Source organism: Pseudooceanicola antarcticus (genome assembly GCF_900215355.1).
Taxonomy (GTDB): Bacteria; Pseudomonadota; Alphaproteobacteria; order Rhodobacterales; family Rhodobacteraceae; genus Pseudooceanicola; species Pseudooceanicola antarcticus.
On sequence record NZ_OBEA01000002.1, the window covers coordinates 554487 to 612157 of the forward strand.

Here is a 57671-nt window from a genome sequence, read left to right on the forward strand (position 1 = left end):
CGAGCTGACCTCGGGCTCGACCTGGCATGCCGCGGGCCTCCTGCCGCTCTTCAACATGAGCTTCGCAACCACCCATATCCACAAGTACTCGGTCGACTTCTACAAGACGCTCGAGGCCGAAACCGGCCTCAACGCCGGCTTCTCGGTCGTCGGCAACCTGCGCATGGCCCAGACCAAGGCGCGGATGGACGAATACATGGTCTATGCGACCACCGCCGAGACCTGCGGCGTGCCCTATGAATGGATGACGCCTGCGCAGATCAAGGAGCGCTGGCCGCTGGTCAATGTCGAGGGGCTGGAAGGCGCGATCTTCCACCCCACCGATGGCTACATCAACCCGGCTGACGTCACCATGGCCATGGCCAAGGGCGCCCGCCAGCGTGGCGTGATGATCGAACGCAAGTGGCAGGTCGACGGCTACCACTGGACCGGCGAGGCCTGGGAAGTCACCTGCACCAAGATGGCCGAAAAGGGCGGCAACCTGGTGCCGACCGAAGAGCAGATCGTGATCACCGCCGAACATGTCGTCACCGCCACCGGCAACCACGCGCAGCGCACCGCCAAGCTCCTGGGCATCAAGACCCCGGCGATCCCGGTCGAACACCAGTTCATCGTCACCGAGCCCGACCCCGAGCTGGTCGCCTACCGCAACGCCGGTGGCGCCGAGCACCCGGTGCTGCGCGATGCCGATGCCAAGTGGTACGTCCGCGAGGAACGCGGCGGCTGGATCCTGGGCCCCTATGAGCTGAACGCGCCCGCGCGCTTCCGCTTCGGCGTGCCCGACAGCTTCCGCGCCGACCTCTTCCCGCTCGATCTGGAACGGATCGAGGAAGAGTACATGTCGATGATCCACCGTCTGCCCAGCTCGGAAACCGTTGGTCTGAAAGACGATTTCAACGGCCCGATCTGCTACACGCCCGACGGCAACCCGCTGGTGGGTCCCGCGCCGGGCCTCAGGAACATGTGGCTGGCCGAGGGCTTCTCCTTCGGGATCACCGCCGCCGGCGGCACCGGCTATTACCTGGCCCAGATGATGGTCGAGGGCGAGGCCGAGATCGACATGGCCTCCCTCGATCCCAAGCGCTACGGCGACTGGCAGAGCAACGATTGGGCCGTGGCCAAGAACGAAGAGGCCTATGAGCACGTCTTCATCCTGCACCACCCCGACGAGGAACGCGAAGCGGCCCGCCCCCTGCGCACCTCGCCCGCCTATGACCGCCAGAAGGCCGCGGGCGCGCAGTTTGGCTCGGTCAATGGGTGGGAACGCCCCAACTACTACGCGCCGGTCGGCTTCGACGACCATGCCTCGCGCAGCTTCCGTCGCGGCGGCTGGTGGCAATACGCGGTGGAAGAGGCCAAGGCCGTGCGCGAAGGCGTCGGCCTGATCGACGCCACCGCCTTCACCAAGCACCTGCTGAAGGGGCCGGGCGCTACCGCCTTCCTCGACTGGTTCACCTGCAACAAGCTGCCCAAGGTCGGGCGCATCAACCTGACCTATGCGCTGACCTCCGCGGGCACCACGCGCACCGAATACACCATCGTGCGCCTGGCCGAGGATACCTATTACCTGGTCTCCGCGGGCGCCTGGCAGGCCTATGACAGCGACTTCCTGATGAAGGCCATCGAGGACAAGATGCCTGAGTTCGGCTGGATGTCCTGCACCGATGTCACCACCCAGTGGGGCGTCTTTGCCCTCGCCGGGCCGAAGTCGCGCGACCTGCTGAAGACCCTGATCCGCGATGCCGATCCGGACAGCGCGCTGTCCAACAAGCGCTTCCCCTGGCTTTCGGCCCGCCAGATCGAGCTGGGCATGGTGCCCGTGAACGCCATCCGCGTCGCCTATACCGGCGAGCTGGGCTGGGAGCTGCATCACCCGATCGAGATGCAGAACCACCTCTGGGATGCGCTGATGAAGGCGGGTGAGCCCTTCGGTCTGAAGCTGGTCGGCGGGCGCGCCCAGAACTGGCTGCGCCAGGAAAAGAGCTACCGCGCCTTCGGCAACGAGCTGGGCCGCGATGCGACCCCGCTGGAAGCCGATCTGCCGCGCTTCATCGACCTCTCCAAGGACTTCGCCGGCAAGGCGGCCCTGGAAGCCAAGGGGGTGCGCTCGAAGTGCGTCACCCTGCTGATCGACGGGCCCGAGGATGCCGATCCCTGGGGCCGCGAGGCACTGTATGATGGCGCGACCCGCGTCGGGCGTCTGACCTCGGGCGGCTACTCGGTGGCCTTCGGCAAGTCCATCGGCATGGGCTATGTCGCGCCCGAGACCGCCGTGGTGGGCAAGACGCTGCAGGTGAAGATGTTCGACAAGCTCTGGGAGGCCGTCATCGTCGAGGACAGCCCCTATGATCCGAAGAACGAGAAGATCCGCATCGACGGCTGATCGCTGCGGAAAGGCGGTAAAGGGGCCGGGCCTTCGGGGTCCGGCCCTTTTCCTTGCCGGGCGCCTGGCCGACCTGTCGGAGGCCTCCGGCGGGAGTATTTTCAGCCTGGTGATGATAGGGGCCGCGCGCTCCGTTAACCGGGCCTGGTGCGGTGGAACATACCGACGTGATACCGACGTTGTGCCGACGCGATGCCGACAGGGCATTTCGGGGGCCAAGCGCCTGTTAACCCGGAGTTTTGCCGGGTGATTCGAGACTGGCGCGGGGTGGGGGGCCGAACGGTCCCTTAACCAAATCGGGCCGGCGAGAGCGCGGTGACCACCTCGTCGGGCAGCTCGGGCGTGCGGCCCAGGGCCAGGTCGGCGGCAAGGTGCGCGGCGGCGGGTGCGGTCTGGAAGCCGTAGCCGCCCTGACCGGCCAGCCAGAGGAAATCGGGATTCGCGGGGGCGCGCCCGATGACCAGCGCATGGTCCGGGGCGAAGCTGCGCAGCCCGGCCCAGGAATGTTCAAGGCGGGTGACCTCCATGGTCACCATCTCTTCAAAGCGGGCCAGGCCCTCGGCCAGCACCATGTCGTCGGCCCAGGCGTCCATCGGCGGCATCGGGTCGGCCTCCGAGGGCGAGACCAGCAGCTTGCCGGCCTGCGCCTTGGCGTACCAGCGCTCGCCCGCCGCATCCACGAAGGCCCAGCCGGACGTGTCCAGCCCCTCGGGCAGGGGCAGCACCGCCATCGAGCGGCGGTAGGGCTGGATGCCCAGGGGCGCGATCCCGGCCAGCCTTGCGATGTCATCGGCCCAGGCCCCGGCGGCATTGACCAGGGTCTTGGCAATGAACGATTTTTCGCCTGCGCTGACCTGCCAGCTGCCGTCGTGCTGCAGGGCCGTGACCTCGGCGCCGGTCACGATCCGCACGCCGCCGGTCAGGGCCGCCTTGCGGGCGTTCTGCACCATCAGGTCGGTGTCCATGGCGTAGGTGTCATGGCGCATGGCGGTGCGGGTGATCACCGATGTGTCGAGCAGGGGAAAGTAGGGCTGCGCCTCGGAGACCGGCACCCGTGCGAGGCCGAGGCCCGCGGCTTCATCGTCGAAGCCGGCCTCGTCCTCGGCGCGGCCCAGCATCAGCATGGGACGGGGGGTGAGGATGCCGCCTGCATCGTGGCTGGCTTCGCTGGCGTGGTTGAGGGCGCGCACGATCCGGTTGCCGTAGTCGCCGATATACATCGCCGCCGAGCGGCCCGAGGCGTGGTAGGCCAGGTGCGGCTCGCGCTCCAGCAGGCAGACCGAGGCATGGGGGGCAAGCTCTGCGGCAAGCGAGAGCCCCGCGATGCCGCCGCCGATGATCAGGATGTCGAAACTGTCGCTCATGCGGTCAGTCTGACACGGGGCAGGGGGCTGTACCAGCCCGGTCCACCGTGGAAGTTGCACAGGGTTTCAAGGGCTTGCCGGGTTTGCAAACCAAGGCTTGCTGTTTTGCAAATGAAAACGCCCCGGCAGGGCGGACCTGCCGGGGCGCGATCTTCAAAGCCAGACGGCTTACTGGGGCACGGCTTACTGGGGCACGGAGCCTTCGATGCCTTCGACGTAGAACATCATGCCGGCCAGGGTGCCGTCATCTGCCACTTCGCCTTCGGCCAGCCAGGGGGTGCCGTCCTGCTTGTTGATCGGGCCGGTGAAGGGGTGGTACTCACCCGCGGCGATGGCGTCCTTGATGGCCAGGGCCTCTGCCTTCACGTCCTCGGGGACCACGTCCGAGATCTCGCCGATGCCGACCATGCCGGTGTCGATGCCTTCCCAGACCGAATGGCTTTCCCAGGTGCCGTCCATGACCGCTTCGACGCGGGAGGTGTAGTAGGGCTCCCAGTTGTCGATGATCGAGGAGACGCGCGGCGAGGGGCCGTATTCGGCCATGTCGCCTGCCTGGCCGAAGCCGATGACGCCGCCGGCTTCCTTGGCGGCTGCCAGGGGCGCGGTGGAGTCGGTGTGCTGCAGGATCACGTCCGCGCCCTGGTCGATCAGGGTCTTGGCCGCGTCAGCTTCCTTGGCCGGGTCCATCCAGGTGTAGAGCCAGATGATCTTGAACTCGACGTCCGGGTTCACCTTCTTGGCGTGCAGGTAGGCCGAGTTGATGCCGCGCACGACTTCCGGGATCGGAACCGAGGCGATGTAGCCGATGATGTTCGACTTGGTCATGTGACCGGCGATGGTGCCCTGCACGGCGCGGCCTTCGTAGAAGCGGGCCGAGTAGGCGGACATGTTGTCGGCGGTCTTGTAGCCGGTGGCGTGCTCGAACTTCACGTCCGGGAACTTGCCCGCGACGTTCAGGGTCGGGTCCATGTAGCCGAAGGAGGTCGAGAAGATGATGTCGGCACCCTGCAGGGCCATCTGGGTCATCGCGCGTTCGCTGTCGGGACCTTCGGGCACGTTCTCCTGGTAGACCAGCTCGACCTTGTCCTCGCCGATGGCCTCGACCATCTTCAGCGCGGATTCATGGTGGTGCTGGGTCCAGCCGCCATCGTTGATCGGGCCGACGTAGACGAAGCCGACCTTGGTCTTGTCCTGCGCCAGGGCGGCACCGGTGCTGAGCGCGGTCAGCGCGGCGACGGTTGCGGCGCCTGCCAGGAAAGTCCGTTTTTTCAGAAGCATATCAATCTCCCATTGACTTGGTTTTGCCCCTTGGGGGCGTGATGTTGCCAGGCCTCACTGCGAGGCATGGAAGGTGCGACCCAGCGAGGCGGGCGCCCCGCTGCGATCGAAGGACATGATGACCAGCACGAGGATGGTGATCAGATAGGGCGACATTGAAAGATACTCGGCCGGGATGGCAATCCCTGCGGCCTGCAGGTTCAGCTGCAGCACGGTGACGCCGCCGAACAGCCAGGCGCCAAGCAGCACCCGCCAGGGTTTCCAGCTGGCGAAGACCACCAGCGCCAGCGCGATCCAGCCCACGCCGCCGGTCATGCCCTCGGTCCATTGCGGCACCCGGATCAGGCTGATGTAGGCGCCGCCAAGGCCCGCGCAGGCACCGCCGAACATGATCGCCATGATGCGGATGCGGATGACCTTGTAGCCAAGCGCATGGGCCGCGTCGTGGTTCTCGCCCACGGCCTTCAGGATCAGGCCCGCGCGCGAGTACTTCAGGAAGGCCCAGGTCGCCGCGACCAGCGCCAGGCCGAAGTAGACCATCAGGTCATGGCTGAACAGCACCTTGCCGAAGAAGGGCAGATCGCTCAGCACCGGCAGGTCCAGCTTGGCCGAAGAGGGCGGCTTGATGCCGACGTAGCTTTGCCCCATCAGGGCTGAAAGCCCCAGCCCGAAGAGCGTCAGCGCCAGGCCCGAGGCGACCTGGTTTGCCAGCGCGAACTGGGTCAGCACGGCAAAGAGGATCGACAGCACGGCGCCGCCGAAGGCTGCCGCCACGAAGCCCAGCAGGGGCGATCCGGTGGTCACCGCGACGATGAAGCCGCAGATGGCGCCGGTGATCATCATCCCCTCTACGCCCAGGTTCAGAACGCCTGCCTTCTCGACGATCAGCTCTCCGATCGCGGCGATCAGCACGGCGGTGGAGGCGACCATGAGAGAGGCCAGCAGGAGCGCGGGATTGATTGCAGAGATATCCATCAGGCAGCCTCTCCCAGGGTGATGCGGATGCGGTAGTTGGTCAGCACGTCGACGGCCAGCAGGAAGAACAGCAGCATCCCCTGGAAGACCTGGATCGCGGCCGCGGGCAGCTGCATCGTCGATTGTGCCGCCTCGCCGCCGATGTAGGTCAGCGCCATCAGGAGGCCCGCCAGCACGATGCCGAAGGGATGCAGCCGGCCCAGGAAGGCCACGATGATCGCGGTGAAGCCATAGCCCACGTTGAAGCCGGTGGTGATCTGACCGGCGGGGCCCGCCACCTCGAACATGCCGGCAAGCCCTGCCAGCGCGCCCGCCGTGCCCATGCAGAACAGCACCAGCCGGCCGGGGTTCACGCCCGAGAAGCGCGCCGCGCGGGGGGCCTCTCCGGTCAGGCGGATCTGGAAGCCCAGCATGTGCCGGTTGAGCAGGATGTACCCCATGATCGCGGCGATGAAGGCCGCGGCCACGCCCCAGTGCATGCCCGACCCGGCGATCACCTCGGTGTTATGGGCCGAAGGGTATTGCTGCAGGTTGCGCGAGCCGGGGAAGCCGAAGCCTTCGGGGTTCTTCATCGCGCCGATGGCCATGGCCTTGAGGAAGTTCTCGGCCACGTAGACCAGCATCAGCGACACCAGGATCTCGTTGGTGCCGAACTTGACCTTCAGAAGCGCCGGGATCATCGCCCAGGCCCAGCCCCCGAGGGCGCCCGCGATGATCATCAGCGGGAAAATCCACCAGGCTTCAAGGGGATAAAGCGCAAGGGCCACACCGGCACCGGCAACAGCGCCCATGATGTACTGGCCCTCGGCGCCGATGTTCCAGATGCCGGCCTTGAAGCCAAGCGAGAGGCCAAGCGCGATCAGGATCAGCGGCCCGCCCTTCACCAGAAGCTGCGGGCGGTAGTAGAAGGCGAATTCGCCGAAGACCGGATCCCAGAAGATCGTGCGGATCGCCTCGACCGGGTTCTTGCCCAGCACGGCGAACAGCAGCCCGCCGGCGACCATCGTGATCAGCACCGCGAGGACCGGGGTGAAATAGCTCAGCGCCTTGGCCGGTTGCGGTCGTTTCTCGAGATAGATCATGCCTGCCCCCCGAAGATCCGGGCGCGGCCCGTGGCATTCAGCTTGCCGAAAGTGTGCCCGCCGGTGGCGGAGGTCGAAGCCGGGCGCTGCGCCCGAAGTGCCAGCTCACGCATGGGCCACCTCCATCCCGTGAACGCCGCCCATCATCAGGCCGATCTCTTCCATGCTCAGGCCCTTGGCGGGCTTGATCTCGGACAGCCGGCCCTCGTTCAGGGCGGCGAAATTGTCAGAGACCTCCATCAGCTCGTCCAGGTCCTGGCTGATCACCACCACGGCAGCGCCGCCGGCGGCGAGGTCCAGGATGGCCTGCCGGATGGTCGCGGCCGCAGCCGCATCGACGCCCCAGGTGGGCTGGTTGACCACCAGTACCTCGGGGCGCTGCATGACCTCGCGGCCGATGACGAACTTCTGCAGGTTGCCGCCCGAAAGCGCCCGCGCCGCCGTCTCGGTGCCCGGCGTGCGGACGTCGAAACGCTCGATGATGGCGGCGGCGAAATCGCGCGCCTTGCCCCATTTCAGGAAACCGGACGACATCATGCCTTCGCGCTCGGCCCCGGTCAGCAGGGCGTTCTCGGTCAGGGTCATGTTGGGCGCGGCCGCATGGCCCAGGCGCTCCTCGGGGCCGGTCAGCAACCCGCGGCGGCGGCGCTCTGCCGGGCCCTTGTTGCCGATCGCCGTTCCGTCGAGAGAGACCATGCCGGAGGCCGAGAGGATCTCGCCCGAGAGCGCGGCCAGCAGCTCGTCCTGGCCGTTGCCCGCGACACCGGCAAGGCCCAGAACCTCGCCCGCGCGGACTTCCAGCGTGATGTTCTTCAGCGAGGTGCCGAACTGGCTGGGCGAGGGGACCGAGAGATCCTTCAGCGCCAGCCGTACCTCACCGGGGGTGGCGGCCTCGCGCTCGGGCCGGTGCAGCTCGCTGCCCACCATCATCTCGGCCATCTGCGCCGCCGTCACCTCGCGCGGGGTACAGGTGCCCACCTTCTTGCCAAGCCGCAGGATCGTCGCCTCGTCGCAGAGGCTGCGGATCTCTTCCAGCTTGTGAGAGATATAGAGGATCGAGGTTCCCTCGGCCTTCAGCTTCCTGAGGGTGGCAAAGAGGATCTCCACCTCCTGCGGGGTCAGCACCGAGGTGGGCTCGTCCATGATCAGCAGCTTGGGGTCCTGCAACAGGCAGCGGATGATCTCGACCCGCTGGCGTTCGCCTGCAGAGAGATCGCCGACCAGCCGCCAGGGGTCCAGCGGCAGCCCGTATTGTTCGGAAACCGAGCGGATTTTCTCGGCCAGTTCGCCGGTCTTCGGCGGTTCGGCCATGCCAAGGGCCACGTTCTCGGCCACGTTGAGCGCGTCGAAAAGGCTGAAATGCTGGAACACCATGGCCACGCCGCGGGCGCGCGCTTCCTGCGGTTCGGAGGGCTCGTAGACCGTGCCGCCGAAGACCATCTCGCCCTGGTCCGGCTTGACCAGGCCATAGATCATCTTGACCAGGGTCGACTTGCCGGCACCGTTCTCGCCCAGAAGCGCGTGAACCTCGCCATCGCCGATGTTGAAGGAGACGTCGTCGTTGGCCACGACACCCGGATAGGCCTTTGTCAGGCCCACGATTTCCAAAAGCGTTCCCATTACGCTGTCCGTCCCCCCATGGCCTCTTTGCGTGCCGTTGTTGTCAGTAGCTCACAGGCGACGCCGACGGCAATCTCCTGCGGGTGTTTGCCCAGTTCCGGTTGACCAATTGGACAAGAAATGCCCGCAATCCGGGCAGGTTCATGTCCCAGGGCCGCCAGCCGCGACCGAAACCGCGCCCATTTGCTGGCCGAGCCGATGAGGCCGCAAAAGCCGAAACCGCGCCTGAGGGCGGCGTCGCAAAGGGCCAGGTCCAGCTGGTGCGAATAGGTCAGGATCAGGTGTTCTGCATGGGGGGGCGCATGGGGCATCAGCCGCGCCGGATCGGCGGCGGGCAGCATGGTGACGCCCTCGGGGATCTGGTCGGGGAAGCGCTCGGGCGCGGTATCGACCCAGGTGATCGCAAGGCCCGGCAGCGGCGCGATGACCGAAACCAGCGCCCGCCCCACGTGGCCCGCGCCCCAGATCCAGAGCTCGCGCTCGGGACGGGCCAGGGGCTCGATCAGCCAGCCCTCGTGCAGACCCGCCTTGGGCGGCACGCCTTGCGCCCGTGCCGTAGCCAGCAAGCGCGTCACGGCAAAGGGCATCTCGTCGGGCGCGCCGGGCAGGGGGCGGGCGATCACGTCGCCCTCTACGCCTGCCAGCTTCGCCGCATCCCAGGTCTCGTGGAAAAGCGTCACCGCGCCGCCGCAGCACTGGCCCAGATCCGGGCCTAGCGCCTGTGTCTGCACCTGGTCAGGGCCGGGGTGCCGGGCCAGGCCCCGCGCGCGGGCGATTGCCTCATGCTCCAGCGTGCCGCCGCCGATGGTGCCGTGCAGCAGCCCTTCCGCACCGACCAGCATCGCGGCCCCGACCTCGCGCGGGGTGGAGCCGCGGGTGTCCGCGACCACCACCCGCACCACGCGGGGCGCCCGCGCCAGGGCGCGGCGTAGGGCTTCGGTCTCAAGCATGTTTGACGCGCTCGATGGCGTCGAGGACCCGCTCGGGCGTGGCCGGCGCGTCGAGGTCGGGATAGGCCGTCCCGCAGGATGCCACCGCATCCGACAGTGCCAGCAGCGCCGAGATGCCCAGCATGAAGGGTGGCTCGCCGACGGCCTTCGAGCGGTAGATGGTCTGCGCCGGGTTCGGCTCGTCCCAGAGGGCGACATTGAAGACGCGCGGCCGGTCGGAACAGGCGGGGATCTTGTAGGTCGAAGGCGCATGGGTGCGCAGGCGGCCCTTGTCGTCCCAGACCAACTCCTCGGTGGTCAGCCAGCCCGCGCCCTGCACGTAGCCGCCTTCCACCTGGCCGATGTCCAGCGCCGGGTTCAGCGAGGCGCCCGCATCATGCAGGATATCGGCGCGCAGGATGCGGTATTCGCCGGTCAGCGTATCCACCACGACCTCGGTCAGCGCCGCGCCATGGGCGAAGTAGAAGAAGGGCCGGCCCGCCCCTTTCAGGCGATCCCAGCTGAGATCCGGGGTCCGGTAATGCCCGGTCGCCGAAAGGCTCACCTGCGCCTGGTAGGTCAGCTCCGCCGCCTTGGCGAAGGACATCTCGTTGCCGCCCGCCAGCACCTTGCCGCCGGTGAAGGTGACCTCCTCGACCGCGACCTGGTGCAGCTCGGCCACCACCGCGGCCATGCGGTCGCGGATCGTGTCGCAGGCGGCCTTCACCGCCATGCCGTTCAGGTCAGAGCCCGACGAGGCCGCCGTGGCCGAGGTATTGGGCACCTTGGCGGTATCGGTGGCGGTGATCTTCACGTCGCCCATGTCGATGCCGAAGCGCGAGGCCGCCACCTGCGCCACCTTCTGGAACAGACCCTGTCCCATCTCGGTGCCGCCATGGTTCAGGTGGACAGAGCCATCCTGGTAGACATGCACCAGCGCACCGGCCTGGTTCAGATGGCTCAGCGTGAAGGAGATGCCGAACTTGACCGGGCTGAACCCCAGCCCCTTCTTCAGCACCGGGTTGGTGGCATTCCAGGCCGCGATGGCCTCTTTCCGCGCCGCGTAATCGCTGCGCTCCAGCAGCGTCTCGGTCATCCGGTGCAGGATGAAATCCTCCACCTTCATGCCATAGGGCGTGGTCTGGCCCTCGGTGGCAGGCACCGGGTTGCCCTCTACCGGAAAGGCCCCCGCCGCCCCGCGAGAGGCCAAGTCCATCACCGGGCTGGAAGTACTCCGGGGGGAGGCCGCAGGCCGGGGGGCAGAGCCCCCCTCCGCCGCATCGACCGGGCGATCCGCGTAGTAGTTCACGCGCCGCAGCGCCACCGGGTCCATGCCCAGCTCATGCGCGACATGGTCGATGACCCGCTCGATCCCGACGACCCCCTGGGGCCCGCCGAAGCCGCGATAGGCGGTGGCAGAGCACATGTTGGTGCGCAGCCGGTGGCTCTCGATGCGGGCGTTTTCCAGCAGGTAGGCGTTGTCCGCATGCAGCATGGCGCGGTCGGCCACCGCCAGCGTCAGATCCTGGGACCAGCCGGCGCGGGTGTATTGCTTGAAGTCGACACCCAGGATGCGGCCCGTCTCGTCCACGCCGACGCGGTAGTCGATGCGGAAATCATGGCGCTTGCCGGTGATCTGCATGTCGTCGTCGCGGTCATAGCGCATTTTGGCCGGCCGGCCGGTCAGGCTGGCCACCACGGCGCAGGAGACCGCGAGCGCATTGCCCTGGCTCTCCTTGCCGCCGAAGCCTCCGCCCATGCGGCGGCTCTCGACGCGGACGGCATGCATCGGCTTGCCGATGGCCTCGGCCACCTTGTGCTGGATCTCGGTCGGGTGCTGGGTCGAGGAGCTCACCAGCACGTCGCCGCCTTCCTGCGGCAGCGCCAGCGCGGCCTGGCCTTCCAGGTAGAAATGTTCCTGCCCGCCCATTTCGATCTGGCCCGTGATGACCTTGGGCGCCGAGGCAATCGCGGCCTCGGCATCGCCCTTCTGCCAGACCAGCGGCGGGAATTCGATGTAGCTCTCGGCCTCCAGCGCCTCGTCCACGGTCAGGATCGGCGTCTCTTCGGCATAGTCGATCACCGCCTTCGCCGCCGCATGGCGCGCGGCGTGATGGCTGGTGGCGGCGACAAGGAAGATCGGCTGGCCGACGTAGTTCACGCGGGAGCTGGTCAGCAGCGGCTCGTCATGCACAGGCGCCGAGGCCACGTCATTGGCGAAGGGCAGATCCTCGGCCAGCAGTACCCTGACCACACCGGGGGCGGACCGCACGGCGGAGAGATCCATCGAGGTGATGGTGCCGCGCGCCACGCTGGAGGTGCCGAAGGCCAGATGCAGCGTATTGGCGGGCAGGGGGATGTCGTCGATGTAGCGGGCCTGTCCGGTCACATGGAGAGGGCCGCTGTCATGGGGCAGGGGCTTGCGGACTTGTTCGGTCATGCTTCGACCTCCAGCACGTCCACGTCCTGGCCGAGGTCGGCAAGCAGGTAGCGGGTCAACATGTTGCGGGCCGCCTTCAGGCGGTACTCGGCCGAGGCGCGCATGTCGCTCATCGGGGTGAAATCCCTGGCCCATTCATCGGCCGCGGCTTCCAGCGTGGCCAGCGTCCAGGGCTTGCCCATGATCGCCGCCTCGACGTGGGACGCGCGCTTCGGCACCCCGGCCATGCCACCGAAGGCGATGCGGGCGCCGGTGACGGTGCCCGCCGAAACGGTGATCGAGAAACAGCCGCAGACTGCCGAGATATCCTGGTCGAAGCGTTTCGACAGCTTGTAGCAGGCCAGCCGGTCGGGCTGGCGCGGGATGGACACGGCCTCGACGAACTCGCCCGGCGCGCGGTCCTGCTTGCCGTAGTCGAGGAAGAACTCCTCCAGCGGCAGGCTGCGGCGCGTGGCACCCTTCCTCAGGTGCAGCGTGGCATCCAGTGCGATGAGCGCCGGCGGCCCGTCCCCGATCGGAGAGCCATTGGCGATGTTCCCCCCCACGGTCGCGGCATTGCGCACCTGCACCGAGGCAAAGCGGCGCAGCATGGCAGCCAGGCCGGGGTGATGGGGGGCGATCTCGGGCAGCAGTTCGGACCAGGTGACCATGGCGCCGATGCGGATCTCGGTCTCCGTGACCTCGATCCCCTTCAGATCGGCGCAGCGGTTGAGGAAGGCCGTTTGTCCGAGGTCGCGCATCGCCTTGGTGACATGCAGGCCAAGATCGGTGGCCCCGGCAATCAGGGTCGCCTCTGGATTGGCCTCGTACCAGGTGGCCAGCGCGTCGGCTGTCTCGGGCTGGAAGGCCAGGCCTTCGGCCTCGGCACCGGCGTCATCCACGGGCATCTGGAAGCTCTTGGGCAGATGCGCGGGTGCGGGGGCCTCCATCGCCGCCTCGGCGGCGCGGATGATCGGCGCATAGCCCGTGCAGCGGCAGAGGTTGCCGGCCAGCGTCAGATCGTGATCCGTCTCGCCGGTGAGCTGGGCCGTGGCCATCGAGACCGTGAAGCCCGGCGTGCAGAACCCGCATTGAGAGCCATGTTCATCGACCATCGCCTGCTGCACCGGGTGCAACCCGCCCTCGGGCGGGGCGAGGCCTTCGACCGTGGTCACCGCGCGCCCCTGGAGCTGCGGCAGGAAAAGAATGCAGGCGTTCAGCGCCTTGGGACCATCCTCGCCGGTCACCATCACCGTGCAGGCGCCGCAATCACCTTCGTTGCAGCCCTCCTTGGTGCCGGTCAGGCCGCGCTCGATGCGCAGCCAGTCGAGCAAGGTCATGGTCGGAGGGACCTCGCTGAGGTCCACCCGGTCTCCGTTCAGTTGAAAGGAGAGTGTCATGTTGTCTATCACCGCCGCCTTACCGTTGCGCCCATTGATGTCCCTCCGATGCGGCGTAGAAGGGACGGCGTTCCCCGTCTTCTGCCCAGAAAAGCGGCAGAACGGGGGCTTGGCAAGCCTTTCCCGCCTGTATACCGCTGCTTTCTGAAGCTTGCGCCTAAGCCTTGATCTTGCTCGCCAATGTGGCGAGTTGATATGCGGCAGCACCCCAACCCTCGTGGAAACCCATGTCTTCATGGCGTTTGCGCGCCTCGGCGTCGCCGTGCAGCACGGTTGCCGAATAGCGCGTCCCGCCCTCGGCGGGGCTGAACGAGATGATCGCCGTCATGAAACCGTCGGGCTGCGGGCGGAAGCCGGGACCCAGGGCATCGGTGAAGGCCAGCATCTGCCCTGGCGCCGCGGCCAGGATGCAGCCCTCCGAGGCGATCTCGTCGCCATCGGGCAGGCGCATGCGGGTGAAGAAGCGGCCCCCCGCGCGCGCTTCGATCACCGCTTCGGTGGTCTCGACCGGGGCCGGAGAGAACCATTGGCACAGCAGATGCGGCTCGGTCCAGCAGCGCCAGAGCGCGGCGGGCGAAGCGGCGATGAGGCGCGTGAGCCTCAGGTCCTTGGTGTCGTCCATGGGGCGTTCTCCGGGGCCTGCCCCGCGACTATGGCGGTGCCGCGCTCGCCCCGCAAGCGGGCCTTGTTGCCGCATCGCGCCCACCATACCATTGTCGAATGAGCGAGCCCCGATTCATCCACCTCCGCGTCCATACCGAGTACTCCCTTCTGGAAGGGGCCGTGCGGCTGAAGAAGCTGCCGGGCCTCTGCGAGAAGATGGAGATGCCCGCCGTCGCCGTGACGGATACCAATAACTGCTTCTCGGCGCTGGAATTTTCGGTGACCGCCAGTGGCGCTGGCGTGCAGCCCATCGTCGGCTGCCAGGTCTCGGTGGCCTGGCATCAGCCGCAGCCGGGCGACAAGCAACGGCCCTCGGGGCCGATCGTGCTGCTGGCGCAGACCGAGCGCGGCTACGAAAACATCATGAAGCTGAACTCCTGCCTCTACGTGGACAAGCACGGCGCGCTGCCGGAAGTCACGATGGACGAGCTGGAGCAATATTCCGAGGGGCTGATCTGCCTGACCGGCGGCCCCGATGGCCCCGTCGGCGCGCTGCTGCAGACCGGCCACCGCCCCGAGGCGCAGGCGCTGCTGCAACGCTTCGCCGGGATCTACCCGGATCGTCTTTACGTCGAGCTGCAGCGCCACCCCGAGGACGGCGGCTTGCCGCAGCCCGAGAAGCTGACCGAACGCGGCTTCGTCGAGATGGCCTATGCGATGGAGCTGCCGCTCGTCGCCACCAATGACGTCTATTTCCCGACGCCGGACATGTACGAGGCCCATGACGCGCTGATCTGTATCGCCGAGGGCTCTTATGTCGACCAGCAGGAGCCGCGCCGCCGGCTGACCGCACAGCATTACTTCAAGTCTCCGCAGGAGATGGCGACGCTCTTTGCCGACCTGCCCGAGGCGATCGAGAACACTGTCGAGATCGCGCGCCGCTGCGCCTTCATGACCTACCGCCGCGACCCGATCCTGCCGAAGTTCGCCGATGACGAGGTGGCCGAACTGCGCCGCCAGGCCAACGAGGGCCTGCAGGCCCGCCTGGCAGTGATCCCCCATGCGGTGTCGGTCGAGGAATACCAGAAGCGGCTGGATTTCGAGCTGGGCATCATCGAGGGCATGGGCTTCCCCGGCTACTTCCTGATCGTTGCCGACTTCATCCAGTGGGCCAAGGACCATGATATCCCGGTGGGGCCGGGGCGGGGCTCGGGTGCGGGTTCGCTGGTGGCCTATGCGCTGACCATCACCGACCTTGATCCGCTGCGCTACTCCCTGCTGTTTGAACGCTTCCTGAACCCGGAACGTGTGTCGATGCCCGACTTCGACATCGACTTCTGCATGGACAGGCGGGAAGAGGTGATCCGCTACGTGCAGGAGAAATACGGCCGCGACCGGGTGGGGCAGATCATCACCTTCGGTGCGCTGCTCTCCAAGGCCGCCGTGCGCGACATCGGCCGGGTGCTGCAGATGCCCTATGGCCAGGTCGACCGGCTGTCGAAGCTGATCCCGGTGGAGGGGGTGAAACCCGTCTCCATCGAGAAGGCCCTGAAGGACGAGCCGCGCCTGGCCGAGGAGGCGCGCAACGAAGAGGTGGTCGACCGGCTGCTGAAATACGGCATGCAGGTGGAAGGCCTGCTGCGGAACGCCTCGACCCACGCCGCGGGCGTGGTCATCGCCGACCGCCCCACGGATGAGCTGGTGCCGCTCTACCAGGATCCGCGCTCGGACATGCCGGCGACGCAGTTCAACATGAAATGGGTGGAACAGGCCGGCCTGGTGAAGTTCGACTTCCTCGGCCTGAAGACCCTGACCGTGGTGCAGAACGCCATCGAGCAGATCCATGCCTCGGGGCGCGACCTGCATATCGCCGCCGACGGGACCCAGCTCTACGAGCCCACGCCGGGCGGCGAGAACCAGATCAACCTGATCCCGCTGGACGACGAGAAGACCTACAAGCTTTACGCCCGCGCCAAGACCGTCGCCGTGTTCCAGGTGGAATCCACCGGCATGATGGACGCTCTGAAGCAGATGAAACCGACCTGCATCGAGGACATCGTGGCCCTCGTGGCGCTCTACCGTCCCGGCCCGATGGAGAACATCCCGGTCTATTGCGAGGTCAAGAACGGGCTGCGCGAGATCACCTCGGTGCACGAGTCGATCGACCACATCCTGGCCGAGACCCAGGGCATCATCGTCTACCAGGAACAGGTGATGCAGATTGCCCAGGTCATGGCGGGCTACTCGCTTGGCGGCGCCGACCTGCTGCGCCGCGCCATGGGCAAGAAGATCAAGGAGGCGATGGACGCCGAACGTCCCAAGTTCGAGGCCGGTGCGGCCAAGAACGGGGTCGACAAGAAGAAGGCCTCCGAGGTCTTCGACCTGCTCGAGAAATTCGCCAACTACGGCTTCAACAAGTCCCACGCTGCCGCCTATGCCGTGGTCAGCTATTACACCGCCTGGCTGAAGGCCAACCACCCGGTGGAGTTCATGGCCGGGGTCATGAACTGCGATATCCACCTGACGGAAAAGCTGACGGTCTACTTCCAGGAAGTGAAGAAGGGCCTCGGGCTGCCCTACGTGCCGCCCTGCGTGAACCGCTCGAACGCGCAGTTCAAGGTGGTCGACGGCGCGCTGGTCTATGGCCTGGGCGCGCTGAAGAACGTCGGCCTGGAGGCGATGAAACTGGTCGAGGAGGGCCGCCGCGTCGACGGCCAGGACAAGCCCTTCGCCACGCTCTTCGACGTGGCCCGCCGGGTCGAGCTGAAGAAGGTCGGCAAGCGCCCACTCGAGATGCTGGCCCGCGCCGGAGCCTTCGACGAGCTCGACCGCAACCGCCGCAAGGTCTTCGACTCACTGGAAGCGCTGGTCAGCTATTCCGCCGCCTTCTGGGAACAGAAGAACTCCAACCAGGTGTCTCTCTTCGGCGAGGCGGGCGATGATCTGCCCGAGCCGCGCCTGGCGCCGGTCAACGACTGGATGCCCGCCGAGCGGCTGGCGGAAGAATTCAAGGCCATCGGTTTCTACCTCTCGGGCCATCCGCTGGACGACTACATGGGGGCCCTGCGCCGCAAGCAGGTGAAGACCCTGGACGAGGTGCACAAGCAGGCCATGGACAGCCCCGTCATCGCCAAGCTGGCGGGCATCGTCACGGGCCGGCAGGAGCGCAAGTCGGCGCGCGGCAACCGTTTCGCCTTCGCCCAGCTCTCGGACCCGACGGGGGCCTACGAGGTGACGATCTTCTCGGAGACGCTGGAGAAATCCCGCGAGTTCCTCGAGAACGGCTCGAAGGTGGTGCTGACGGTGGAAGCCAACGTCGAGGCGGATCAGTTGAAGCTTCTCGCCCGCTCCATCGCGCCGATGGACGGGGTGGTGGCCGATGCGGGCGCCATGGGGCTGAAGATCTTCGTCGAAGAGGTCGGGGCCATCCCCTCGGTCGCCACGGTGCTGGAAGGCACCGCCGAGACGGTGCGCGGGGTGGCCAAGGGCCCCATCCACTTCTGCCTCATGGACCCGGCCCTGCCCGGCGAGGTCGAGATCGACGCCCACGCCGAATTCCCCGTCACCCCGCAGGTGAAAGGCGCGATCAAGTCGCTGCCGGGGGTGCTGGCGGTGGAAGAGGTCTGAGCCGAAGGGCACAGGGGCTGGCCTGTAAAAGGCCGGCCCAAGGGAGGTCGGCCCGAGGGAGGTTGGCCCGCAGGCGCTGTCTCAGTAGTGCGGCGGGCGCTCGTCGCCCATGAAGATGCCAGTGCCCGAGGCGGCTTCGCGCTCGGCCTCGCGCTCCATCAGCATCTGCACGCGTCGGGTCAGCATCATGATCTCTCCCTGCTGACGCGCGATCATGTCCGACAAGTCGTCCACGGTCCGTGTCAGATGCGCGATCTTTTCTTCCAGGGCGCTCATGAGGTCTCCTTCCAAATCATCAAACCAAATACGCAGAAGGTCCCACTTTCGGGATGCGTGATCCTAGCACGTATGTGGGGCGGCGCTAAGGGAAACTGCGGCGAAGGGCAAGGGCAGGGGGCGCGGGCTGCGCTTGCCCCCCTTCCGCCCATGGGCTATGCCGCTCGCGCGATGAAACGCGAGGGAAAACGATGGCCAAGGTGAAGAAGACCCCGCGTCCCAAGGCGGAGACCCCCAAGGGCTTCCGCGATTATTTCGGGACCGAGGTGACGGAACGGACGGAAATGCTGGCAAAGATTGCCGCCGTCTACCATCGTTATGGCTTCGAGGCGCTGGAAAGCTCGGCCGTCGAAACCGTAGAGGCGCTTGGCAAGTTCCTGCCCGACGTGGACCGCCCGAACGAGGGTGTCTTCGCCTGGCAGGAATTCGACGAGAAGGACAACGGTGACTGGCTGGCCCTGCGCTATGATCTGACCGCGCCGCTGGCCCGCGTCTACGCCCAGCACCGCAACGACCTGCCGACGCCCTACCGCCGCTTCGCCATGGGCCCCGTCTGGCGCAACGAGAAGCCCGGCCCGGGTCGCTTCCGCCAGTTCTACCAGTGCGACGCCGACACCGTGGGCTCTGCCTCGGTCGCCGCCGATGCCGAGATCTGCGCCATGCTGTCGGATTGCCTCGAAGAGGTCGGCATCCCGCGTGGCGACTACATCATCCGGGTCAACAACCGGAAGGTGCTGAACGGCGTCCTTGAGGCCATGGGCGTCACCGACGAGGCCCAGGCCGCCGACGTGCTGCGTACCATCGACAAGTTCGACAAGGTCGGTGAAGAGGGCGTGCGCCAGCTGCTTGGCAAGGGCCGTCTGGACGCCTCGGGCGCCTATATCGACGGCGTGGGGCTTGATGAGGCGCAGGCCGAGCCTGTGCTGGCCTTCCTGACATCCAAGGGCGAGACGGTCTCCGAGACCCTGGCCAACCTGCGCGCCGCCGTCGGCGGCTCTGCCGTGGGGGCCGAAGGCGTTGACGAGTTGGAAGAGATTGCCAGCCTGCTGGAAGCGCAGGGCTATGGCGCCGACCGCATCGTCATCGACCCTTCGGTGGTGCGTGGCCTCGGCTACTACACCGGCCCGGTCTTCGAGGCCGAGCTCACCTTCGAGATCCTCGACGAGAAAGGCCGCAAGCGGCAGTTCGGCTCGGTCTCGGGTGGCGGTCGCTACGACGGTCTGGTCAAGCGCTTCACCGGGCAGGAAGTGCCCGCGACCGGCATCTCGATCGGCGTCGACCGCCTGCTGGCGGCGCTGCATGCCAAGGGGCGTCTTGGCGGCAATGCCGAGGGCCCCGTGGTCGTCACCGTGATGGACAAGGCCCGCATGGCTGACTACCAGGCCATCGTCGGAGAGCTGCGCCGCGAAGGCATCCGCGCCGAGGTCTACCTGGGCAACCCGAAGAACTTCGGCAACCAGCTGAAATACGCGGACAAGCGCAACTCTCCCATCGCCGTCATCGAGGGCGAGGACGAGAAGGCGCGCGGCGTGGTGCAGCTGAAGGACCTGATCCTGGGCGCCAAGATCGCCGAAAACGCGACGCTTGAGGAATGGAAAGAGCGCCCCTCGCAGTTCGAGGTGCCGCGCGACCAGATGGTGGCGAAGATCCACGAGATCCTTGCCAGCCAGTCCGCGCCCGACGGGGAAGGGGCCTGAGCCATGGTCAACACATTGCCTGACCGGGCCCGAGTGAGAAGCCGGGCGGCCCTGCTGCGCGCGGGCTTTGAACAGGCGGGCGCCGCCGTGGTCGAGGCGCCGGTGCTGGTCTCGGCCGAGGCGCTGCTGGATCTCTACGGAGAGGACCTGCGCGCCCGCGCCTATACCACCTTCGACGCGCTCCGGGGCGAGCAGATGCTGCGCCCCGACTTCACCGTTCCCGTGGTGCAGATGCACATGGAAGGCGGCGCCGAACCGGCCCGCTACACCTACGCGGGCGAGGTCTTCCGCCGCCAGGAAGAGGACGAGGCGCGCACCAACGAGTACCTGCAGGTGGGTTTCGAGATCTTCGACGGCTCCGACCCCGAAGCCGCCGATGCCGAGGTCTTCGCCCGGCTGCAACACGCCGTGGCCCCGCTTGGCCTGAAGGCCACCACCGGCGACATCGGCATCCTCATGGCCGCCGTGGATGGGCTGAACACCACCGAGGCCCGCAAGCGCGCCCTGCGCCGCCACCTCTGGCGGCCGGCGCGCTTCAAGCAGCTGCTGGATCGTTTCGCCGGTCGCACGCCGCAGCCCGCCACCCGCACGGCTCTGCTGGAACAGGCCGATCCCTTCGCCGAGGCCGGCCCCGAGATCGGCCTGCGCTCGCGCGCCGAGGTCGAGGCCCGGCTGGAAGCGCTGCGCGCCGATGCCGCCGCCGATCCGGTGCCCGAGGCAGAGGTGGAGCTGATCGAGGCGATCCTCAAGGTCCGCGAAACCCTGCCCTACGCGCTGGAACGGCTGCGCGACATCGCCGTCGACCTGGCGCCGATCTCGGGCGCGGTCGAGCGGCTGGCGCGGCGGTCTCAGGCGCTTTCGGCCAGGGGCGTCAATGTCGAGGCGCTGGAGTTCGAGGCGACCTACGGGCGCACCCACATGGAATACTACGACGGCTTCGTCTTTGGCTTCGTGGTCGAACGCCGCCCCGATCTGCCCGCCGTGGCCTCGGGGGGACGCTATGACGCGCTGACCCGCGAACTGGGCCGGGCCGTCGGCAAGCCGCAGGGCATCCCCGCCGTGGGTGGCATCCTGCGCCCCGGCCTGATGGTCGAACTGGAGGACGGTCTATGGGCCTGAAGCTGGGCGTGCCGTCCAAGGGGCGGCTGATGGAAAAGACCTTCGACTGGTTCGGAGCTCGGGGCGTGACCCTGGGCCGGGCCGGATCGGATCGTGAATACGCGGGCCGGGTCGAGGGGATCGAGGGGGTCGAGCTGGTGCTGCTCTCGGCGGGCGAGATCCCGCGCGAGCTGAACGCCGGGCGCATCCACCTGGGCGTCACCGGCACCGACCTGGTGCGCGAGAAGCTGGGCCAGTGGGACCAGCGGGTCGAGGAACTGGCCGAGCTGGGCTTCGGCCACGCCGACCTTATCATCGCCGTGCCGCAGCTCTGGGTCGACGTCGAGACGCTGGACGACCTCGACGAGGCCGCCGCCGCCTTCCGCCGCACCCATGGCATCCGCCTGCGCATCGCCACCAAGTACCATCGCCTGGTGCGCGACTACCTGCGCTCGCACGGGGTGGCCGACTACCAGCTGGTCGACAGCCAGGGCGCGACCGAGGGCACGATCAAGAACGAGACCGCCGAGGCCGTCGCCGACATCACCTCGACCGGCGAGACCCTGCGCGCCAATCACCTGAAGATCCTCTCGGATGCGCTGGTGCTGAAAAGCCAGGCGACGCTCTTCCGTTCGCGCCGCGCCGAGCTGACCGAGGCCGAACGTGCCACCCTGGCCGAGCTTCTGGAGCGGCTGGACCTGGACTGAGCGCGGGTTGGATCTGCACCGTGACCAAGGCCCTCTCTGCCCAGCAGAGGGGGCCTTTGCATGCCGCACCCGAGGTTCGGAAGTCCGAATCATCCGGCACGGTGCCCGGCTGAAACCGGACCCGCCGCCTGAGATTCAGATGACGCCGATCTCGGCCAGCGCGGCGTCGAGCTCCGGCGGCAGGCTGTCGTCGTTCTTGCGCTGAGCGGGCAGGTCGCGCGGGGCGTCCTCGGGCTTGAGGTAGCGCCAGCCCTGGAAGGGACGCTTCTGGCTGGGGGCGACGCGGGTCACCACCGGGTGCAGAACGATGGCGCAGCGGCGGATGCCGTCGCCATGGTCGATCTCCTCCAGCGCCACGATGCGCTGGCGGGCCTGGATCTGTCCCTTGATCACCCAGTAGATGCTGCCCCCGTCCAGAATCTCTGCCTCGCGCTTGGGCCACATGCGGGTGACGTGGCGCGGTGCCTCGCCGGTCTGGGCGATCCGATTGGCCTGCCATGCGGCCAGATCCTCGACGGATTCCGTGCCGACAGAAAGCTTTACCAGGTGAAGGGGCATGATGGGCATTCCCTATGGGTAGTGTAGATGTCGTATTTCCGGGCTAGATATGGTATAATCTGGTTGCGTGGACCAGGGAAGCCCTTTAGGACAGGTGGTCCGCCCCGCCAGTTCGGCAAGTCTCTCTCCTGGATATTCATCCAGGAATAAGGTCGCGCCGGACAGGGGAAACCATTAGTATCTTCACACGACCTCCGCCACCCGGAAAGGGAACTTGATGAGCCGCTTTGCCGCCCCGATCGCCGAACAAGTCTGGGACATGAAATACCGTTTCAAGCAGGCCGACGGGACGCCGATCGACCGCTCGGTCGAGGATAGCTGGCGCCGCATTGCCCGAGCGCTCGCCTCGGTCGAAAAGGACAAGGATCACTGGGAAGAGGTCTTCTTCGGTGCCCTGGAGGACTTCAAGTTCCTGCCCGCCGGCCGGATCACCGCCGGTGCCGGGACCGACCGCAAGGTGACGCTGTTCAACTGTTTCGTCATGGGCACCGTGCCCGACGCCATGGGCGGCATCTTCGACATGCTGAAGGAAGCCGCTCTGACCATGCAGCAGGGCGGTGGCATCGGCTATGACTTCTCGACCATCCGCCCGCGCGGCGCGGATGTGAAGGGCGTGGCGGCGGATGCCTCGGGTCCGCTCAGCTTCATGGATGTCTGGGACGCCATGTGCCGCACCATCATGTCCGCCGGCTCGCGCCGCGGTGCGATGATGGCCACCATGCGCTGCGACCACCCCGATATCGAGCAGTTCATCGAAGCCAAGTCCGACCCGGCCCGCCTGCGCATGTTCAACATGTCCGTGCTGGTCACCGATCCCTTCATGGAAGCGGTCAAGGCCGATGGCCCCTGGGAGCTGGTCTTCGACGGCAAGGTCTACCACACGCTGCAGGCCCGTGACCTGTGGAACAAGATCATGCAGGCGACCTATGATTACGCCGAGCCGGGCGTGATCTTCATCGACCGTATCAACAAGGCCAACAACCTGGCCTATTGCGAGACCATCGCCGCCACCAACCCCTGTGGCGAGCAGCCCCTGCCGCCCTATGGCGCCTGCCTGCTGGGCTCGGTCAACCTGGCGCGCCTGGTCACCGATCCCTTCACCGAGAACGCCCAGCTTGACGCCGAGGCGCTGGACAAGCTGGTGCGCACCGCGATCCGCATGATGGACAACACCGTCGATGCCTCGGGCTTCCCTCTTGAGGCCCAGGCGCGTGAGGCCGAAGCCAAGCGCCGTATCGGCCTGGGTGTCACCGGCCTGGCCGACGCCCTGCTGATGCTGGGCCTGCGCTATGGCTCCGACGAGGCCGCCGCCCAGACCGAAGCCTGGCTGCGCGCCATCGCTCGCAGCTCCTACTTGGCCTCGGTCGACCTGGCGAAAGAGAAGGGGGCCTTCCCGCTCTTCGACCGCGAGAAGTACCTGGCCTCGGGCACCATGCAGATGATGGACGAGGACGTGCGCGCCGAAGTGGCCGAGCACGGCATCCGCAACGCCCTGCTGACCTCGATCGCACCCACGGGCACGATCTCGCTCTACGCGGGTAACGTCAGCTCGGGCATCGAGCCGGTCTTCGCCTATGAATACACCCGCAAGGTTCTGCAGAAGGACGGCTCGCGCACCGAGGAAAAGGTCGTCGATTACGCCGTGCAGATGTGGAAGGAGCTGAAGGGCGACGCGCCCCTTCCCGACTACTTCGTCAACGCCCAGACGCTGGAGCCGATGGCCCACGTCAAGATGCAGGCGGCGGCGCAGAAGTGGGTCGACAGCTCGATCTCGAAGACCATCAACTGCCCCGAGGACATCGACTTCGAGTCCTTTAAGGACGTCTACATGGAAGCCTACGAGACCGGCTGCAAGGGCTGCACCACCTACCGTCCCAACGACATCACCGGCTCGGTCCTGTCGGTCGAGGAGACCAAGGAAGAGGCCAAGCCCGCCATGCCCGAAGAGGGGGGCGAGGTGGTCTACATGTCCGAACCGCTGGACCGCCCGGCGGCGCTGGAAGGCAATACCTACAAGCTGAAGTGGCCCGACAGCGAGCACGCCATCTACATCACCATCAACGACGTGGTGATCGGCGGCCATCGCCGTCCCTTCGAGGTCTTCATCAACTCGAAGAACATGGAGCACTACGCCTGGACCGTGGCGCTGACGCGCATGGTTTCTGCCGTGTTCCGCCGTGGCGGAGACGTGAGCTTCGTGGTGGAAGAGCTGAAGGCCGTCTTCGACCCGCGCGGCGGTGCCTGGATCAAGGGCAAGTACATCCCCTCGATCCTCGCGGCCATCGGCGGCGTGATCGAGACCCATATGATCGAGACGGGCTTCATCGAGAGCGAAGGCCTGGGCCTGAAGACCGACCCTGCCGCGAAGGTGGTTGGCCTCGAGAGCAGCACCCAGAAGCGCGGCAAGGCCTGCCCGTCTTGCGGTCAATACACGCTGGCGATGGTCGAGGGCTGCATGACCTGCACCTCCTGCGGCCACAGCAAGTGCGGCTGAGGCCGGGCTGAAGAGCGAATGAAGCAAACGCCGGGGGGTTCCTCCGGCGTTTTTCTTGTCAGGGTGGCAGACCCCGGACGCCACCAGGATCGGAGAGGCGCGCATGCCGCCTGTCGCGCATTGAGGTTTGTCATGTAGGTGAAGCGGCGTGGCAGCTCGTGCGCGCGCGTCCATAGGTGGCAGGGGATGGATTTTCCACCTTGCAGCCCCCTTGGGCGGAAGTTATATCCGCCTGTACCACATGACCTGAGGGTCTCCGGCGGCGAGTTGGCGGAGTGGTGACGCAGCGGATTGCAAATCCGTGTACACCGGTTCGATTCCGGTACTCGCCTCCACTACTTGGCCAGTTCTGGCTTTTTCGTCTCAACACTGCGCTCAGCATTCCGGTATCGGTCACGTTCTGTTCAGGGGCGAGAGAGGCGTGTGTCTCAGTCCTACCGCCTTTTCGACTGGGCAAGTTTCGCGCGAGCTCGCTGGCGAGCAGGGTCAGCATACTTGGCGACCATCTCCTTGGAAGAGTGACCCGTCACGGCCATGATGTAGTCGTCATCAAGGCCAAGAGCGCCGAGCTCGGCGGCGGCCGAGTATCGCAGCCCGTGCAAGTCGTACTTTTCGGCCCCGATCTGCCTCCTGACGGCCATTACAGCCTCGTGCGCGCTTCGATAGCTGAGGGCGCGCCCCTTGGGACATCAAGCACATATGGTCTCGCCCATGCGAGGCGTCTGGTTGAGGACCTGTTGCAGGCTTCTCGTAAAGGGCACCCACAGCCTCGCCCCGGTCTTGTTCTGGCGCACGTTGATCCCGTTGTCTTCGATGTCGCTCCAGCGCATCTCGAGAACATCACCTATGCGCTGCCCGGTCTGCAGACAGAGCTCGAACACCAGCCTGGCGCGATCCCCGGCAACCTCGCGAAAGGCATCGATCTTGTCATCAGGCCAAGCTACGCGTGGCTCTGTGTTTGACTTTAGAAGCGAGACACCCCTGGCAGGGTTGTCGTCTCGCCAGCCGATGTCGATGGAGTACTCCATTATGATCCGCGTCACCTGAACCGTACAATTGGCGAAGCGCACCGTCTTGGCGTTGGCGTCGCGGGCGCGGATTACGTCTTTGCGCCGATGCTTGGCTACCGGCAGTGGACCGAGCTTGTCGATGATCCGGTCGAGTACCTTGTCGTAGTCCCGACCGGTCCCCGGCGCGAGCTTCCGGAATCCGCCCTTGGTGTCCGGACCTGGAGGCATGCTGCGGCTGGCAGGAATGTCGCGGATGGGTTGGGTGCGGTCATTCGCTGCGCTTGGCATGAACGGCAGCTATTGGCGTTGACGAATGCCGGCCCCCCGGGGGGTATCTAGAAATCAGGACAAAATCCTCCTGACCGGTGAGGGAACCGCTGTTTTCGTGCGCGGCCAATTGGGTAAAAAAGCCCACTTTCTGAGTGGTGAAGAGGCGGGGAATGGGCCGCAGCCTGCTCAGCAGCGCGGACTGCACCGGTGGATAGATCCGGCGGGCGATCTCGCTGGCCCGCCGCTGGTTTTCGTCACGTCCAGCTGTATCGCGATGCGGCCCTTCATTGCCTGAACATAGTTGGCTGTACTGAGGGTATGCTCTTCGCTCTGCAGCGGCTCTTGTGCGTGGATTGCGGGTCCGCATGCCCCCGGGCCGCATGCGCTGGATGTGACCCAAGATGCTCTCGGCCGCCTTAGTCGGGAAGCAGCCGACCTCGGCCAAGGCTCGCTGCCGGATCCAGAGCCCGCTTGAGGGTGCCCATCAATTGGATCTCGGCGCCGCTGCGGACCATCGCCAGATAGGGCGCCTTGTCCTGCCCCAGCCCGTGCTCGGCGGTGACTGAGCCACCCATGCCCGCCGCCAGCGCGTTCAGCGCCGTGCTGACCTCGGAGCTTCGCGCGGTCTGCACGATGTAGTGCAGGTTGCCGTCGCCGAGGTGGCCGTAGATATAGGGCCGGGCCTCCGTGTCGATGCGGGCCAGCAGGGCGCGAGCCTTGTCGAGGAAGGCGGGCAGGGCATGGGCGGGCAGGGACAGGTCGTGTGGCACCAGCTCGCCCAGCCCGAAGGTATATTCCACGCAGGCCTCGCGCAGAGCCCAGAGCTGGTCATGCTCGCGCCCCGACTGGGCGACGACGATGTCGCGGCATAGCCCGGCCTCATAGGCCTCGATCAGGGCGGCCTCGAAGGCTTCTTCGCGCAGGATGTGCTGCATGCCCTGGATCTCGGCCAGAACGTAAAGCCCGGCGCCATAGGGCAGGGGCGTGGTGCCAAGGCGCGCGGTCGCGCCTTCGTAGACCTCGGGCCAGATCCCCTCGTAGGCCGAGAGCAGCCCGCCGAGCCGCGCCCGCAGGTGACGCAGTAGTGCCTGCGCCTGGGGGACATCGTCGACGGCGATCAGCGCATTGGCTTGCAGCGTCGGAGCAGGGTGCAGCCGCAGCAGGGCGCGGGTGATCACGCCGTAGGTACCTTCCGAGCCGATGAAGAGCTGGTGCAGCGCGGGACCGGCGTTGTCCTTGTCCAGCCCGCGCACAGCGCTGATCACCGTTCCATCGGCCAGCACCACTTCGAGGCCCGCGACCTGGGCGCGCATCATGCCGTAGCGCAGCACCCGGATGCCGCCCGCGTTGGTCGCTACCATGCCGCCGATGGTGGCCGTGCCCCGCGCGCCAAGATCGACGCCGAAGACGAGATCATGCCCGGCGGCGGCGGACTGGACCGCCTGCAGGGTTGCCCCGGCCTCGACCTCGATCTGCGCGGAGAGCGGATCGACCGGGCCGAGGCTCCGCATCCGCTCCAGCGACAGTACGACCTCGCCCGGGCGTACGCGGGCGCCACCCGACAGGCCGGTCAGCCCGCCCTGCACGACGACGGGCCGCCCCGCTGCGTGGCAGGCGGCCAGCACCGCCGAGACCCCCGCCGTGCCCGCCGGGCGCAGTACCAGCGCCGGCACGCTCTCCACCCGCCGGGTGGCATCGGTGGCAAAGCGCGCGCAGGCGTCGGGATCGCTCAGCGGGGCAAGGTCATGCCCCGCGAGGGCGACCAGCAGCGGGTCGTCAGACATCCGCCTTGGGCGCGCCCTGGGGGACGGTGCAGATCATGATCAGTTCGACCTTGAGGGCGGGGTTGGCCATGTTCGCCTCGAAGCAGGCGCGGGCGGGCGGTGCCACATCGGCCACCCACTCGTCCCAGACGGCGTTGAAGGCCGCGACCTCGGTGACATCCTTCAGGATGATGGCGCAGAACAGCAGCTGCCCCTTGGAAGAGCCGATCTCGGCCAGCCGCGCCTCGGCCTTGGCAAAGAGCTGGCGGGCCTGATCGGGCATCGACAGGTTGGCGTCATAGGGCGCCTCGGGCGTGACGGCGAAGTAGCCGGTGCCATTGGCGACGGTGGCGATGGAGGCACGCGCAGAGGTGCCGAAACGGGTGATCATCTGGTCCAGCATGGGGGCCTCACTTGTCCAGGACGAAGACCGCATCGGCGGTCCAGCTGAAGTGACAGCTGTCACCTTCCTTCAGAATGACGACATCCGCCCCCGGCACCCTGACACGGATCTGCTGATCGCCCGCATGGCCGATCACGACGGCGTTGTCGCCATAGTTGACGATGGTCTCGATCACCATCTGCGCGTTCTGGCGGCCCTCCTTCGGCTCTCGCGAGAGCTTGAGGTGTTCGGGCCGGATGAGAAGCGTCACCGCCTGGCCATCCGTCAGCGGCGGCATGCCCTCGGCACCGCAGGTGACCTCGCCCAGCACCGGGCTTTGCGCCTTGCCGCTTGCGGCATCGGTGATGGTGGCCTCCAGCAGGTTGCTCTCGCCGATGAAGTCGGCAACGAAGCGGGTGGCGGGGCGGTGGTAGATATCCAGCGGGGCGGCGGCCTGTTCGATGGCACCGTTCGAGAAGACGACGATGCGGTCGGACATCGACATCGCCTCGGTCTGGTCATGGGTGACGAAGATCGTGGTCACGCCAAGGCGCTTCTGGATGCGCTTGATCTCGATCTGCATCTGCTCGCGCAGGTTCTTGTCCAGCGCGCCGAGCGGTTCGTCCAGCAGCAGCAGGTCAGGCTCGAAGACCAGCGCGCGGGCCAGGGCCACACGCTGCTGCTGGCCGCCCGACAGCTCTTTCGGCAGGCGGTGCGCGAAACCGGCCAGGCCGACCAGCTCCAGCATCTCCTCGGCTTTCTTCATGCCTTCCTTTTTGCCCACCTTGCGCATCTGCAGGGGGAAGTAGACGTTCTCGGCCGCGGTCTTGTGCGGGAACAGGGCGTAGTTCTGGAACACGATGCCGATGTTGCGTTCCTGCGGCGCAAGATGGGCCAGCGACTGGTCCGCCACGGTGATCTCGCCCTTGGTGGCCTGTTCGAAGCCGGCGATGACCATCAGCGTGGTGGTCTTGCCCGAGCCCGACGGTCCGAGGAAGGTGACGAACTCGCCCTTCTCGACTTCAAGGTCGATATGGCCGAGGGCGGTGAAGCTGCCGAAGGTCTTGTTGACGCCGGCGAGGCGAAGATAGGCGCTCATGTCGGCTCCTGTGGGGGTCTGGGTCATTTGGGTTGCGGGCTCCCGGTCATGCGGCGGACCAGCTTGATCAGCGACGGGGTGAGAAGCCCGATGAAGACGATGGCGAAGAGCAGGGTCGAGATCACGGCGATCACCGGGTCGGCCTCTTCACGGATCGAGTCGAACATCTTGCGCGGCAGGGTCTCGGCGTTGCGGCCCGAGATGAAGATCGCCACCACCGTCTCGTCGAAGGACTGGATGAAGGCGAAGAGGGCCGAGATGGCGAGGCCGGGCTTGAGGATCGGCAGGGTGATGTGGCGGAAGACCTGCCCCGGAGTGGCGCCAAGCGAGCGGGCCGCGCGTTCCAGCGTCAGGTCGAAGCCCTTCAGGTTGGCCGAGAGCACCAGGAAGGTGATCGGCACCGACAGGCAGCTATGGGCCAGGATCACGCCCAGCTTCGAGTGCACCAGCTTCAGCTCTCCGAAGTAGGAGTAGTAGCCGACCGCCATGACGATATGGGGTACCGCCATGGGCATCATCATCATCAGGTTGGCAAAGCTCTTGCCCCAGAACTTGTGGCGCACCAGAGCGAAGGTGGCAGGGACCACCAGCGCCATGGTCAGCAGGGTGTTCATCGTGGCGATGTAGATCGAGTTCCACGCGGGCCGCAGCCAGGAGGGATCCGAGAAGAACTGCTGGTAGTAGCCCCAGGAATAGCCCGGCGGCGGGAACTGCAGCGAGGCGGCGGTCGAGAAGGACATCGGGACCACGATCACCAGCGGGGCGGCGATGAAGATCACCACGGCGATCCCGATCCAGCGCATCAGCGTATTCATGATCTGCGCTCCTATCCGTAAAGTTTGTCGAGGCCGAAACGGCGATGATAGATCCCCAGGATCACCAGCGTCACGACGAGCAGGATGATGGACATCGCGCTGCCCAGGCCGAAGGCCAGGAACTGCTCGATCTGGTTGCCGATCAGGCCGGCGGCCATCTGTTCGCGCGGGGATCCCAGCAGGACGGGCGTGACGTAGAAGCCGAGGCAGATCACGAAGACCAGGACCGAGCCATTGGCGATGCCCGGTGCCGTCAGCGGCAGGTAGACATGGCGGAACAGCGACTTGCCGTAGGCCCCCATGCTTTCCGCCGAGCGGATCAGCGAGGGGTCGATCTTCTGCATCACCGTGTAGATGTTCATGATCATGTAGGGCGCCAGGATATGCACCATCGCCAGGGTCGAACTGAAGCGGGTGAACAGCAGCGGCGGCGGCTCGGCGATGCCCAGCTGGGTCATCAGCCAGATCACCGGGCCGTTGTTGCCCAGAAGGACCATCCAGGCGTAGGTGCGCACCAGGAACGAGGTCCAGAAGCTCATGGTGATCAGCAGCAGGATGCCCATGGCGGCGCGCTTGCTGACCGTCGACATCAGGTAGGCCAGCGGGTAGCCGACCAGAAGGCAGCAGAAGGTCACCAGCAGGGCCGTGCCGAAGGTATTGATGAAGACCTTCCGGTAGAGGCTGCCGGTCAGCACCTTCTCGTAGTTGCCAAGACCGGGGCGCGGCTCGGTCACCGACATGATGCCGACCTCGATCAGCGGCACCAGGAAGAACAGCGCCAGGTAGATCGTCAGCGGCAGGAGCAGCAGCCAGGGCCAGAGCGTCTTGCGCTCGGCGAGGGCTGAGAGGGACAGGCCCATGGGAGACCTCCTCGGAGTGGGGAATTCGGACGGCCGCCCGGTCAGGGGCGGGCGCCAGGGGGAAAGGCCGGGGCGGCGTTGCAAGAGGCGCGCGCCCCGGCAGGGTCAGGGCCCGGGGAAGGCCCTGGGGGTAGTGCTTACGAGGCCAGCCATTCGTCGAAGCGCATGGCCACTTCCTGCGGATCGCCGCCCCAGTTCAGCATGTCCTGGGTGAAGGTGGTCTCGACATTGCCGGGCGCGGTCGGCATGCGCGGCTTGGCGGCGTCGGGGATGAACTCATCCGCTGCCGGGTTCAGCGCGCCGTAGTTGGCCTGGCTGACGAAGCCTGCCAGCGGCTCGGCCGAGGTGGCGAATTCGACGAACATCTTCGCGGCTTCCATGTTGGGCGTCTCCTTGGCGACGACCCAATAGGCGCTGTCGAGCTCGGCCTGGTTCCAGGTGAAGTCGACCGGCGCGCCGGCGTCGGCAGCTTCGAAGTAGCGGCCATGCCAGATGCCGATCATGTCGACCTCGCCATCGCGCAGTAGCTGGGTCGACTGGGCGCCGCCGGTCCACCAGACGCGGACGTGCTCCTTGATCTCGTCCAGCTTGGCGAAGGCGCGGTCGATGTCCAGCGGATACAGGTCTTCCATCGCCACGCCATCGGCGAGCAGGGCCAGAGGCAGCACGCGGGCCGGGTAGCGCTGTAGCGAGCGGCCACCGGGGAAGCGTTCGACATCCCAGAAGTCGGCCCAGCTTTGCGGGGTCTCTTCCCAGCCCTTGTCGGTGCGCCAGGCCATCATGGTGGCGAAGGCGTGGCTGCCGACACCGTTCTGGAACAGGCCGCCGGGGTAGGGCGAGGCGATGGGCTCGAGCAGGCCGGCGTTGTTCGCGGCCACGATGTCACCGCCACCCAGGGTGGTGACGTCGAATTCGTAGACCCCGGTGCGGACCTGGGCGGCCAGCTTGGCGAAGGACACCGGCGAGACGGTGTTGACCGTGATGCCCGTGGCCTCGGTGAAGGGGTTGAACAGGTTCTCGGTCGCGGCTTCCAGCCAGGGACCACCCCAGGAGTTGATGTACAGCTCCTTGGACTGGGCGCGGCCGATGGAGGGGGCGGCGAGGGCCGAGGCGCCGGCAAGCGCTGCCGTGCCCTGCAGGAACAGGCGGCGGTTGGGGCGGATCAGCGCGTTGTGCGTCTTCTTGATCGTCATGGGATCTCTCAACTGTTGGATTTGCGGAAGGTCTCGCCGTACAGGCGCAACCAGTTGCCGTGGGTAATCTTGGCGACCTCTTCTTCTGAAAAGCCCACGGAGCGGAGGCCGTTAGGGATGATCTGCATGTCTTCCAGCGACTGGAACCAGTCCGGCGGCGGGGCCTTGCCGGGGCGGGCTGCAGAGGCCGCGCCGTAGTCGATGCCACGGGTCCAGCGACCCATGCGCATCCAGGCGTAGTCAGGCGCTGTAAAGTTGTGGCTGCGATCGGTGCCGATGGCGACGCTGTCGATGCCGGCGATCTCGACGGTCTTGGCGACCATCTCGCACCAGTTCTCGATGGGCCCGGAGAAGTAGTTGCCGGTGATGTTGCGGTAGGCCGCGACGCCGATCACGCCGCCGGTGTCGCGCAGGGCATGCAGGACGTCATCGGTCTTGTTGCGCTTGTGCGCAAAGAGGCTGTCGGCATTGGCGTGGGTGACGGCGATCGGCTTTTCGCTGGCCTCGATGGCCTGCAGCGTCGAGAGGTTCCCGACATGGCTGCAATCGACGAGGATGCCGGCGCGGTTCATCTCGCGGATGACTTCCTTGCCATAGCGCGCAAGGCCCGAATCCTCGGCCTCGTAGCAGCTGCCGGCCAGTTCGTTCTGGTTGTTGTAGGTCAGCTGCACCACCCGCACGCCCAGCTCGGCCCACATCTCGACCAGCCGGATGCGGCCCTCGAAGAGGTTCGAGTTCTGGTAGCCGAGGATCGCGGCGACTTTGCCCTCGGCAGCGGCGTTCTCGATGTCCTCAGGCGTGTAGCCAAAGGCGGCGACATCGGAGTTTTCGCGGATCAGGTCACGCCAGCGGCCAAGGGAGTCGAGGCTTTCCAGCGTGCCTTCCCAGAAGCCGCAGGTGACGACCACGCCATGAACGCCGGCGGCCTTCAGGTTGACGAAGCTGTCGCGGTCGAAGTGGCCGCATTGCAGCCCGTCGATGATCTGGGCAGGTTTCATGGCGGTCATGGGGTGGCTTCCTTGGTCTTCAGGCCGACCGAATTGATGAAATTCGGGTCGGTATCGTCGTCATTGTCGGTGCGGCCGATGATCTGGCCATCCTCGGTCACGATGTTCACCCCCGCATGGCGGCGCGAGATCACTGAGTCCGGGGTCAGCGCGGTCTGGGCCAAGGCCCAGATGCGCCACCACAGCTCTGCCGGGATGCGGCAGCCGTCCTTCAGGGCGTGTTCCAGCACCGGGTCCTCGGGCGGGCAGGTGCGGGCCGAGACAACCTCTCCGCTGACCTTGACCGCTAGGCCGAGCCGGAGCCCGAAGCCCTCGGCCAGTTCCAGTTCTTCGGGATGGGTGAGGTTTTCCAGCAGGATGCGGGCGCCGTCGCGGCGCGCCGCCTCGAGCCCCAGCAGGTCCAGCACCGAGGGCAGCACGATCCAGGCATGTTGCCCGCCGCAGTCCATGCGCAGGCTGCCGTCGCGGTCCTCGGTCAGCTTCAGCCGCTGCGGATCGGCGGCCTTCAGTGCCTCGATCCCGGTTTCGAGGTGGGCGAAGCCGCCCAGCCCCATGGCCTGCGAATACATCACCGTATCGGTCAGCATCAGCGCGAAGCCCTTGGGCAGCGCGCTGAGAGAGAAGATGCGTTCGCTCATCATCCGCATCTCGCGCGGCATGACTCTCAGGATTTGCCGATCACTCATGCGCGGGGCTCCTCGGGATAGAACCAGTCGGCGCCTTCGCCCGCGCGGATCGCCTCGCGCGTGGGGGCCCCGTGGTAAAGCACGCCGCGCAGGTTGCGTTGCAGGTAGTCGCGGGTCTTGTCGATGCCGTGCAGGGCGACGTTCATCAGCCGCACCAGGTCGATGGGCACGAAGTCACCGGCGTTGATATTGGCGTGCGGGGTGTGGAAGGGCAGCCCCTCCAGGCTTTGCGCGCGGGCCACCATCAGGCGGTGATGGGGATGGGACAGCAGGAAATGCGCCATCGGCAGATCGTCGGGCACGCCGCCAAGGTCGCTGTGCAGCAGCTGCACCTGGCCGGGGATGTCGAGGCCGAGGTCGCGGGCCTCTGGCACCTCGGCGCGCAGGCCGCGGCGGGGTTCCTCGGCGGTCTCCGACTTGTACCAGATGTAATCCTGGGCGTTCTCGGCACACATGTCCATCTGCAGTGCCCAGGCGTATTCGTCTTCCAGCAGGTCGATCAGCGCTCCGGCGGTCATCGTCGGGTTGACCGCCATCTCGTCGGCGCCGGAAACCGTTGCTGCGAGGGCGTCGGCCTCTTCCGGGACCAGCTCCATGCAGAGCGACAGGAAGCTTTCGTAGCTTTCGGGGGCCAGGGTGGCCTCGGCACGGCGGGCCAGCATGTCCAGCGGGAAGCGCTCCGCCTGACCGTCGATGGTGCCACCGTCGCGCAGTTCCTCCAGTGCGGGCAGCAGCGAGGCCAGGTCCTGCGCCACCTGCGACGAGGCGGTGAAGGTCTCGTACATCATCGTGTCTTCGCTGCGGAAGCGGACGGCGCGCCGGATCAGGCCGATCAGGGTGTCGATCCGCGCGTCGCCCTTGCCCAGCTCAAGCCCGAGGGCCGCGGCCACGGCGGTTTCGCGCGCGGTCAGCCAGCTGTTCAGCAGGCGCGGGTGCTTCTGGATGAAGAAGATCAGGCCCAGGGCAGAGCCGTTGCCGACGCCGAGGTAGCTGCGGAGCGCCGGGTTCAGTGTCACGGCCCTGTCCGAGCGCAGCCGGGCCAGGTGCTCTACCAGGTCGCAGGACAGCTCGCGCATCAGATAGGCCAGCAGCAGCTGAGCCTCCAGCATGCCGCCAAGGTCATGCTCGCCGGTGTTGATCGAGGGGAAGGAGCGGGTGCCGAAGGTGCCGTTGCCGTCCAGCCCGGTGTTGCGCATCAGGTAACAGACGGTGTTCAGGTCGTCGACCGAGGGCTGGCGGCCGTCGGAGAGCGCCTCGAGCACCGTCTCGAAGACCCGCATCGAGCGGTTGGAACGGCACCAGACGAGGGCGTTCTCGCTGGCGCGGCCACGGTAGAGCTTCGGCAGGTCCTCGCGGGCGCGTTCGATGTCGGCCTCGGTCGCGGGGCCTTCGTTCAGGGTGCCCATCATGTCCCAGGCGCGGCCGATGATGCGCCCCGTGCGCCCCTCGCGTTTCGGGGTCAGCGAGAAGGCGATGAAGCTGAATTCCTGCCGGGGCGTGCGGATCGAGTAGGCGATGGTGCCGCGCGCCTCTGCATCGACGTCGAAGCGTTGCAGCTGGATGTCCCACTTCTCGCGGATCATGCGGTTCATCATGGCGCGGGTGCCGGACAGCCGGCTGGGCTGCATCGCGGCCAGGCGCTGCGGTTTCATCAGCTCGCGCCAGTTGCGCAGGCCGGGTCGCCCGTCGGGGGTCGTGGTATGAAGTGACGACGCGGTCACGATGCGCCTCCTTGCAGGTGTCGGGAAAGCTCGGCTGCGGCTTCGACCAGCGGGCCGGCGAAGCGGGCCTCGTCGAAGCGGATCTGGGGCACCACCAGCGAGAGGGTCGCGCTGCAGCGGCCCGGCTGGTCGAAGACCGGCGCGGCGATGGCGATTACCCCGGTCTGGGTGTAGCCGCTGGACAGCGCATAACCCTTAGCGCGGATCTCGGGCAGCGTGTCCTCGGCGGGCAGGGGATGCGGGCCACGGCGCAGGCGTTCAAGCTGCGCCGCCTCGGCATAGGCGACAAGGATCCGCCCCGAGGCCGAGCCTTCTAGCGACATCATGGTGCCAATCTTCTGTTCGGCGCGCAGTAGCGTGTCGGTCTCGACGCGGGCGACGATGCAGGGCTGACCCCGGTCGATGATCGACAGCGAGGCGGTCTCGCCTGTCGCTTCGGCCAGCCGGTGCAGGACCGGGTCGGCGCGGGTGCCGATGTCGGCCTGGTCGAGCGCCGCCACCGCCATGCGGGTGGCCAGCATCGACAGCCGGTAGGCGCCGCCCTCGTCCTGTTCCAGCCAGCCCGCTGCAACCAGGGTCAGCAGCCGCTGGTAGGCCGTGGCCCGCGACAGGCCCAGGCCTGTGGCGACATCCGACAGCCGCTGCGGGCGACGCTTGTCGGAAAAGAAAGCGAGCACATCGAGCACCTTCAGCGCCGTCGAGAGGGGCCGGACACCGCCGTCCTTGCCGCTTTCATCTTGTATTCTATTTGAATATGTGAGATCCATATTGAATATGCTGCGGGCAGAGCTGGCGCCTGTCAAAGGAAATTCGGCCCCGTTTCGGGCTGGATTTCGCCGTTCATTCCTCAAGTCATTGAAATCGGTAAGAGAAATTCATCATTTCAAGTGTGTCAATTTTTGAGCGCTGGCGGCGGGCTGCTGTGCGGTCAGCGGGCGGCGAAGTCCACGGGGTAGCTCAGATGACGAATCGCATTCGCGGCCCGGTTCTGAATTTTGAGCGCATATTCACGTGGAATATGCTCGTTTCTGCGATTTCCTGAAGGCGGAGACGATGCTTCTGACCTGCGCATCCTCGTGATCTTTCGGTAAGCTTCAATGTTGTTGTGCTCATTATTATTGACACTTGGGCGGGGCTCAGGGAGGTTTCGCTCAAAGTCACGCCCGCAGCAGAGGATTGAAATCCATGGAACAGAATGGCGCCGACCTCGTGGTCCGTACCCTGGTGGAAAACGGGGTTCGCATGTGCTTTGCCAACCCTGGCACCACCGAGATGCACATGCTGGCGGCGCTCGGGCGGACCGAGGGGATGGCGCTGTCGCTCTGCCTGTTCGAGGGGGTGGCGACCGGCGCGGCGGATGGCTATGCGCGGATGACCGGCACGCCGGCGGCGGTGTTGCTGCACCTCGGGCCGGGCTTCGCCAATGGGATGGCCAACCTGCACAACGCCCGCAAGGCCGAGACGCCGCTGTTCAACATCGTCGGCGAGCACGCCACCTATCACCTTGCCTATGACGCCCCGCTCAGTGCCGATATCGAAGGTATGGCGGCGACAGTCAGCGCCGCCGTTGCAACGCCGCAGACCCCGGGCGAGGTGGCTGGAGCCACCGCGCATCTGTTGTCACAGGTTTCGACCGGTGGGGTGGCGACGCTGATCGTGCCCAATGATGTCGCATGGCTGCCGGCCGAGGGTGCGCCGGTCACGGCGCTGCCCAAAGCGCGACCGACCCATGAGGAGGCGATGGTGGCCGACGCCCTGGCGGCGCTGAGCGCCCCCGGCGGAGCCCTGGTCATCGGGGCGCCCTGCATCACGCGACGCATGGCCGAACTGGCTGACGCCATCGCCCGCAAGACCGGCGCAAAGGTGCTGGCCGAGGCCGCGGTGGCGCGGATGCAGCGGGGCGGGTGTACGCCGCCGCTGGCCCGCATCCCCTTCCATGTCGACCCCGCAACGGAAGCGCTGAAGGAGGTCCGCGCCGCTGTCCTCTGTGGCGCGCGGGAACCTGTTGCCTTCTTTGCCTATCCGGGGCGCCCCTCGAAGCTGCTGCCCGAGGGCGCGGCGGTTCTGCCGCTCTGCGCGCCGGGCGGCGAGGTCGAGGCGGCGCTGGAGGTGCTGGCCGCGGCGCTCGGGGCGGAGGTTACCCCCTACACGCAATCCGAGGTCGAAGCAGCGGATCCCGAGGCGGCGATCGACGCCGAGGTGCTGGGGCGCTGCGTTGCCAGGACCCTCCCGACGGGGGCCATCGTGGTTGACGAGGCGATCACCAACGGAGGCCATATGTTCCCGATGTGCGCCGAGGCCCCCTCGCATGACTGGATCAACAACCGGGGCGGTTCCATTGGGTACTCTATGCCCGTCGCGCTTGGCGCCTCGACGGCCTGCCCGGACCGCAAGGTGCTCTGCGTCACCGGCGACGGCTCGGCCTTCTACACGCTGCAGGCGCTGTGGAGCATGGCGCGCGACAAGCGCGACGTGACGGTGCTGGTGCTGGCCAACCGGTCGTACCGGATCCTGGCGAACGAGACTTCAAAGATCGGCGCCGGCGCGCCCATCGACGAGACCCAGCCGCTGATGTCGCTGGAGGATCCGGCGCCCGATTGGGTGAAGCTGGCCGAAGGGCAGGGGGTTGTCGCCGAGCGTGTCGCCACGGCGGGGGCATTGCAGGCGGCGCTGGAGGCCGCCATGTCCAGTACTGGCCCGCGCCTGATCGAGGTCGCGATGTAAGCTGACGGCTAGGCCGGAAACGGTCTGAGGCATTCGACAGAGAATGTGCCGTCCAAGCAATCACACGCTGCTGCTCAGAAGCTAGATCTTCATGCTGATATGTTCAGCGATGGAGATCAGGTCCTGAACGGCCTGGCTCCTGGGCATATGTGTCATCGTGAGCCCGCCCATGGGCATGGGCTCGGGTAGTTCCGGCAGGCCGACGCGGTAGATTCCCGCCGGGGCCAGCCTGGCATGGTATAGCGGTTCCGGACCGACAGCGATCACGTCCAGCTCCTCGACAAGAGAAGAAAGCTTCTGCGCCGAGCGACAGAGGGTGGTCATGTTTCGCAATTTGACACCCTTGCGAGACATCCAGCTGTGGAAGTAGGCATCCGTGGTCGCAGGTGAGGGGTTTAGCACCTGACCTGCCCCCTGCTGGTCCCTCATTCACAACGAGAGTCTGCAGGTTGGGGTTCGGCTTTAGGTATTCGGCTCCGGCGTGCTGAGAACTCGACCAATCAGGTTCTAGCCCGATCGGTTGCTCGCTTTCGACAAGCTGTAGAGTGATTGCCGGTTTGGGTTCCGGAATAGAAGGAACAACCAGCATCGCGGGTATTCCGACAATCAGGTCGCGTTATTCATGTTTTGTACCGCATCTGTCCTGGCGGGTTCGCATCAAGAACTTGTCTAGTTTCATGAAGTTACGGACGGCTTGCAAATCCGTGTAAACCGGTTCGATTCCAGTACTCGCCTCCACGACCTGGTTAGTTCTGGCATCTTCTTTGCAACGCTGCTCTCATCATTCCGGTTTCGGTCACGTTCTGTTCAGTGGCGAGAAAGGGCGTGTCACGATGACCTGCCGCCGTTTCGACTGGGCGAGTTTCGCGCGAGCCCGCTGGCGGGCGGGGCCGGGGCACTTCGCGGCTGCCTCGTGCCCGGCCAGAATGCCCCCTTTCGTGACATTGCTTTGCAATGCGCTGCCGGGAAGTGACTGCTCTGTGCGTCCGTCTATCTCGTTCGCTTCATTGTCCGTCCTCAGGTTGCTCCGGACTCTGATCGACGGTGGAGGAACAAATCCCTTGGCAGGTCACCGACGCTCTCGTGCTCGGCAAATTGGAGAAAAAAGCCCACTTCAAGTGACGTGCTGCCCGCCCGCCTGCGTTCAGCAGCGGGAGACTGCAGGCTGGTGCTCTGCTCCTAGATTCTAGAACGCGAGAAGCCCGCTCGCCGTGGGATGGATCTGCATACACGTGTACTTGACACGGGCGTTTCATTTGAGTCTACAGAGGCTCGGGAATTTATCGTGCAAAGCTCTCAGCTTTATTAATCTGGAATTTCGGGGACTTAAATGGCGGGACTAATGATGCAGGCTGGCGCGCGCGCCGAGGCTTCTTTGTCGGCACGTCTGCTGACCACCACTCTTCTGGCAACGGGCATCCTGAGTGTCGCTGTGCAGCCGGCGCTGGCGCAGAGCCTGCCAAGCGGTGTGTCGCGTGTGGTTGACGGCTCGGTCCTGGAGGACCAGACGGTCTCGCTGAACGGCAACGGACAAAGCGGCTTCGAGGTGATGAACGGGGTCGTTACCGTCGATGCGGAGGGGGAGTCCTTCAGCAACTTCAACACCCAGGGCGGCGACGGTTCAGGCGGGGGCGCGGGTCTTGGTGGCGTGTTCTTCGTCAACGAGGGCGCGACCCTGGTGATCCGGGATGCCAACTTCACCAACAACCGTGCCGTCGGCGGTGACGGTGGTGGCGGTGGCAGCGTCGAGGTGCGCAACGCGGCCCTGGGGATCGTCGACAAGGAAGCGACCACCTCGACCAACCTGGTCTCGGGCTACACCTACGACATCGTCCAGGACGGCTCGAGCTTCTCGCTGACCCGTGTGACCTACGACGAGAACGATCCGGTCTTCGAGGTGCGCGACGGCGTGATCTTCGGGGCGGCCACCGCGGGTTCCGGCGGGGCCGTCACGACCAGCTCCAACGCCACGGTGACCGGGGCGGACGAGACGGGCTTCAGCTTTGACGGCGGGCTCGACGTTTCCGACTCGATCAGCTCCTCGATGATCTTCACCAGCGACAGCTGGATCGCCGGGACTGCCGGCGCGATGTATTTCTACGAAGACAGCCAGGTCCGTATCGGCACCGAGAACTTGTCCGTGTCGGACCGCGGAGCGCTGCAGACCGGTCTGCAGATCGTCGGCGACGGCGTTCCGGAGGGGACCTACATCGAAAGCGTGGTCAAGGACGGCGACGGCAATGTGACCGAGATCATCCTGAACCAGGCGGTCGATCCCGACGCCATGGGCGGCAGTTTCAACATCTTCTCGCCGCCGCTGCTGATCGGTTCGGTCTTCGCGCAAAACAGCGCCGACACGCTGGACTTCGGCGCGGGCAACGTGCCGCCGTCCTACGAAGTGGGGATGCGGATCTCGGGCGAGGGCATTTCCGGCGATGTCACCATCGAGAGCATCAACCGCAGCACCGGGGTCGTCACCCTGTCGGACGACGTCCCGAGCGAGTTGCTGAGCCTCAGCGCGCTGAAACCCGGCTTTGTCGAGGGGTCGAACGAGATCTACCTGCCGACCACCAACCACGGCCTATCGGTGGGCGACACGGTTTATGGCGCCGGCATTCCTGCGGGAACGACCGTCGTGTCCATCGACGGCGACCGGGTGATCCTCAGCCAGAACATCTCGGGCGAGATGGATGTGCTCTATTCGTCCAACGTCACGGTTTCCGGCACCACGGTGACGGTGAACTCGGGCGTGGACGGTGTCAAAGTCGGCCAGATCGTCGAGGGCGACGGCGTGCCCGCGGGCACTGTGGTGACCGCGGTCGACCCGGTCACCGGCAGCGTCACCCTGAGCAGTGCCATCAGCGGCACCCCGGGCTCCCTGCGCTTCGTCAGCGAAAGCGCCATGGGCGGCGGCATGAACGGGCGCGAGGTCTCGGGCAATGTGGCGGTCGCCGCCGGCGGTCCGGATGGCTCGCTGCCGCTGGACGGTGAAGGCGTGGACGGTCGCGACGGTCTGCACGCGGCGGACTCGACCACCGGTTTCGGTGGTATCGGCGGCTCTGGCGGCTCTGGCTCCGACGGCCTGGCGACAAACCCGATGCTGGTCGCGGATATTGCGGCCACGGGCGCTGCGATCGCTGCGGCGGTGGCAGATGCGGTGGCATCGAGCATGCCCGATCCCTATCCCGACCCGTCCAACTCGGCCTCCAGCACGGCCAATGCCATCTCGCTTGGCATCACCCTGGCAGCCCAGACCACGCAGCTGGTGAACTGGCAGATCGCCTCGAGCGAAGGCACGCTGGGCACTGGTGGTGACGGTGGCGACGGTGGCGACGGCGGCAACGGCGGCGACTTCTTCGGCGGCGGTTCCGGCGGCGCAGGTGGTTCCGCCGGTACCTCGGCCGGCAACCCGACCTTCGGCAGCGGCAATGGCGGCAGCGGCGGCTCTGGCGGCAACGGCGGCTTCGGCGCTGGCGGCGGCGGCGGCGGTCAGCCCGCAAACGCAGCGCAATCGGCGGCCGGGTCCGGCGGCTACGGCGGCTTCGGCGGTGGCGACGGCTCTACCGTCAACAGCAGCGGCGAGACCATGTTCGGTTCGGGCGGTGCCGGCTTTGGCGGGGCGATCTTCGTGCGCTCTGGCGGGTCCGTGACCTTGCAGGGCGAGATGACCTTTGCCGGCAACTCGACGCGCGGCGGCTCTTCGGGTGATCTCGACGGCTCCTCGGGCGATGCGGCAGGCGCCGACATGTTCATCATGAAGGGCGCCCAGGTCACGATCTCGGCGGACGAGGGCAAGGAGATCATCTTCGAGGGCGGCATCGCCGACGATTCCAAGGCCAGCTACGAAGGCGCTCAGTTCGCCGACGGCGACGGCGCGGATGTGACCATCAACGGCATGGGCCGCGTCCTGTTCCTGGGCGAGAATACCTATTCCGGCACCACCCACCTGGATGCCGGCACCCTTGTGGCCGAGGACGGCGTCGGCCTTTATGCCAACTCGCTGCTCGAATTCGGCGGCTTGGATACCGACGCCATGACCTCGGACTCCTTCGAGGATGCCTCGGCGGCCGTCTTCCAGACCGCGGGCGAGTTCACCCGCTGGGTCGGCATGTCCTCGGACAACGTGATGTGGACCGGATCGGGTGGCTTCGCGGCGGAAACCGAAGAGGGCCTGGTGCTGAACTTCGGCGCTTCGAGCCTGGGCAGCCCGACCCTGGTCTGGGGCCAGGGTGGCTTCGTGCCCGATGGCAGCAGCCTCATCCTGGGCTCGGTCTCGGCCGAGGGCACGGTGACCCTGGTCAACGACATCCGCCATGGCGATCCCGATGGCGCGGTCAGCTTCTACCTGATCGACAACGCCAATTCGCAGGCCGACGGCGCCATCCTGCAAGGCGACATCACCGCGGATCGCGTCAACTTCGACGCCAAGTCGGTGCTGGCAACGGCCGAAATCCAGGGCTCGATCATTGCCGATGATCTCTACGTGCGCGGCGGTCACCTGACCACCACTGGCACCGGAACTCTGGACAACGACCTGAACCTGAGGGTGTCGGAAGGCGCGGCTTTCACTGCCGAGCGTGCTGACACCTTCGGCAGCCTGCGCAACGCGGGTACCTCGAACCTCGACGCCCTGGTCACCGTGGACCTCGTGGACAATGAGGGCACGCTGAACGTCAACAAAAAGCTGACGGTCACTGACGACGCGGTGAACCGCGACGGCGGCGTGGTCAACATGGACGCAGAGATCGACGTCACCAACCAGTTCCTCAACAACGGCACCCTGAACGTCAACGGCGAGCGTACCCTGACCGCCGGCACCTTCGACGGCGACACCACCGGGCGCGTTGTCATGGCCGAGGCCGATGACAAGTTCACCGCCGACCTGTCGGGCAGCAGTGCCTTTGCCGGCCAGATGAGCGGCCTGGGCAGCTTCGTGAAAGAGGGCGAGGGCCAGCTTTCGCTTTATGGTGCCAACAGCTACACCGGCGGCACCACCGTCGCGGATGGCACCTTGGTGATCGGTTCGAGCGGCGGCAATGTAGGCTCGCTGGCCGATACCGGTGCGATCGGCGTGCTGACGGGCGCGACGCTGACCTTCGATGTCTCCGACACCGTGGGCGTCGTGACCAACGGCGGTATTCTGAACACCAACGACGACCTGACAGTCGCCTCGCTGGACAACGAGTCCAGCGGCGTCTTCAACATGCGGGCCAACTTGACGTCCACGGGGAACGTCAACAACGACGGCACCGTCAACGTCGAGGGCTCCCGGCGGATCGAGACCACTGGCGACACCTCGGGCCTGACCGGCGCGGGAACCATCAACCTGACCCTGGCGGCGGCCGACCTGACCGTGGACCAGCTGGGCGATACCACCTTCGCGGGCAACATCACCGGCGCGGGCAGCTTCAACAAGGAAGGCACCGGCGTGCTGACCTTCACCGGGGCGCATAGCTACACCGGCGGCACCGTGGTGCGCGAAGGCACCCTGGACACCACCGGTGGCGGCACGCTGGCCGACACCGGCTACATCGGCATCGCCGAGGGCGCGACCTTCATCGCCGGCACCGTCGACACGGTCGGCGGCGTCGAGAACCGTGGCACCTACACCGTCAACGCGGTCCAGACCGTGGATGCGCTGATGAACTTTGGCACCACCAACCTGGAAGCCAAGCTGACCGCAGGGGTCGAGCTCTTCGATCCGCTCGATCCCGACAGCCTGAGCTATGGCGTCATCAACCTCTCCGACGGCACGATCAACCAGAACGCGGATATCGAATCCGAGGGCATGGTGTTCAACAGCGGCCTGATCGAGGTGACCGGCGAGCGTCGCATCGACATCACCGGCGCCGATCAGGGCCTGATCGGGGTAGGCACCGGCGAGATCCGCCTTTCCGGCGCCGACACCGAACTGACCGTCGATCAGCTGGGTGACACCACCTATGACGGCATCATCACCGGCCTGGGGGGCTTCACCAAGGAAGGCAGCGGCACGCTGTCGTTCTCCAATGCGCTCACCTTCACCGGCGGCACCACCGTTTCGGAAGGCTGGGTCGAGGTCCAGTCGACCGGCTCTCTGGCCGACACCGGCGCGATCACCGTCGGAGAAAATGGCTCGTTCATCACCCGTGCGGTCGATACCGTGGGCGAGGTGCGCAACTCGGGCACCTACATCGTTGCCAGTGACGCGGCGCAGAACGTCACCTCCTTCACCAACACCGGCACCGGCGAGGCGGAGATCTGGTCCAACCTGACCGCCCGCACCGGCGGTGTGACCAACCAATTGAACGGTGTCTTCGATATCAATGCCGACATCTATTCCTTCGGCGACGTCACCAACGACGGCGAGCTGAACGTGAACGGCGTCCGCCGCATCGAGACCACCGGCGCGTCCTCCGGCTTTGCCGGGGCATCGACCGGTGTGGTCAACCTGGAGCTGGAAGGCGATATCCTGACCGTCGACCAGCTGGGCGACACGACCTATGCGGGCGTGATCAACGGGCTGGGCGCCTTCATCAAGGAAGGCACCGGCACGCTTACCTTCACCGGCGCCAGCACCTACACCGGCGGCACGCTGGTCTCGGAAGGCACGCTTGATACCACCGGCGGCGGCACCCTTGCCGATACCGGCGCGATCGAGATCTCGCAGGGCGCGACCTTCGTTGCGGGCACTGCAGACACCGTCGGAGGGGTGCTCAACAACGGCACCTACAACGTCAATGCGGCGCAGAATGTCGATGCGCTTGTCAACAACGACACCACCAACCTGGAGGCCAAGCTGACTGCCGGCGTGACTGACACGGGCTTCGGCGTCGCCAACAACGATGGGGCGACCTTCAACCAGAACGCCGACATCGAATCCGAAGGCAACGTCATCAACAACGGCCTGCTGGAGGTGACCGGCGGCCGTCGCATCGACATCACCGGGACCGGCGACGACGCCGGCTTCCAGGGCAATGCCACCGGTGAAGTGCGCCTGAGCGATGCCGAGGGCAGCCTGACCGTCGATCAGCTGGGCGACACGCTCTATGCCGGGATCATCACCGGCGAGGGCGCCTTCGCCAAGGAAGGCGAGGGCGAGCTGCACCTGTCGGGCGCCAACACCTTCACCGGCGGCACCACCGTCCGCGAAGGCTGGCTGGTGATTACCGAGGACGGCTCCCTGGCCGACACCGGCGAGATCACCATCGAGGCCGACGGCACCTTCGCCACCTGGGCGGTCGATACGGTCGGCGTGGTCACCAACAAGGGGACCTACTACGCCTACCCGGATGCCGCACAGAACGTGACCTCGTTCACCAACTCGGGCACCGCCGAGATCTGGTCTGTGATGACCGCCCGGACGGGTGGCGTGACCAACGAGGAGACCGGAGAATTCACGCTGAATGCCAATGTCTTCTCCGAGGGGGACTTCACCAACGACGGAACGCTGGACATCAACGGCTATCGCCGGATCGAGATGACCGGCGCCGACAGCGGCTTTGCCGGTGCCGGCACCGGGGTGGTCCACATGGATGCGGCCACCGACTACCTCGTCGTGGATCAGGCGGGTGACACCACCTACGCCGGAACAATGGACGGTCTGGGCATCTTCGTGAAAGAGGGCGACGGCACGCTGACCTTCACCGGCGCGCACAGCTACACCGGCGGCACGCTGGTGTCGGAAGGCACCCTGGACACCACCGGCGGCGGCACCCTTGCCGATACCGGCGACCTGGAGATCAGCAGCGGCGCGACCTTCGTGGCCGGCACCGCCGACACTGTCCGCGACGTGGTCAACCACGGCACCTATGACGTGAACACCGCGCAGACCGTGGCCTCGCTCTACTCGGATGGCACCACCGACCTCGACGCGGCCCTGACCGCGGGCGAGGGTGGCGTCTACAACGACGAGGACGGCACCTTCGAGCAGAACGCCAATGTCACCTCGGAAGGCTATGTGACCAACAGCGGCCTCTGGGCCGTGACCGGCACCCGCCGCATCGACGTGACCGGCGCCGATGCCGGCTTTGAAGGCGGCGCGACCGGCGAAGTGCAGCTGGCCGGGGAAGACGATAAGCTGATCGTCGACCAGCTGGGCACCACGCAATACGCCGGGATCATCACCGGCGCGGGCGCCTTCGAGAAGGAAGGCGACGGCACGCTCTACCTGACCGGTGCCAGCACCTTCACCGGCGGCACCACCGTCCGCGAGGGCGTCCTGTCGACCACCGGAGGCGGCACCCTTGCCGATACCGGCGCGATCGACATCCTGTCGGGCGCGACCTTCTATGCCGGCACTGCCGACACCGTGGGTGACGTTACCAACAAGGGCACCTTCACCTTCGCGGCCGACTACGAGGTCGCCTCGCTGGTCAACTCGGGGCAGGTCAGCGGCACCGGTGTGCTGACTGCCGGCGCCGAGGGCATCGAGAACCAGGACACCGGCACGATCAAGCTCTACAACGACGTCGTCTCGCAGGGCGATGTGCAGAACGACGGTGAGATCGAGGTCGTGTCCAGCAGCCTGATCGAGATCACCGGCGAGGATGCGGGGCTGACCGGCTCCGGCAACTTCACCCTGGCCGACGGCGGTGAACTGGGTATCGACCAGCAGGGGGACAGCTCCTTCGATGGCACGATGACCGGAGAGGGCACCTTCTGGAAGTACGGCGAGGGCCAGCTGACCTTCGGCGGCGCCTATGGCGACATCGACGTGCCGACGCTGCGCATTGTCGAAGGCGGCCTGACGCTGGCCATGGGCGGCGTGCTGCGCTCGGACGCGGATGTCTACCTGACCGAGACCACCTTCGAAATCACCGAGGGCGCGCAGACCCTGAACAGCCTGAACGGTGAAGGCACAGTTGCCCTGAACGGCTCGGACCTGACCCTGGACGGCGAGGGCACCTTCCAGGGCGACATCCAGGAGGCCGGTGCGCTGACGCTGAACGACAGCTTCAACTATGCCGGCATCATGGGCGGTGACAGCCTGACCCTGAACGGGCCGGATTTCACCCTCTACAGCCTGAGCGAGGCCAACTTCCGTACCGCCGACTTCACCAACGGTCTGATCACCCTCTACGGGCCGGTCGACGCCGGTGGCCTGGGGGGCCTGACCCTGGACGAGGACCTGACCGTGACCGGCGACACCCAGCTGGTGCTGGCAGGCGCGATCGACCCCGACCGCGCCGTGATTACCGCCGACTCCGTCACCCTCAGCGGTGCCGATGTCGTCCTGTCGGGCAACGGCTATGTCGATGCGGCCAACATCGTCGTCGAGAACGGCGCCTTCCTGTCGCCGGGCAACTCGCCGGGCTACCTGTCCTTCGCGGGGAACCTTGACCTGCGCAACGGTGGCGGCGCGCAGATCGAGATCGGCGGGACCGAGCCGGGGACCGGCTATGACGTGATCGAGGTCGGTGGCGAGCTGCTGCTGGACGAGACCTCGGTGCTGAACGTCGATCCCTTCGGTGGCTTCGAGCCCCAGCAGGGCGAGGTCTACCAGATCCTGCGCTTCGATCCGCAGCTGCGCACCGGCGACTTCGGCAACTTCACCAACAACACCAGCCTCAACTTCGCCTACTTCAACTCGGTCGGTATCCTTGTTGCCCTGGGCGACAGCGGTGGCGACGTGAGCGAGCAGCTGGTCGAGAACATCCTCGAGACCACCCCCGAGGGCGAGGTCGGCAGCAAGCAGATGTTCGATGTCGTGCGTCAGCTGGGCGATCCCGAGGAAGGTCTGGTTGGCGAGAACAACGGCGTGGTCGGCGGTGGCGGTGGCTACCTGCTGCCGATGCTGGCGGCTGCCGATCCCGAGGACCGCGTCGAGATCTTCTCGCGCTTCACTCCCGAGGGCTATGGCGGGGCGCATGAATACGCGTTCCGGTCGCTGATGGTGACTTCGGGCCTGTTCGCCGATGCGCCCCTGTCGGGCAACCTGAGCTGGGGCTCGCTGGTGCATGACAACCGCAGCCTGGCGTCGCAGGACTCGGATACCTATTCGGACTACGAGACCTCCTTCGCCAACACCGGCGCCCGCTTCGGCTATACCAGCGACATGGTCGCGGTTGGTCTGGGTGTGCAGACGGTGAACGGCGGCTTCAGCACCGAAGCGGGCCTCAGCGGGGACGGCGACGGCACCCAGTTCCAGATCGGCGCCATGCTGACAGGTATGGATATCGGTCTTGCGCCCTACATCACCCTGGAAAGCGGCTCGAGCGATCTGAGCGGTACGCGCAACGCGCTGACCTCGCGGGTCGAGTTCGACGGTGTGGAAAGCAGCGCCCGCCTGGTGCGGATCGGGGCGCGCTACAGCAACAAGCTGGGCGCGGGCGTGCTGAACATCGACACCTCCGTCATGACGGGTGAAGTGGACGGCCTGAGCTTCTCGGAAACCCAGGGGGTCATGCCTGATCGCCTGGACGTGCAGATCCCCGGTCAGTCCGTGGCCGGCATCTCCCTCGGCATGAACTACAGCTACCCCGTGGCGCCGAAGGTGACGGTCAGCGCGGGCCTGGAGATCGACCACGTCGAGGGCCTCAATGACTATGTCGTCGAGGGCCGCTCGGGCGGGGACGAGGTGACCTTCACCACCGAGGTGCCGGGCATGGCATCGACGCAGGGCGCCCTGAGCCTCGGCGTCGGGTTCGAGGCCACGGAGGCGGTCCGCGTGAACCTGACCGGCTTTGCGGACGGCTCCCTCGGTGGTAAGTCCAAAGCCGGTGCCTCGCTCAGCCTGAACGTCCAGTTCTGATCCGTGGCCAAGAAGCAAAGGACCTGGCTGGGACATGGCTAACAATTGGCTCTGGCGCCTCGGCGCCGTCGGCGGGGCCGGCGCCCTGATCGTGATCGGGGGGCTGGCCTGGAACACCGAGCCGGGGCTGCGCATGCGCGCGGCCCTGGGTCAGCAACCGGCGCAGATGGCGCTGGTGCTGCGGGATTACCAGGCGGGCGATTTGTCGTCCGCCTTCGCCCGTATCGACCCGCTGCTGCTGGCCGAACACGAACCGGCGGTGGCGCTGGTCTGTGAACTGCTGTCGCAGCGCCCTGCCTATCCGCCGCAGACCCCGGCCTGCCTGGAGGCGGGCGACCAGCCGCAGCTCAGGCGGCTGGCGCAGCTGTCGGACCTGGCGGTCTTTGCCCGCCAGTGGGACGTGCTGGCGGGCCTTCTGGACCGGCGCGAAGCGGCGGGGGATACCCGCGTCGCCTTCGAGCGGGCCCGGGCGGCGGCGCTGTCGCGCCCCGAAGCGCCGGACATGGAAGACGTGGTGACGCACCTGCGCGCCTCGGCCCAGGCCACGGATCCGCGCGGGCAGTACCTGCTGGCGGTCTACCAGCTGGGCCTGGCCGCCGACGGAGAGGCCTCGATCCCCTTTGAGCGCACCCTTGCGACCCTGCTGACGCAGGAACCTGCAATCGCCCCGGCGGATGCCTATTTCGAACTGGCCAAGCTGATGCAGGCCGGGGCGATCAGCAGCGACCTGGCCTATGCAGAGGTCCTGCGCCGGGCCGACCAGCTGGGCAATCCCTATGCGGCCGGGCACCTTGCGCAATACCTGATCGCCAACCCCGGCATGGCCCCGGTGGGCGGGCTGGAGGCCGATGGCTGGATGGCCCGGGCCGCTGCAAAGGGCGATCCGGTGGCGCGCTACAACCTGGCGGTGCAGATGCTGGCAGCCGAGCCCGACGCGGCGGCGATCAGCGAGGCAGAGGGGCTCTTGCGTGCCTCTGCCGAAACGGGCTTCGCCCCCGCCACGACGCGCCTCGGCGCGCTCTACTGGCGCCGCCCGCAGCTGGTGGCGGAAGACGCCGACACCGGCCGCCGGCGCGCTGTCGACCTGTGGATCCGCGCCGCCGATCTGGGCGACGCCAATGCCTTCTTCAATCTGGGCGAGGTGGCCCGGACCCAGGGCGAGATCGAACAGGCGCGGGACTACTACCAGCAGGCGGCCGAACGCGGCAATGCCGGGGCCGTCGAGGCCCTGGGCGCGCTCGAGTGAAAGGGCAGGGGTGAAACGCTCCCTGTCCATCGACACCTATCGCGGCGTGGGAGTGAGCCTGGTGCTCTGGACCCACGCCGGCCTGCCGGGGGTGCCCGGATCCTTCATCGCCATCGACGGGTTCTTCGTCATCAGCGGCTACCTCGTGACGCTGTCCTTCCTGCGCCAGCTGGACCGGCTCGAGGGCAATGACCCGCGCGCGGGCCGCTGGTCGCGCTATGCCCGCGCCGCCCGCCATTTCGCCGAGGCCCGGGTGCGGCGCATCCTGCTGCCGCTGCTCGCAACGCTGCTGTTGACCCTGCTGGCGGGCTGGCTGGTACTGCTGCCGGCCGACCTTAACGATCTGGCCGATGCGGCGCTGATGTCGGTTCTGCTGTCGGGCAACCTGCATGCGGCGGGCGGAGGCGACTATTTCGACGCAGCCTCCAACGCGCGTCCGCTGCTGCACAGCTGGAGTCTGGCGCTGGAAGAGCAGTTCTACCTGATGTCGCTGGCGCTGATGGCGGTCTTCGCCCTGCTGCGCCGGCCCTGGGCCTTCTGGGTCGTCACCATGGGCGGGCTGCTGGCCTCGCTCACCTGGGCGCAGGCGATGTCCTCGGATCCGGCGACCCACTCCCAGGCCTACTACCTCTTCTCGACCCGGGTGTGGGAGTTCCTGCTGGGCGTGGCACTTGCCACCCTGGTGACGTGCGGCCATCTGGAGGGGCGCCTTGGGCGCTGGCTGTCGGGGGGTCTGGCCTATGCGCTTGGCTGGGCGGTCATGGCGGCATCGATCCTGCTGCTGACGCCGGCCGCGCCCTCGCCGGGGTTGATCTCGGTTCCTGCGATGCTGGGGGTCTGCCTGATCCTGCTGGGGCAGCCGCGCAGCCGCCTGCTGTCTCAGGGCATGCACCTGCGGCCCTTCGTGGCGGCGGGGCGCAATGTCTACGGCATCTACCTGGTTCACCTGCCGGTGATCGTCTACCTGGGCTATGCCGCCCCGCCGCTCGGCCCCTGGTCCGGTGTGGCGGCCTTCGTGCTGTCCTATGCCGTGGCCCTGGCCCTCGGCGCGCTGATCGAGCTGCCCTTCGACCGCTGGCGCCGCCCGCGCTTTCGCTGGATCCTGCTGGCCGACGGGGTGCTGGTGGCGGTCATCCTCGGCCTCTGCGCGATGATCTGGCAGGGCGGCGGGGTGCCCGAACGGATGCCCGAGGCCGCTCAGCGCGCCTATCTGGCGAAGTTCCTGCTGAACCCCGAACGCGCCCGCTGCATGGAAGGAGAGCTGACCACCACCGGCTATTCCTGCACCTACGGTCCGCCATCCGATCGCAAGATGGTGCTGATCGGCGATTCCCATTCCGACATGCTGGCCAGCCCTCTGGCGAAGGCCTTCGCCACCCAGGGTCGGCAGTTGGTGCACTACTGGTCCGCCGAATGCGCCCCCGTCGGCTCTGCGGTGGCAGAGCTGGGCGCCTTCTCGGCGCGCTGCGCCGGGCTGGCAACCGAGGCCCATGCCCAACTTGCGCGGATGCCGGGGGTCGAGGGGGTGATCTATGCCGTGCTCTGGCCCTGGTATCTGGGCTACGGGCCGCAAGAGCTGCCGCGCCACCTTGTCGAGAGCCGCGGAGCGCCCGTGGGCTCTGTCGATCCCGCCACCTACCGCGCTGGACTGATGGCCCAGTTCCGCCGGACGGTCGAGGGGCTGACGGCGCAGGGCCTGCACGTCTACATCGTCAGCCCGGTGCCAATCCATGGCCTTCCCCTGCCCGAAGAGGCGGCGTTGAACCTCTGGTATCGTCCCGAGGGCTGGCGCGCCAATTTGCAGGACCTGACCCGCGCTGACTACGATGCGCAGGGCGAGATGTTCCGACAGATGGTTGGGGCCTTCGCAGGGCGCGCCGATGTGACGGTTCTGGACAGCGCGGGCGTTCTCTGCCCGGGGGAGCGCTGCGAGGTCTGGGGCGAGGGTTCACCGCTCTACTACGATGACAACCACCTGAACGAGCTGGGCGCCTCGGCTCTGGTGCAGAGCTGGTTCAAGTGAGCCACTGCCCGCTGCCTGGGGAGCTTGCAGGGCAATCTTGGTTAAGCGGTCTCCGAGCTCAAGGCCCATTGATGGCTTTGCAGTTTCATGGTCCAGCGCTTCGGGAGATGAGTGAGCGGAGGCGCGTCGCTACCCTTTTGACGAGTGATGCCAAGGTGACGCGTCTGAAGTGCTGTCTTCCGAAGTCCCGTGGCAAGCCTGGCGCCGCCTGCTGTGCTGTCGTTCTGACCGGTCCGGCTGGCAGGAGCGGAGCGTGCCGAACTCCCAGTGAGATGTGCATGCCTAGCCTCTTGCCGGAAGGCGATCGGAGAATTGGGTCCCGACGAGGTTGAAACCGAAGCAATAGCGCCTGGACATCCAACCAGCCGACTTTTTGCAACTTCGGCATCTAGGCCCTTGAGCAGTCGGTAGTCGGCGTTGCCCTTCCGGGGGCGCTCCCTGGTGCTGCGGTCCAATGCGAAGCTGGGCGAGGCAATTAGGGGTATGCTCTTGGGGCCACTGAACCTGCCATACGTGCTTTCGGTTGTACAAACTGGGAACACGGGCCCTTTGGGAGCAGGTTAATCCGGGGGGCTACGGTCCACACAAACCGAGGCCGCGAGGTGTCCCCGGCGGCCTCGGTCCAGTAGCGATGCGTGGTGCCAGGGCCTAGCCTTCAGCCCGATGCTTGATCACCACCTCACCGGCGTCTGCGTCGACCGAGACGATGTCTCCGGTGCGGATGGTGTCGAAGACATCCTGGTCGAAATCCGTCATCGAGGGCACGCGGGTCACCACGGCGCCCAGGGCCATCTTCGTCGTCATCCGGGTGAAGAGCATGGCAGCAGGGGCCACGCCGTTGATCCGGGTCATGTGGAAGAAGGCTGACCAGCCGGAAGAGCCCTTGGCGCCCGGAAAAACCAGGATCTTGCCCGCAAAGCTCTGCCCGACCAGCTCGTGCCGGCGCTCGATGATCGAGCCGTCGCGTTCATTGATCCCGCCCCAGCCGGAAATCGTCTGGGTGGTGACAAGGGCCTCGCCCTCGGCCCGGCCCGAGACCACGCCGCGACCTCGGATCAGCCGGGGTGTTGTCAGTGCTTCCATCAGAAATCCCCTTTCCAGGTGCCGGTCAGACCGGCTTCGATGCAGGCTTCCAGGCTGCCGAACCAGCCCTGTACCTTGGCGATGGCGGGCAGGTAGTGGGCCTGCTTGGCGCTGTCGGTGGCGATGACGCGCACGCCCTCGGGCAGGCGGCGAGAGATCGCGGGGCAGGTGTCGGACATGACCTTGCCACCTGCCGCCTCGATCCGTGCCACGTAGCCCGAGCGTTCGGCCACCGTGCGGATGGCGCGCGGGGTATGCACCCAAAGCGCCACGTCGGGGTGCAGCCGCTTGCCGTCCAGCAGATGCGCGATGCGCCCGACCTGCTCGATGGAGTTGTGCGGGCAGCCCAGCATGATGAAATCGACCTTGCGATCCTCGGCGCTCTGCAGCGTGTCGTACATCTTCTTGCGCGCGGCGGCGTCGTAGACGTGGAAGTCCTCGGCGCGGCTGGTGCCGAAAGCCTCGTCGGCGATGCGCGCCTCGGGGGTGTGGCCGGGAATGTGGTACATCTCGACCCCGCCAGAGGACGCCGCCGCCGCGCCGAAGTGCTTCAGCTTAACCAGGTCGACGCCCGCAAGGTCGCCCTCGAGCACGGGGATGTTCTCTTCCACCATCTCGCCGGTGAAATAGCCCAGAAGCCCCCAGTCCAGCATCGAGCGCACGGGCACGTCGACGCGGATATGGCGGTTGCCGTAGCGGTTCTCGGTCAGGTGGTAGCCCCAGTAGGGGATACGCCCGGTCAGCGCGGCGGCGCCGGTGCTTTCCTTGCCTTCCACGTTGGTGCGCCCGCCGAGCGCGCCGTTGCAGTAGATCACCGCAGAGCTTTCCATCCAGGCGCAGTGCTCACCGAAGGTGGGCACGTTGCCGACCTGGTAGGGGGTGCAGGTGGCCATCAGATTGACGCCGCGCTTGCCCACGAAGGCCTCACTGTCGCGCTGCATCTGGACCATCTGCGGATCGGCGCCCTGCAGCGCCCAGTTCTGGTCGTCGATGCCGGTGATCAGCTGGCAGGTGCGCGCCGCCATCTGCGGGATCTCGACCGTCTTGTCGCTGTCGAGGTTCAGCTTGGAGAAGACCTCGGCCATGCCGTTCTCGGCGATCTTGCGGACAGAGGGGGTGGAGGCGTTGAAGGCGCCTGCCACGTTGTCGGTTTCCACCAGGCGCTCTGCGCCAAGCGCATTGCCGTAGCGGATCAGCAGGTCCATGGCGGCGGCGACGGCTTCGCCGCCCTCGCCATCACGCATGGCCTTCTCTGTATCGGTAAGTTGCATAATTCCTCCTGCGCTCCGGCTCACGAATTGGTGGCGACCGAGGCCAGTTCCTTCTCGTCCCAGCGGTAGTGCTGGCGCTCGACGTTATCGGACACGCGGGCGCGCATGGCGTCCATGTCAATCTGGTGGGTGCTGCCGGTTCCGGCGAGGTCCAGCGCATGGGCTGCGGCCATGCCCATGGCGATGCAGGGGCCCATGACCCGGACCGAGGAGAGCGCGGCGCTGTCGGCGTCGATGCAGCGCCCGGCGGCGACCACGTTGTGGCAGGCCTCGGGCACCAGGCTGCCAAGCGGCACGTAGTGCACGTGGTCCTTGTCGAAGACGATCCAGTGGTGGCCGTCGTCATGGTCGTGCAGCTCGATCGGCCAGGCGGTGCGGCCGATGGCGTCGTCGAACTTCTTGCTTTCGCGGATCTCCTCGACGGTCAGGTGGTGGCGGCCCTTGATCCAGCGGGTCTGGCGGATGCCCGGCAGCCCGAAGGAGCGGATGCGGGCCTCGCCGAAGCACTCGGGGAACTCGGCGCGCAGGAAGTCCACCGCGCGCATGGCCTGGTCCTTGCCGTCGAGGGCGGCGGCAGAGGCGGCGACGGGCTCCAGCGGGGTCTCGACGTGGGTCATGTTCATGGCGGCGATGCCGCGACCGGGAATGGTGAAGCCCAGCCCCTCACGGCGGCGCAGCCCGTATTGGTCGCCCACCTCCTTCATCCGCGCGCCGATCAGGTCGCGCGAGGGCTGGACGTCTTCCTTGATGTTCTCCATCACCACCATCTGGGTGCCGAAGACGCCGTTCTGATCCGGCTCGCGACAGTCGAAGCCCGATTGCCAGACCAGCGCCGCATCGCCCGAGGCGTCGACCCAGCCGTTGGCGTCCACGTCCAGCGCACCATAGCGGGTCAGGAAATGGCCACGGGTCACGCGGCCGCCTTCGACCTCGGTGCCGTTCAGCATGGCGCCCAGCACCACGGTGATGCCGGCGGCCAGGATGCTTTCCTCGACCCAGCGACCAAGCGCCACCTCGTCGTAGTAGACCACGGTGGTGTTGGGGCCGTGCCGGTAGAAGATGCCCTTGTCCTGGGCCTCCAGGTAGCCCAGCAGGTCATCGGCGATGCCATGGGTGAACTGATAGCCATGGGTGCCATTGGAAAAGAGCCCGCAGAAGGTGGCGATGATCGAGTTCACGGCCTGTCCGCCAAGAGCGGGCTGGCTGTCGACCAGCACCACCTTGCGGCCCAGTTTCGCGGCCTCCAGCGCGGCAGTAACGCCCGAGATCCCGGCACCGACGACGCAGATATCCGCGGTCAGCCGGTCGACGGGACGTCCCGCATCACGGCGGACGATCCGGGTAGCCGTGTTGAATTGGTCGCTCATTGCGATGCTCCTCCCTTTGAATTCGGGTGGAAGGTCGCACCCCTTTACCATCGGAAACAGAACAGATTTACGCCTTTACCTTTTGCGCATCGCGAAAGACATTCGGGTCAGGGAGAGGAGACCCAATGGATACCATCGACAACATGCGCGCCTTCCTGGCGGTTGTGCGCGCCGGCAGTTTCTCGGCTGCGGCCCGCAATCTCGACACCGTGCCCTCGGTGATCTCGAAGAAGGTGAACAGGCTTGAGGACCAGATCGGCGCGCCCTTGTTCATCCGCTCGACCCGCAAGCTTGAGCTGACAGAGACCGGAGAGCAGGTCCATCCGCGTTTCCTGGCGATCGTGGCCGATGTCACCGACGCCTTCGCCGATCTGCGCGCCCATGGCACGCCCATGGCCGGGACGTTGCGCATCAAGTGCCCGACGACGCTCTGCGTTCTGCACTTCGGACGCATCATCACCGAGTTCCAGGCCGAGCATCCCGAGGCGCGCATCGACCTGGTGCTGATGGATCGCTCGGTCAACCCGCTGGAAGAGGGGTTCGATATCGCCATCGGGGCGATCCCCACCTCCTATCCCAACGTCGAGGCGACGCCGCTCTGCCCCTATCCGCGGGTGACGGTGGCCTCGCCGGGTTATCTTGAGCGGGCAGGGGAGCTGAGCCATCCGCGTCACCTGCTGAACCACGAATGCCTGACCTTCCATCCCATCGGCTCGAACTGGGTGTTCGAGGGACGGCAGGGGCCGGTCAGTGTCGAGATCAACCCGCATTTCTCGGTCAATGACAGCCAGGTGCTGGTGGAGGCGGCGCTGGCGGATCTGGGCGTGGCGGTGGTGGCAGACTACCTGGCCCGGCCCCATGTGGCGCGCGGAGAGCTCTGCCGCGTGCTTGAGGATTACGCCATTCCGGATCTCTGGGTGTCGGCCTGGGTGCCGGTGTCGCGGGCGCAGGATCGCCTGGTGGTGGCGATGTGCGACTGGTTGCGCAAGTCCGTGCAGCCCGTTGCGCCCTGGGATCGCGGCCCGGCGGGGGAGGGGGCGGCCACTGATGCAGCCGCCCCGCTTCTTACATCCCGTTCGGCAGGAAGAGCGAAATCTGCGGGAAGACCACCAGAAGGAACATGATGATCGCCTCGCAGAGCAGGAACCAGCCCACGCCGCGGAAGATGCGACCCAGGGCGATCTCGTCTCCGACCACGGATTTCACCACGTAGACGTTGAAGCCTACAGGGGGTGTCAGCAATCCGATCTCGATGAACTTCACCACGATCACGCCGACCCAGATCGGGTCGGCCCCGACCGCGTTGAACATCGGCTGCATAACCGGCAGCGACAGCAGCAGCACGCCCATGGGATCAAGGAACATGCCCAGGATCAGGTAGATCACCGAGGCTGCCAGGATCAGCATGTAGGGCGAGAGCTGCCAGCTCTCGATGGTGTTGCCGAGGAAGACCGGCAGGCCCGAGAGCGCCAGGAACTTGGTGAACATCACCGCGCCATAGGCGACGAAGAGCAGCGAGGCGGTGGTTGTCACGGCCTCCATCACCGAGTTCCACAGCACCTGGCCGGTGAGCCGCCGCTGGAAGAGCGCGATGGCGCAGGCCAGCAGCGCTCCGCCGGCACCGGCTTCGGTCGGGGTGAAGATCCCGCCGTAGAGCCCGCCGATGATGCCGAAGATCAGCACCAGCACCGGCCAGACCGGCAGCAGGGACTTCCAGCGCGCCTGCCACAGGGTGCCCTCTTCGGGGTCGATCGTCACCGGCGGCGCGATCTTCGGGTTCAGCTTGGCGCGAATGATGATCATCGCGGTGTAGACCGCCGCCGTCAGGATGCCGGGCAGCACGCCCGCGACCAGCAGCTTGGTGATCGAGACCTCTGCGAAGACCCCGTAGATCACGAACATGATCGAG

At 66.5% G+C, this 57671-nt stretch carries 37 protein-coding genes, 1 tRNA gene and 1 pseudogene (2 of these 39 cut by a window edge); 12 read left to right on the forward strand and 27 right to left on the reverse strand.

The genetic code is table 11. From position 1 onward, the window contains the following. On the forward strand, positions 1-2383 hold the 3' portion of the coding sequence (locus tag CRO50_RS07240) for a GcvT family protein (RefSeq protein WP_097145202.1). Its footprint begins 110 nt before the window's first position; the window shows 2383 of its 2493 coding nt (coding positions 111-2493); the start codon falls outside the window, past its left edge; it ends in the stop codon at positions 2381-2383. Between the two features lie 287 nt (positions 2384-2670). Here CRO50_RS07240 and CRO50_RS07245 read toward each other — a convergent pair whose 3' ends face one another. The 9 genes from CRO50_RS07245 to CRO50_RS07285 all read right to left on the reverse strand — a co-directional run bounded on the left by CRO50_RS07245 (position 2671) and on the right by CRO50_RS07285 (position 14072). Further along, complete coding sequence (locus CRO50_RS07245; protein ID WP_097145203.1) at positions 2671-3747, reverse strand: NAD(P)/FAD-dependent oxidoreductase; 1077 nt, start codon at positions 3745-3747, stop codon at positions 2671-2673. A 183-nt stretch (positions 3748-3930) separates the two neighbouring features. Then, on the reverse strand, positions 3931-5025 hold the full coding sequence (locus tag CRO50_RS07250) for a BMP family ABC transporter substrate-binding protein (protein ID WP_097145204.1): 1095 nt from the start codon (positions 5023-5025) through the stop codon (positions 3931-3933). A gap of 54 nt (positions 5026-5079) precedes the next feature. Further along, entirely contained in the window at positions 5080-6000 is a 921-nt protein-coding gene (locus tag CRO50_RS07255) for an ABC transporter permease (RefSeq protein WP_097145205.1), read from the reverse strand. Beyond that, positions 6000-7082, reverse strand: coding sequence for an ABC transporter permease (locus CRO50_RS07260; RefSeq protein WP_097145206.1), 1083 nt, complete (start codon positions 7080-7082; stop codon positions 6000-6002). The genes CRO50_RS07255 and CRO50_RS07260 overlap by 1 nt, the downstream gene beginning before the upstream one ends. A gap of 105 nt (positions 7083-7187) precedes the next feature. After that, complete coding sequence (locus CRO50_RS07265; RefSeq protein ID WP_097145207.1) at positions 7188-8702, reverse strand: ABC transporter ATP-binding protein; 1515 nt, start codon at positions 8700-8702, stop codon at positions 7188-7190. Beyond that, positions 8702-9652: a xanthine dehydrogenase accessory protein XdhC gene (gene xdhC / locus CRO50_RS07270; protein WP_097145208.1), complete on the reverse strand. Its 951-nt coding sequence runs from the start codon at positions 9650-9652 to the stop codon at positions 8702-8704. Before xdhC ends, CRO50_RS07265 begins: the two co-directional genes overlap by 1 nt. Continuing rightward, a complete protein-coding gene (xdhB, locus tag CRO50_RS07275; RefSeq protein WP_097145209.1) occupies positions 9645-12071 on the reverse strand; it encodes a xanthine dehydrogenase molybdopterin binding subunit in 2427 nt (808 codons plus the stop codon). The genes xdhC and xdhB overlap by 8 nt, the downstream gene beginning before the upstream one ends. Beyond that, positions 12068-13450 carry a xanthine dehydrogenase small subunit gene (gene xdhA, locus CRO50_RS07280; protein ID WP_097145210.1) on the reverse strand — a complete coding sequence of 461 codons (1383 nt, stop codon included), beginning with the start codon at positions 13448-13450 and terminating at the stop codon, positions 12068-12070. The genes xdhB and xdhA overlap by 4 nt, the downstream gene beginning before the upstream one ends. A 157-nt stretch (positions 13451-13607) precedes the next feature. After that, positions 13608-14072, reverse strand: coding sequence for an SRPBCC family protein (locus tag CRO50_RS07285; protein ID WP_097145211.1), 465 nt, complete (start codon positions 14070-14072; stop codon positions 13608-13610). Between the two features lie 98 nt (positions 14073-14170). Here CRO50_RS07285 and dnaE point away from each other — a divergent pair, with 98 nt between their 5' ends. Continuing rightward, on the forward strand, positions 14171-17680 hold the full coding sequence (gene dnaE, locus CRO50_RS07290) for a DNA polymerase III subunit alpha (RefSeq protein ID WP_097145212.1): 3510 nt from the start codon (positions 14171-14173) through the stop codon (positions 17678-17680). An 81-nt stretch (positions 17681-17761) separates the two neighbouring features. On the opposite strand, the gene CRO50_RS07295 is transcribed toward dnaE, so the two are convergent. Continuing rightward, positions 17762-17956: a SlyX family protein gene (locus CRO50_RS07295; protein ID WP_097145213.1), complete on the reverse strand. Its 195-nt coding sequence runs from the start codon at positions 17954-17956 to the stop codon at positions 17762-17764. A gap of 191 nt (positions 17957-18147) precedes the next feature. Between CRO50_RS07295 and hisS the strand changes: the two genes are divergently transcribed. The 3 genes from hisS to hisG are packed head-to-tail and all read left to right on the forward strand — an operon-like array spanning position 18148 to position 21458. Next, positions 18148-19653, forward strand: a complete 1506-nt coding sequence (gene hisS / locus CRO50_RS07300; protein WP_097145214.1) for a histidine--tRNA ligase — start codon at positions 18148-18150, stop codon at positions 19651-19653. A 3-nt stretch (positions 19654-19656) separates the two neighbouring features. Next, positions 19657-20772 (forward strand): ATP phosphoribosyltransferase regulatory subunit, encoded by a 1116-nt coding sequence (locus CRO50_RS07305; RefSeq protein ID WP_232617737.1) that lies wholly within the window; start codon positions 19657-19659, stop codon positions 20770-20772. After that, on the forward strand, positions 20763-21458 hold the full coding sequence (gene hisG / locus CRO50_RS07310; protein ID WP_097145215.1) for an ATP phosphoribosyltransferase: 696 nt from the start codon (positions 20763-20765) through the stop codon (positions 21456-21458). The genes CRO50_RS07305 and hisG overlap by 10 nt, the downstream gene beginning before the upstream one ends. A gap of 135 nt (positions 21459-21593) precedes the next feature. Here the strand turns inward: hisG and CRO50_RS07315 are convergent, their stop codons facing one another. Continuing rightward, entirely contained in the window at positions 21594-22016 is a 423-nt protein-coding gene (locus tag CRO50_RS07315) for a DUF1489 family protein (RefSeq protein WP_097145370.1), read from the reverse strand. A 217-nt stretch (positions 22017-22233) separates the two neighbouring features. Here CRO50_RS07315 and CRO50_RS07320 point away from each other — a divergent pair, with 217 nt between their 5' ends. After that, entirely contained in the window at positions 22234-24510 is a 2277-nt protein-coding gene (locus CRO50_RS07320; protein ID WP_097145216.1) for an adenosylcobalamin-dependent ribonucleoside-diphosphate reductase, read from the forward strand. A gap of 261 nt (positions 24511-24771) precedes the next feature. Beyond that, positions 24772-24845 (forward strand) — tRNA-Cys (locus CRO50_RS07325). Positions 24846-24944: 99 nt separating this feature from the next. On the opposite strand, the pseudogene CRO50_RS20365 reads toward CRO50_RS07325, so the two are convergent. The 11 genes and pseudogenes from CRO50_RS20365 to CRO50_RS07385 form a co-directional block, all read right to left on the reverse strand. Next, a pseudogene (locus CRO50_RS20365) lies at positions 24945-25808 on the reverse strand (tyrosine-type recombinase/integrase). Between the two features lie 398 nt (positions 25809-26206). Continuing rightward, positions 26207-27574 (reverse strand): FAD-binding oxidoreductase, encoded by a 1368-nt coding sequence (locus CRO50_RS07340; protein WP_097145219.1) that lies wholly within the window; start codon positions 27572-27574, stop codon positions 26207-26209. Further along, entirely contained in the window at positions 27567-27956 is a 390-nt protein-coding gene (locus CRO50_RS07345) for a Rid family hydrolase (protein WP_097145220.1), read from the reverse strand. The genes CRO50_RS07340 and CRO50_RS07345 overlap by 8 nt, the downstream gene beginning before the upstream one ends. Before the next feature lie 7 nt (positions 27957-27963). Then, a complete protein-coding gene (locus CRO50_RS07350) occupies positions 27964-29034 on the reverse strand; it encodes an ABC transporter ATP-binding protein (protein WP_097145221.1) in 1071 nt (356 codons plus the stop codon). A gap of 23 nt (positions 29035-29057) precedes the next feature. Continuing rightward, complete coding sequence (locus tag CRO50_RS07355) at positions 29058-29849, reverse strand: ABC transporter permease (protein WP_097145222.1); 792 nt, start codon at positions 29847-29849, stop codon at positions 29058-29060. A gap of 11 nt (positions 29850-29860) precedes the next feature. Beyond that, positions 29861-30709, reverse strand: a complete 849-nt coding sequence (locus CRO50_RS07360; RefSeq protein WP_097145223.1) for an ABC transporter permease — start codon at positions 30707-30709, stop codon at positions 29861-29863. Between the two features lie 137 nt (positions 30710-30846). After that, positions 30847-31902, reverse strand: a complete 1056-nt coding sequence (locus CRO50_RS07365) for an ABC transporter substrate-binding protein (protein ID WP_097145224.1) — start codon at positions 31900-31902, stop codon at positions 30847-30849. An 8-nt stretch (positions 31903-31910) separates the two neighbouring features. Continuing rightward, positions 31911-32909, reverse strand: coding sequence for a membrane dipeptidase (locus CRO50_RS07370; protein WP_232617736.1), 999 nt, complete (start codon positions 32907-32909; stop codon positions 31911-31913). Next, a complete protein-coding gene (locus CRO50_RS07375; protein ID WP_097145225.1) occupies positions 32906-33595 on the reverse strand; it encodes a hypothetical protein in 690 nt (229 codons plus the stop codon). The genes CRO50_RS07370 and CRO50_RS07375 overlap by 4 nt, the downstream gene beginning before the upstream one ends. After that, positions 33592-35316: a hypothetical protein gene (locus CRO50_RS07380; RefSeq protein ID WP_097145226.1), complete on the reverse strand. Its 1725-nt coding sequence runs from the start codon at positions 35314-35316 to the stop codon at positions 33592-33594. The genes CRO50_RS07375 and CRO50_RS07380 overlap by 4 nt, the downstream gene beginning before the upstream one ends. Then, positions 35313-36083 (reverse strand): IclR family transcriptional regulator, encoded by a 771-nt coding sequence (locus CRO50_RS07385; protein ID WP_097145227.1) that lies wholly within the window; start codon positions 36081-36083, stop codon positions 35313-35315. The genes CRO50_RS07380 and CRO50_RS07385 overlap by 4 nt, the downstream gene beginning before the upstream one ends. A gap of 418 nt (positions 36084-36501) precedes the next feature. Here CRO50_RS07385 and CRO50_RS07390 point away from each other — a divergent pair, with 418 nt between their 5' ends. Next, complete coding sequence (locus tag CRO50_RS07390) at positions 36502-38040, forward strand: acetolactate synthase large subunit (protein WP_097145228.1); 1539 nt, start codon at positions 36502-36504, stop codon at positions 38038-38040. Between the two features lie 81 nt (positions 38041-38121). Here the strand turns inward: CRO50_RS07390 and CRO50_RS07395 are convergent, their stop codons facing one another. Further along, positions 38122-38364 carry a hypothetical protein gene (locus CRO50_RS07395; RefSeq protein WP_143516869.1) on the reverse strand — a complete coding sequence of 81 codons (243 nt, stop codon included), beginning with the start codon at positions 38362-38364 and terminating at the stop codon, positions 38122-38124. Between the two features lie 1006 nt (positions 38365-39370). Here CRO50_RS07395 and CRO50_RS07400 point away from each other — a divergent pair. Genes CRO50_RS07400 through CRO50_RS07405 form a run of 3 tightly spaced genes read left to right on the forward strand, consistent with a single transcriptional unit; the run spans position 39371 to position 52041 of the window. Further along, a complete protein-coding gene (locus CRO50_RS07400; protein ID WP_143516870.1) occupies positions 39371-48772 on the forward strand; it encodes a beta strand repeat-containing protein in 9402 nt (3133 codons plus the stop codon). 34 nt (positions 48773-48806) lie between these two features. Next, entirely contained in the window at positions 48807-50018 is a 1212-nt protein-coding gene (locus tag CRO50_RS20090; RefSeq protein WP_157791726.1) for a tetratricopeptide repeat protein, read from the forward strand. A 10-nt stretch (positions 50019-50028) separates the two neighbouring features. After that, positions 50029-52041 carry an acyltransferase family protein gene (locus CRO50_RS07405; protein WP_157791725.1) on the forward strand — a complete coding sequence of 671 codons (2013 nt, stop codon included), beginning with the start codon at positions 50029-50031 and terminating at the stop codon, positions 52039-52041. Between the two features lie 648 nt (positions 52042-52689). On the opposite strand, the gene CRO50_RS07410 is transcribed toward CRO50_RS07405, so the two are convergent. Genes CRO50_RS07410 through CRO50_RS07420 form a run of 3 tightly spaced genes read right to left on the reverse strand, consistent with a single transcriptional unit; the run spans position 52690 to position 55762 of the window. Beyond that, complete coding sequence (locus tag CRO50_RS07410) at positions 52690-53124, reverse strand: aconitase X swivel domain-containing protein (RefSeq protein ID WP_097145232.1); 435 nt, start codon at positions 53122-53124, stop codon at positions 52690-52692. Next, a complete protein-coding gene (locus CRO50_RS07415; RefSeq protein WP_097145233.1) occupies positions 53124-54395 on the reverse strand; it encodes an aconitase X in 1272 nt (423 codons plus the stop codon). Before CRO50_RS07415 ends, CRO50_RS07410 begins: the two co-directional genes overlap by 1 nt. 20 nt (positions 54396-54415) lie before the next feature. Beyond that, positions 54416-55762, reverse strand: coding sequence for an FAD-dependent oxidoreductase (locus CRO50_RS07420; protein ID WP_097145234.1), 1347 nt, complete (start codon positions 55760-55762; stop codon positions 54416-54418). Positions 55763-55887: 125 nt separating this feature from the next. On the opposite strand from CRO50_RS07420, the gene CRO50_RS07425 reads away from it, so the two are divergent. Further along, positions 55888-56886, forward strand: a complete 999-nt coding sequence (locus tag CRO50_RS07425) for a LysR family transcriptional regulator (protein WP_097145235.1) — start codon at positions 55888-55890, stop codon at positions 56884-56886. On the opposite strand, the gene CRO50_RS07430 is transcribed toward CRO50_RS07425, so the two are convergent. Next, a protein-coding gene (locus CRO50_RS07430) for a TRAP transporter large permease (protein WP_097145236.1) crosses the window boundary here: on the reverse strand, positions 56828-57671 show its 3' portion. Its footprint extends 473 nt past the window's final position; 844 of the gene's 1317 nt are visible here — the last part of the coding sequence; its start codon lies off the right edge, out of view — the gene reads right to left on this strand; the stop codon is at positions 56828-56830. The genes CRO50_RS07425 and CRO50_RS07430 overlap by 59 nt on opposite strands.

Coding starts and splice junctions, on each gene's coding strand:
- CRO50_RS07245 (WP_097145203.1), bottom strand. CDS start 3,747: ATGAGCGACAGTTTCGACATCCTGATCATCGGCGGCGGCATCGCGGGG.
- CRO50_RS07250 (WP_097145204.1), bottom strand. CDS start 5,025: ATGCTTCTGAAAAAACGGACTTTCCTGGCAGGCGCCGCAACCGTCGCC.
- CRO50_RS07255 (WP_097145205.1), bottom strand. CDS start 6,000: ATGGATATCTCTGCAATCAATCCCGCGCTCCTGCTGGCCTCTCTCATG.
- CRO50_RS07260 (WP_097145206.1), bottom strand. CDS start 7,082: ATGATCTATCTCGAGAAACGACCGCAACCGGCCAAGGCGCTGAGCTAT.
- CRO50_RS07265 (WP_097145207.1), bottom strand. CDS start 8,702: ATGGGAACGCTTTTGGAAATCGTGGGCCTGACAAAGGCCTATCCGGGT.
- xdhC (WP_097145208.1), bottom strand. CDS start 9,652: ATGCTTGAGACCGAAGCCCTACGCCGCGCCCTGGCGCGGGCGCCCCGC.
- xdhB (WP_097145209.1), bottom strand. CDS start 12,071: ATGACCGAACAAGTCCGCAAGCCCCTGCCCCATGACAGCGGCCCTCTC.
- xdhA (WP_097145210.1), bottom strand. CDS start 13,450: ATGACACTCTCCTTTCAACTGAACGGAGACCGGGTGGACCTCAGCGAG.
- CRO50_RS07285 (WP_097145211.1), bottom strand. CDS start 14,072: ATGGACGACACCAAGGACCTGAGGCTCACGCGCCTCATCGCCGCTTCG.
- dnaE (WP_097145212.1), top strand. CDS start 14,171: ATGAGCGAGCCCCGATTCATCCACCTCCGCGTCCATACCGAGTACTCC.
- CRO50_RS07295 (WP_097145213.1), bottom strand. CDS start 17,956: ATGAGCGCCCTGGAAGAAAAGATCGCGCATCTGACACGGACCGTGGAC.
- hisS (WP_097145214.1), top strand. CDS start 18,148: ATGGCCAAGGTGAAGAAGACCCCGCGTCCCAAGGCGGAGACCCCCAAG.
- CRO50_RS07305 (WP_232617737.1), top strand. CDS start 19,657: ATGGTCAACACATTGCCTGACCGGGCCCGAGTGAGAAGCCGGGCGGCC.
- hisG (WP_097145215.1), top strand. CDS start 20,763: ATGGGCCTGAAGCTGGGCGTGCCGTCCAAGGGGCGGCTGATGGAAAAG.
- CRO50_RS07315 (WP_097145370.1), bottom strand. CDS start 22,016: ATGCCCCTTCACCTGGTAAAGCTTTCTGTCGGCACGGAATCCGTCGAG.
- CRO50_RS07320 (WP_097145216.1), top strand. CDS start 22,234: ATGAGCCGCTTTGCCGCCCCGATCGCCGAACAAGTCTGGGACATGAAA.
- CRO50_RS07340 (WP_097145219.1), bottom strand. CDS start 27,574: ATGTCTGACGACCCGCTGCTGGTCGCCCTCGCGGGGCATGACCTTGCC.
- CRO50_RS07345 (WP_097145220.1), bottom strand. CDS start 27,956: ATGCTGGACCAGATGATCACCCGTTTCGGCACCTCTGCGCGTGCCTCC.
- CRO50_RS07350 (WP_097145221.1), bottom strand. CDS start 29,034: ATGAGCGCCTATCTTCGCCTCGCCGGCGTCAACAAGACCTTCGGCAGC.
- CRO50_RS07355 (WP_097145222.1), bottom strand. CDS start 29,849: ATGAATACGCTGATGCGCTGGATCGGGATCGCCGTGGTGATCTTCATC.
- CRO50_RS07360 (WP_097145223.1), bottom strand. CDS start 30,709: ATGGGCCTGTCCCTCTCAGCCCTCGCCGAGCGCAAGACGCTCTGGCCC.
- CRO50_RS07365 (WP_097145224.1), bottom strand. CDS start 31,902: ATGACGATCAAGAAGACGCACAACGCGCTGATCCGCCCCAACCGCCGC.
- CRO50_RS07370 (WP_232617736.1), bottom strand. CDS start 32,909: ATGACCGCCATGAAACCTGCCCAGATCATCGACGGGCTGCAATGCGGC.
- CRO50_RS07375 (WP_097145225.1), bottom strand. CDS start 33,595: ATGAGTGATCGGCAAATCCTGAGAGTCATGCCGCGCGAGATGCGGATG.
- CRO50_RS07385 (WP_097145227.1), bottom strand. CDS start 36,083: ATGGATCTCACATATTCAAATAGAATACAAGATGAAAGCGGCAAGGAC.
- CRO50_RS07390 (WP_097145228.1), top strand. CDS start 36,502: ATGGAACAGAATGGCGCCGACCTCGTGGTCCGTACCCTGGTGGAAAAC.
- CRO50_RS07395 (WP_143516869.1), bottom strand. CDS start 38,364: ATGACCACCCTCTGTCGCTCGGCGCAGAAGCTTTCTTCTCTTGTCGAG.
- CRO50_RS07400 (WP_143516870.1), top strand. CDS start 39,371: ATGGCGGGACTAATGATGCAGGCTGGCGCGCGCGCCGAGGCTTCTTTG.
- CRO50_RS20090 (WP_157791726.1), top strand. CDS start 48,807: ATGGCTAACAATTGGCTCTGGCGCCTCGGCGCCGTCGGCGGGGCCGGC.
- CRO50_RS07410 (WP_097145232.1), bottom strand. CDS start 53,124: ATGGAAGCACTGACAACACCCCGGCTGATCCGAGGTCGCGGCGTGGTC.
- CRO50_RS07415 (WP_097145233.1), bottom strand. CDS start 54,395: ATGCAACTTACCGATACAGAGAAGGCCATGCGTGATGGCGAGGGCGGC.
- CRO50_RS07420 (WP_097145234.1), bottom strand. CDS start 55,762: ATGAGCGACCAATTCAACACGGCTACCCGGATCGTCCGCCGTGATGCG.
- CRO50_RS07425 (WP_097145235.1), top strand. CDS start 55,888: ATGGATACCATCGACAACATGCGCGCCTTCCTGGCGGTTGTGCGCGCC.